At 71.7% G+C, this 57,671-nt stretch carries 52 protein-coding genes and 1 tRNA gene (2 of these 53 cut by a window edge); 44 read left to right on the top strand and 9 right to left on the bottom strand.

Going from position 1 to position 57,671, the window contains the following annotated elements:
- Nucleotides 1-2,525, bottom strand: the 5' portion of a protein-coding gene (locus BLT82_RS24295) for an SCO7613 C-terminal domain-containing membrane protein (protein ID WP_208868019.1). Its footprint begins 58 nt before the window's first position; the window shows 2,525 of its 2,583 coding nt (coding positions 1-2,525); the start codon lies at nucleotides 2,523-2,525; its stop codon lies beyond the left edge, outside the window.
- Nucleotides 2,526-2,692: 167 nt separating this feature from the next.
- Between BLT82_RS24295 and BLT82_RS24290 the strand changes: the two genes are divergently transcribed.
- Nucleotides 2,693-2,764: transfer RNA gene (locus BLT82_RS24290), tRNA-Val, on the top strand.
- 394 nt (nucleotides 2,765-3,158) lie between these two features.
- Here the strand turns inward: BLT82_RS24290 and BLT82_RS24285 are convergent.
- Complete coding sequence (locus tag BLT82_RS24285; RefSeq protein ID WP_093658368.1) at nucleotides 3,159-3,887, bottom strand: 3'-5' exonuclease; 729 nt, start codon at nucleotides 3,885-3,887, stop codon at nucleotides 3,159-3,161.
- Between the two features lie 172 nt (nucleotides 3,888-4,059).
- On the opposite strand from BLT82_RS24285, the gene BLT82_RS24280 reads away from it, so the two are divergent.
- The 3 genes from BLT82_RS24280 to thrS all read left to right on the top strand — a co-directional run bounded on the left by BLT82_RS24280 (nucleotide 4,060) and on the right by thrS (nucleotide 8,247).
- Nucleotides 4,060-4,623 carry a DUF4365 domain-containing protein gene (locus BLT82_RS24280; RefSeq protein ID WP_093658366.1) on the top strand — a complete coding sequence of 188 codons (564 nt, stop codon included), beginning with the start codon at nucleotides 4,060-4,062 and terminating at the stop codon, nucleotides 4,621-4,623.
- Complete coding sequence (locus BLT82_RS24275; RefSeq protein ID WP_093658363.1) at nucleotides 4,623-5,891, top strand: hypothetical protein; 1,269 nt, start codon at nucleotides 4,623-4,625, stop codon at nucleotides 5,889-5,891. The genes BLT82_RS24280 and BLT82_RS24275 overlap by 1 nt, the downstream gene beginning before the upstream one ends.
- Before the next feature lie 379 nt (nucleotides 5,892-6,270).
- Nucleotides 6,271-8,247: a threonine--tRNA ligase gene (gene thrS, locus BLT82_RS24270; protein ID WP_093658361.1), complete on the top strand. Its 1,977-nt coding sequence runs from the start codon at nucleotides 6,271-6,273 to the stop codon at nucleotides 8,245-8,247.
- An 87-nt stretch (nucleotides 8,248-8,334) separates the two neighbouring features.
- Here thrS and BLT82_RS24265 read toward each other — a convergent pair whose 3' ends face one another.
- On the bottom strand, nucleotides 8,335-9,027 hold the full coding sequence (locus BLT82_RS24265) for a potassium channel family protein (protein WP_093658359.1): 693 nt from the start codon (nucleotides 9,025-9,027) through the stop codon (nucleotides 8,335-8,337).
- 67 nt (nucleotides 9,028-9,094) lie between these two features.
- Between BLT82_RS24265 and BLT82_RS24260 the strand changes: the two genes are divergently transcribed.
- Entirely contained in the window at nucleotides 9,095-9,655 is a 561-nt protein-coding gene (locus BLT82_RS24260) for an HIT family protein (protein WP_093658357.1), read from the top strand.
- Between the two features lie 54 nt (nucleotides 9,656-9,709).
- Here BLT82_RS24260 and BLT82_RS24255 read toward each other — a convergent pair whose 3' ends face one another.
- Both BLT82_RS24255 and BLT82_RS24250 read right to left on the bottom strand, forming a co-directional pair.
- Entirely contained in the window at nucleotides 9,710-11,365 is a 1,656-nt protein-coding gene (locus BLT82_RS24255; RefSeq protein WP_093658355.1) for a hypothetical protein, read from the bottom strand.
- 299 nt (nucleotides 11,366-11,664) lie between these two features.
- Complete coding sequence (locus tag BLT82_RS24250) at nucleotides 11,665-13,869, bottom strand: elongation factor G-like protein EF-G2 (protein WP_093658353.1); 2,205 nt, start codon at nucleotides 13,867-13,869, stop codon at nucleotides 11,665-11,667.
- A 257-nt stretch (nucleotides 13,870-14,126) separates the two neighbouring features.
- Between BLT82_RS24250 and pgsA the strand changes: the two genes are divergently transcribed.
- The 15 genes from pgsA (at nucleotide 14,127) to BLT82_RS24175 (ending at nucleotide 29,692) form a co-directional block, all read left to right on the top strand.
- Nucleotides 14,127-14,834 carry a phosphatidylinositol phosphate synthase gene (gene pgsA / locus BLT82_RS24245; RefSeq protein WP_093658351.1) on the top strand — a complete coding sequence of 236 codons (708 nt, stop codon included), beginning with the start codon at nucleotides 14,127-14,129 and terminating at the stop codon, nucleotides 14,832-14,834.
- Entirely contained in the window at nucleotides 14,831-15,751 is a 921-nt protein-coding gene (locus BLT82_RS24240; RefSeq protein ID WP_093658349.1) for a phosphatidylinositol mannoside acyltransferase, read from the top strand. The genes pgsA and BLT82_RS24240 overlap by 4 nt, the downstream gene beginning before the upstream one ends.
- Complete coding sequence (locus BLT82_RS24235) at nucleotides 15,748-16,938, top strand: glycosyltransferase family 4 protein (RefSeq protein WP_093658347.1); 1,191 nt, start codon at nucleotides 15,748-15,750, stop codon at nucleotides 16,936-16,938. The genes BLT82_RS24240 and BLT82_RS24235 overlap by 4 nt, the downstream gene beginning before the upstream one ends.
- A 314-nt stretch (nucleotides 16,939-17,252) precedes the next feature.
- Nucleotides 17,253-17,792, top strand: a complete 540-nt coding sequence (locus BLT82_RS24230; protein WP_093658345.1) for a LemA family protein — start codon at nucleotides 17,253-17,255, stop codon at nucleotides 17,790-17,792.
- Nucleotides 17,793-18,059: 267 nt separating this feature from the next.
- The gene (pdxS, locus tag BLT82_RS24225; RefSeq protein WP_208868018.1) at nucleotides 18,060-18,986 is read left to right on the top strand and encodes a pyridoxal 5'-phosphate synthase lyase subunit PdxS; all 927 of its coding nucleotides are present in this window, start codon (nucleotides 18,060-18,062) and stop codon (nucleotides 18,984-18,986) included.
- Nucleotides 18,987-18,992: 6 nt separating this feature from the next.
- Nucleotides 18,993-19,592 (top strand): pyridoxal 5'-phosphate synthase glutaminase subunit PdxT, encoded by a 600-nt coding sequence (gene pdxT, locus BLT82_RS24220; protein WP_093658341.1) that lies wholly within the window; start codon nucleotides 18,993-18,995, stop codon nucleotides 19,590-19,592.
- Between the two features lie 63 nt (nucleotides 19,593-19,655).
- Complete coding sequence (locus tag BLT82_RS24215) at nucleotides 19,656-20,408, top strand: YebC/PmpR family DNA-binding transcriptional regulator (protein ID WP_093658339.1); 753 nt, start codon at nucleotides 19,656-19,658, stop codon at nucleotides 20,406-20,408.
- Nucleotides 20,409-20,569: 161 nt separating this feature from the next.
- Nucleotides 20,570-21,103 (top strand): crossover junction endodeoxyribonuclease RuvC, encoded by a 534-nt coding sequence (ruvC, locus tag BLT82_RS24210; protein ID WP_093658337.1) that lies wholly within the window; start codon nucleotides 20,570-20,572, stop codon nucleotides 21,101-21,103.
- Nucleotides 21,100-21,711 carry a Holliday junction branch migration protein RuvA gene (gene ruvA / locus BLT82_RS24205; RefSeq protein ID WP_093658335.1) on the top strand — a complete coding sequence of 204 codons (612 nt, stop codon included), beginning with the start codon at nucleotides 21,100-21,102 and terminating at the stop codon, nucleotides 21,709-21,711. Before ruvC ends, ruvA begins: the two co-directional genes overlap by 4 nt.
- A 40-nt stretch (nucleotides 21,712-21,751) precedes the next feature.
- The gene (gene ruvB, locus BLT82_RS24200; protein WP_093658333.1) at nucleotides 21,752-22,834 is read left to right on the top strand and encodes a Holliday junction branch migration DNA helicase RuvB; all 1,083 of its coding nucleotides are present in this window, start codon (nucleotides 21,752-21,754) and stop codon (nucleotides 22,832-22,834) included.
- 164 nt (nucleotides 22,835-22,998) lie between these two features.
- A complete protein-coding gene (gene yajC, locus BLT82_RS24195; RefSeq protein WP_093658331.1) occupies nucleotides 22,999-23,481 on the top strand; it encodes a preprotein translocase subunit YajC in 483 nt (160 codons plus the stop codon).
- Nucleotides 23,482-23,628: 147 nt separating this feature from the next.
- Entirely contained in the window at nucleotides 23,629-25,377 is a 1,749-nt protein-coding gene (gene secD / locus BLT82_RS24190; protein WP_208868017.1) for a protein translocase subunit SecD, read from the top strand.
- A 1-nt stretch (nucleotide 25,378) separates the two neighbouring features.
- Nucleotides 25,379-26,491 (top strand): protein translocase subunit SecF, encoded by a 1,113-nt coding sequence (gene secF / locus BLT82_RS24185; protein WP_093658327.1) that lies wholly within the window; start codon nucleotides 25,379-25,381, stop codon nucleotides 26,489-26,491.
- Entirely contained in the window at nucleotides 26,488-27,030 is a 543-nt protein-coding gene (locus BLT82_RS24180; protein ID WP_093658325.1) for an adenine phosphoribosyltransferase, read from the top strand. The genes secF and BLT82_RS24180 overlap by 4 nt, the downstream gene beginning before the upstream one ends.
- A 166-nt stretch (nucleotides 27,031-27,196) precedes the next feature.
- A complete protein-coding gene (locus BLT82_RS24175) occupies nucleotides 27,197-29,692 on the top strand; it encodes a RelA/SpoT family protein (RefSeq protein WP_093658323.1) in 2,496 nt (831 codons plus the stop codon).
- Nucleotides 29,693-29,853: 161 nt separating this feature from the next.
- Here BLT82_RS24175 and BLT82_RS24170 read toward each other — a convergent pair whose 3' ends face one another.
- Both BLT82_RS24170 and BLT82_RS24165 read right to left on the bottom strand, forming a co-directional pair.
- Nucleotides 29,854-31,083, bottom strand: coding sequence for a DUF349 domain-containing protein (locus tag BLT82_RS24170; protein ID WP_093658321.1), 1,230 nt, complete (start codon nucleotides 31,081-31,083; stop codon nucleotides 29,854-29,856).
- Between the two features lie 175 nt (nucleotides 31,084-31,258).
- Nucleotides 31,259-32,047, bottom strand: a complete 789-nt coding sequence (locus BLT82_RS24165) for a peptidylprolyl isomerase (protein WP_093658319.1) — start codon at nucleotides 32,045-32,047, stop codon at nucleotides 31,259-31,261.
- A gap of 152 nt (nucleotides 32,048-32,199) precedes the next feature.
- Between BLT82_RS24165 and BLT82_RS24160 the strand changes: the two genes are divergently transcribed.
- From BLT82_RS24160 to BLT82_RS24145, 4 genes are all read left to right on the top strand, one after another.
- Nucleotides 32,200-32,913, top strand: coding sequence for an MBL fold metallo-hydrolase (locus BLT82_RS24160; RefSeq protein WP_093658317.1), 714 nt, complete (start codon nucleotides 32,200-32,202; stop codon nucleotides 32,911-32,913).
- Nucleotides 32,914-32,924: 11 nt separating this feature from the next.
- On the top strand, nucleotides 32,925-34,187 hold the full coding sequence (gene hisS / locus BLT82_RS24155) for a histidine--tRNA ligase (protein ID WP_093658315.1): 1,263 nt from the start codon (nucleotides 32,925-32,927) through the stop codon (nucleotides 34,185-34,187).
- Between the two features lie 167 nt (nucleotides 34,188-34,354).
- Entirely contained in the window at nucleotides 34,355-35,002 is a 648-nt protein-coding gene (locus BLT82_RS24150; RefSeq protein WP_093658313.1) for a vitamin K epoxide reductase family protein, read from the top strand.
- Between the two features lie 117 nt (nucleotides 35,003-35,119).
- A complete protein-coding gene (locus tag BLT82_RS24145) occupies nucleotides 35,120-36,484 on the top strand; it encodes a replication-associated recombination protein A (RefSeq protein WP_093658311.1) in 1,365 nt (454 codons plus the stop codon).
- Between the two features lie 25 nt (nucleotides 36,485-36,509).
- On the opposite strand, the gene BLT82_RS38085 is transcribed toward BLT82_RS24145, so the two are convergent.
- Nucleotides 36,510-37,121, bottom strand: a complete 612-nt coding sequence (locus BLT82_RS38085; RefSeq protein ID WP_404205092.1) for a DUF2470 domain-containing protein — start codon at nucleotides 37,119-37,121, stop codon at nucleotides 36,510-36,512.
- A 317-nt stretch (nucleotides 37,122-37,438) separates the two neighbouring features.
- On the opposite strand from BLT82_RS38085, the gene rpsD reads away from it, so the two are divergent.
- The 15 genes from rpsD (at nucleotide 37,439) to nusB (ending at nucleotide 51,957) form a co-directional block, all read left to right on the top strand.
- Complete coding sequence (gene rpsD / locus BLT82_RS24135) at nucleotides 37,439-38,050, top strand: 30S ribosomal protein S4 (RefSeq protein WP_093658307.1); 612 nt, start codon at nucleotides 37,439-37,441, stop codon at nucleotides 38,048-38,050.
- A 265-nt stretch (nucleotides 38,051-38,315) separates the two neighbouring features.
- A complete protein-coding gene (locus tag BLT82_RS24130; RefSeq protein WP_093658305.1) occupies nucleotides 38,316-38,747 on the top strand; it encodes a DUF948 domain-containing protein in 432 nt (143 codons plus the stop codon).
- A gap of 6 nt (nucleotides 38,748-38,753) precedes the next feature.
- Complete coding sequence (locus BLT82_RS24125; protein WP_093658303.1) at nucleotides 38,754-39,101, top strand: DUF6167 family protein; 348 nt, start codon at nucleotides 38,754-38,756, stop codon at nucleotides 39,099-39,101.
- Nucleotides 39,101-41,770: an alanine--tRNA ligase gene (gene alaS / locus BLT82_RS24120; protein WP_093658301.1), complete on the top strand. Its 2,670-nt coding sequence runs from the start codon at nucleotides 39,101-39,103 to the stop codon at nucleotides 41,768-41,770. Before BLT82_RS24125 ends, alaS begins: the two co-directional genes overlap by 1 nt.
- Nucleotides 41,770-42,234 (top strand): Holliday junction resolvase RuvX, encoded by a 465-nt coding sequence (gene ruvX, locus BLT82_RS24115; RefSeq protein WP_093658299.1) that lies wholly within the window; start codon nucleotides 41,770-41,772, stop codon nucleotides 42,232-42,234. The genes alaS and ruvX overlap by 1 nt, the downstream gene beginning before the upstream one ends.
- Before the next feature lie 104 nt (nucleotides 42,235-42,338).
- Nucleotides 42,339-44,132 (top strand): endolytic transglycosylase MltG, encoded by a 1,794-nt coding sequence (mltG, locus tag BLT82_RS24105; RefSeq protein WP_167746069.1) that lies wholly within the window; start codon nucleotides 42,339-42,341, stop codon nucleotides 44,130-44,132.
- The gene (locus BLT82_RS24100; protein ID WP_093658297.1) at nucleotides 44,110-44,952 is read left to right on the top strand and encodes a shikimate dehydrogenase; all 843 of its coding nucleotides are present in this window, start codon (nucleotides 44,110-44,112) and stop codon (nucleotides 44,950-44,952) included. Before mltG ends, BLT82_RS24100 begins: the two co-directional genes overlap by 23 nt.
- Nucleotides 44,953-45,176: 224 nt before the next feature.
- Nucleotides 45,177-46,361, top strand: a complete 1,185-nt coding sequence (gene aroC / locus BLT82_RS24095) for a chorismate synthase (protein WP_093658295.1) — start codon at nucleotides 45,177-45,179, stop codon at nucleotides 46,359-46,361.
- Nucleotides 46,358-46,912 carry a shikimate kinase gene (locus BLT82_RS24090; RefSeq protein ID WP_404205085.1) on the top strand — a complete coding sequence of 185 codons (555 nt, stop codon included), beginning with the start codon at nucleotides 46,358-46,360 and terminating at the stop codon, nucleotides 46,910-46,912. The genes aroC and BLT82_RS24090 overlap by 4 nt, the downstream gene beginning before the upstream one ends.
- A complete protein-coding gene (aroB, locus tag BLT82_RS24085) occupies nucleotides 46,909-48,003 on the top strand; it encodes a 3-dehydroquinate synthase (RefSeq protein WP_093658293.1) in 1,095 nt (364 codons plus the stop codon). The genes BLT82_RS24090 and aroB overlap by 4 nt, the downstream gene beginning before the upstream one ends.
- Nucleotides 48,000-48,440 (top strand): type II 3-dehydroquinate dehydratase, encoded by a 441-nt coding sequence (gene aroQ, locus BLT82_RS24080; RefSeq protein ID WP_093658291.1) that lies wholly within the window; start codon nucleotides 48,000-48,002, stop codon nucleotides 48,438-48,440. The genes aroB and aroQ overlap by 4 nt, the downstream gene beginning before the upstream one ends.
- Nucleotides 48,441-48,573: 133 nt before the next feature.
- Nucleotides 48,574-49,428, top strand: a complete 855-nt coding sequence (locus BLT82_RS24075; RefSeq protein WP_093658400.1) for a Pro-rich N-terminal domain-containing protein — start codon at nucleotides 48,574-48,576, stop codon at nucleotides 49,426-49,428.
- Between the two features lie 344 nt (nucleotides 49,429-49,772).
- Nucleotides 49,773-50,888 carry an aminopeptidase P family protein gene (locus tag BLT82_RS24070; RefSeq protein WP_093658289.1) on the top strand — a complete coding sequence of 372 codons (1,116 nt, stop codon included), beginning with the start codon at nucleotides 49,773-49,775 and terminating at the stop codon, nucleotides 50,886-50,888.
- Between the two features lie 71 nt (nucleotides 50,889-50,959).
- Nucleotides 50,960-51,526, top strand: a complete 567-nt coding sequence (gene efp, locus BLT82_RS24065) for an elongation factor P (RefSeq protein WP_093658287.1) — start codon at nucleotides 50,960-50,962, stop codon at nucleotides 51,524-51,526.
- A 2-nt stretch (nucleotides 51,527-51,528) separates the two neighbouring features.
- A complete protein-coding gene (nusB, locus tag BLT82_RS24060) occupies nucleotides 51,529-51,957 on the top strand; it encodes a transcription antitermination factor NusB (RefSeq protein ID WP_093658285.1) in 429 nt (142 codons plus the stop codon).
- A gap of 303 nt (nucleotides 51,958-52,260) precedes the next feature.
- On the opposite strand, the gene bldD is transcribed toward nusB, so the two are convergent.
- Nucleotides 52,261-52,761, bottom strand: coding sequence for a transcriptional regulator BldD (gene bldD, locus BLT82_RS24055; protein ID WP_017945577.1), 501 nt, complete (start codon nucleotides 52,759-52,761; stop codon nucleotides 52,261-52,263).
- Between the two features lie 220 nt (nucleotides 52,762-52,981).
- On the opposite strand from bldD, the gene pyrR reads away from it, so the two are divergent.
- From pyrR to carA, 5 genes are all read left to right on the top strand, one after another.
- The gene (gene pyrR, locus BLT82_RS24050; RefSeq protein WP_093658283.1) at nucleotides 52,982-53,596 is read left to right on the top strand and encodes a bifunctional pyr operon transcriptional regulator/uracil phosphoribosyltransferase PyrR; all 615 of its coding nucleotides are present in this window, start codon (nucleotides 52,982-52,984) and stop codon (nucleotides 53,594-53,596) included.
- An 87-nt stretch (nucleotides 53,597-53,683) separates the two neighbouring features.
- On the top strand, nucleotides 53,684-54,664 hold the full coding sequence (locus BLT82_RS24045; RefSeq protein WP_093658281.1) for an aspartate carbamoyltransferase catalytic subunit: 981 nt from the start codon (nucleotides 53,684-53,686) through the stop codon (nucleotides 54,662-54,664).
- Between the two features lie 3 nt (nucleotides 54,665-54,667).
- Nucleotides 54,668-55,954 (top strand): dihydroorotase, encoded by a 1,287-nt coding sequence (locus BLT82_RS24040; protein WP_093658279.1) that lies wholly within the window; start codon nucleotides 54,668-54,670, stop codon nucleotides 55,952-55,954.
- Complete coding sequence (locus BLT82_RS24035; RefSeq protein ID WP_093658276.1) at nucleotides 55,951-56,532, top strand: PH-like domain-containing protein; 582 nt, start codon at nucleotides 55,951-55,953, stop codon at nucleotides 56,530-56,532. The genes BLT82_RS24040 and BLT82_RS24035 overlap by 4 nt, the downstream gene beginning before the upstream one ends.
- Nucleotides 56,529-57,671, top strand: the 5' portion of a protein-coding gene (carA, locus tag BLT82_RS24030) for a glutamine-hydrolyzing carbamoyl-phosphate synthase small subunit (RefSeq protein WP_093658274.1). The gene runs 24 nt beyond the window's last position; the window shows 1,143 of its 1,167 coding nt (coding positions 1-1,143); the start codon lies at nucleotides 56,529-56,531; the stop codon falls past the right edge of the window. Before BLT82_RS24035 ends, carA begins: the two co-directional genes overlap by 4 nt.

Genomic DNA, 57,671 nt, shown 5'->3' with positions numbered 1-57,671 from the left:
TACGTCGCGCCCACGGCCAGCAGCAGCAGCCCCGCCAGCGCGGGCGGCAGCCAGCGCGGCAGGGCGTCGACGACCTGGACGACGTACGGCGCGAGCTCGTGCAGCGCGTCCAGGGCGAGCGTCAGGCCGCCGAGGAGCAGCGGGGCTCGCAGCCGCAGACGGGCGCCGGCGAGCGTCACGCCGAGCGCGGCGATGCCCAGCAGCAGCGGACGCGGCCAGTCGGTGTCGCCCCAGGCCGCCAGAAGGCTCGGCGCCAGCGTCGCGGCGAGCCCCGGACCGTAGGCGACCCACGACGAGGCGGAGGGATCCCTGCGCCGCCGCAGCACACCCACGGCCAGCGCCGGGACGGAGACCGGCAGCGTGTACGCCTCGGGCACGTCCACCCCGGACGCGGCGAGGCGCACCCAGGTCGCCGTGACGAAAAGGACGGCGGCGACGTACCCGGCCAGGGGCCGGCGCTCGGCCCTGACCGCCGTGCCCGCGGCCACCACGCCCGCGAGGGCCAGCACCAGCGCCAGGGTCGGCGGGTGCGGTACCGCGAGCGCCACGGCGATGGGTACGGTCGCGGCCGCCGTTGCCTCCACCGCGGCGGCGACCGGGTGCCTGCCGAGCCGGGCGCCGAGCAGCGCGGCCGCCGCCGGTACCGCGAGGAGCGCGAGACCGACGCGGTGGCCGGGCAGCTCCGCGGCCGCCGCCGCCGCGGCCACGAGCCCCGTCGTGCCCACCACGGCGGCGCAGGCGACGACGATCCGGACGAGCCCCCGGGCCGCGACGGCGGCGGCGGCGTTCAGCACCACCAGGACGCCCAGCGCGGTGAAGGTGGCGGGCCGGCTCGCCAGCCCGAGCAGCGCCGCGCCGGCCGCCGACGCCAGCCCGCAGGCGAGTGCCGTCCCGGCGAGGGTGCGGACGGGGTCGTGCGCGCGGGCGGCGGACTGCGGCGGCGCGGAGGTGTGCTCCTCGCCGGAGGTGTCGCCGGGGGCGGCCGCTCCCGCGGCAGCGCCCGCGGGGCCGCCGGACGACTCGGCCGCGTCGCGGCCGTCGCGGGCCGTCCCGGCGGAGGGGCCCGCCGGGCGCGGCTGTGCTCCGGGCTCCGCCTCCGCCGCCGTCGGCGGCAAGGCCGCCACGAGCGACGGACGGGCCGCCGTCGCGAGGGCCGCGGCCGTCACTGCCAGCTGGACCGCCAGGGTGGGGCCCAGTGGGAGCGACAGGGCGACGGGGGCGGCGACGACGGCCGACCACGCCGCCACGAGTGCCCAGCACTCCACTGCGGGACGGGACAGCTGCGCGGCAGGCAGGAACCGGGGCGCAGCCCACAGCGTCACGGCCACGGCTGCCAGGACCACCGGGGCGGTGGCGGCGCCCGGCAGGACGACATCGCGGACCGGCGCTCCGCCCCACACGTCCTCGAGGGTGGCGGCCGGTCCGGTCAGTGCGAGCAGCACGACCGGTGCGGCCCACAGCGCCGCGGCGCCGTGGACCAGGCCGGAGGCGACCCCGAGTCCGGTGAGCACGCCCCGCGGCATCCGGACGCGGACGGCCAGGAGCAGCGCCGCCGCGCACAGCAGGTACACGGGCACGGCCCAGTCCGCCGGCACCACCGTCCGCAGCACACCACCGACGGCGGCGACCGCCGCGAGAGCGCCGGCGGTCGAGGCCGCCGCCGCGGCCGCCGGTGCGCGCCACGCGGCACCCACGGCCAGCGCTCCCGCCGCCAGGAGCAGCAGGGCCGGTTCCACCGAGTCGGCGGGGGACTCCGCGGACACGGACAGCCAGGCGCCGGTCAGCAGGGACCAGCCGCCCGCCGTCACGGCGCCCGCGACCGCGAGCGCCCGGACGGCAGCCCGCCGGGCGGCGAGCGCGATCACGACATCGAGACCGGCGGTCGCCAGCGTCGCCCACGCGGTGACCTCGATGCTCTCGCCCGCGGCCAGTGCCCACAGCGGCAGCGGCAGCTGTCCCGCCACCACGGCGGCCGGCAACGGCAGCCGCAGCCCGCCGAAGGCGCGCCCGTACGCCGCCCACACCGCGGCGAGCACCGCGGCGGCGACGGCCGTGTAGACCAGGGCGTCCGTCGAGGGAAGGACGGCGCGCCGCAGCGCGTACGCGTCCAGGACCGTCAGGACGAGGCCGAGCGCGGCCACCGACTCCGCGGTCGAGACCAGCTTGCGGCGCAGCAGCAGGAGCGGCGTCCCGAGGGCGGTGACGGTCACCGCGCCAAGGACGAGCGCACGGCCGCCGATGCCCATGTGCCCCCAGCTGACCAGGGTGAAGGCGACGGCGGCGATCGTCAGCAGGATCCCGCCCAGGGTGAGCAGGACGTTCTGTGCGCTCGGCGGGGACGTCTCGGCGGCCGTCCCCGGGGGCCGGCCGGGGCCCTGGGCGGGCGCGGGCGCGTGACCGGCGGCCCTGAGGGCCGTCAGCAGCCACGCCCTGCGGGTGAGCAACTGGGCCCGGCGGGCATCGAGTTGGACCAGCTCGCGATCGATGAGCCGGAGCTCCTCGGCGGGCGGCAGTACGTTCTCCATGGCGGCGAGTGTGGCGCGGGACACAGTCCGCCGGAATGCGCGCGGATACTCAGATCGCCGGTGAGTACGTACCTGCGCGGTGCCGGACTCCGCGCGAGGGGCCTCCGGAGGCCGGAAAGGGAGTTTGAAGGAAACCCGCCGGTACCTGTATGGTTCAGTGCGTTCCCGGGCGATTAGCTCAGCGGGAGAGCGCTTCGTTCACACCGAAGAGGTCACTGGTTCGAACCCAGTATCGCCCACAGGCAGAGGCCGGTCCGTCACCTGACGGACCGGCCTTGCGCGTTCCCCGGTGGTCGCGGGCGACGGTGTCGAGGGGATGCGGCCCACCGGATCTGACAGGCCGTCACCGGGGCCGTGTGATGCCGGGTGTTGGAACCGGCTCCCACCTGCTCCTTGACGCCGTCCCGGCCATTGGATTCAATGCACAGGGAGAGGTCCAGACCAATCGCCTTCATCATGAGGGCGGAACGGTCTTCCCCACGTCCCGGTGCCGGCGGGCCGGCGCCCGGGCGGGGGAGACCGGCTAGGGTCTGAACCGGCGGCCGTTGCCCGGCCCCACGGAACGTACGGGTGTCCCGAAGCGGCGGGGCACCCGTACCCGTGTCCGGCCCGCCGGGCTGTCCGGAACGCCGGTCATGCCGCCTGGGCCGGGATCTCGGGGCGCAGCGGCCACGCCGGATCCACCGACTCCTCCGAGCCGTTCCGCGCGAACCACGCCTGTAGCCCCCGCGCCTGAGCCGCGTGCCACACCGCCTGCAGTGTGTGCAGCTCCGCCGCCGACAGCCGCTCCAGGCGTGCGGCGAAACGGCGCCCGACCGCCCGGACCACGTCCAGCGCGGCGGTCGCGTCCGCCGCCGCGTCGTGGGCCCCCGCCAGTTCGACCGCGTACTGCTCGCACAGGTCGGTGAGCGTGCGGCGGCCCTTGCGGTAGCGGTCCAGATGCTTGTCCAGGACGCGAGGGTCCAGCACGCACATCGGGACGTTCTCGAGGTAGCGCGCCAGCGACGAGGCGCGGTGGCGGCGCAGTTCGCGGTCCAGCAGGGTCAGATCGAACGGCGCGTTCATCACCACGAGGGGGCGGCCCGCCGCACACTGCTCGGCCAGCGACCGGCCTATCTCCTCCATCACCGGCGACGGCCAGCGGCCGTTGTGCTGCAGATGCTCCTCCGTGAGGCCGTGCACGGCCGTCGCCTCGGCCGGCACCGGCACGCCCGGATTGACCAGCCAGCCGGTGACGCGCGTGCGTCCTCCCGGCGAATCCTGGACCACGAGCGCGGCCGACACGATCCGGTCGTGCTCGACGTCCACCCCGGTCGTCTCGGTGTCAAATGCGGCCAGGGGCCCTTCGTACCATCGCGTCATCCCCGAACTCCTCGCCCATGCCTGGCAGATGGTGATATCCCCTGCCCGAATCGGTGATACCCGGACTGTTTGCGCACTACGCAGGCGGGTGACAACACAGATGACGGGGCGCGATGTTGACGGTCCGTCGTGAGGACAAACCATCGGCACAGCCCGGAAGGCAGACGGAGCCATGGCGCTCGCGCAGCCCGAACCGGGTGCGCTGCCCGAGCGGACCGCACCGCTGCGCGGAGCACTCGCCACCACCGCCTGCATGGAGACGCTCCAGGTGGGGTACCTCCACGCGGTCGCGGCCGCCGCCGGCTGCTCGCTGTCCCAGCCGTTCCCCGACAACGGGATCGACTGGCACGTCAGCCACAGCGCCCCCGGACACACCGTCGACGACGAGGTCACCATCAAGGTGCAGTTGAAAGCCACCTACCAGCTCGCGCCGCACCCGCGCGGGCCCGCGTTCTCCTTCACGCTCGACAACGACCACCTGGTGAAGCTGGCCCGTACACCCGTGTCGGTGCACAAGATCCTCGTCGTCATGATCGTGCCGCGGGCCCGGGACGAGTGGCTGCGGGCCGGGCACGACCGCCTCGATCTGCGGCACTGCTGCTACTGGACCAATCTGGCCGGCCACCCGGTGACGGGCCGGCGTCGGACCACCGTGCGGATCCCGACCTCGCGCATCTTCGACGACCGGGCGCTCTGCGAGATCATGACGCGGGTCGGGACGGGAGGGAGACCCTGATGCACCGCCCGATCGACGACCCCGCGCCCGGGCCTGCCGGCTCCCCCTCGGTGCCGCACGCCCGGCAGGCGCCCCTGCCCTTCCCCGACGGCGTACCCGCGCCCTGGTACGGCAGCGGAGCCCCCGACCCCGCCCTGGTCGACCCCCTGGTGCTCGGGGCGCTGCTGCACCGGCACGGATGGCGCAGGCGGGGCGGCGCGGCCGGCCGGTACGCCCGCTGGACGCCGCCGGGACCCGGCGCCGGCGGCACGAGCCTGCTGGTACCCGAGAGCCGGGAGTTCCCCGACTGCGAGGACCTGCTGGGCGAGGCGCTCACCGCGCTCGCCCGCTCCGCCGCGCCCTCGGCACGCGAGGTGCTGGTCGGGCTCGCCGTGCCGAGCGACGAGTTCCGCTGGTGGCGCGACGTACCCCACGGACCGTCGGGAGCGGCGTCCTGGACCGTGCAGGAGCAACTGAGGTCCGCCGCCCGGCAGCTGCTGCTCGCGGGGGCGCTCGCCGTGCGCGGCCGCGCCGGATACCACGGGGCGCGCCGCCGGCGGCAGGCGCAGGCGGTTCTGGAGGGAGTTCTGGTCGGACCGGCTCCGGGCGGGCGCGGTCTCACCGCGTTCGTGCCGGTGGACACCGGCCGGTCCGTCGCGGTCCGGCTGCACCACGCCCTGTACGCGGCGCGCGAGGCCATCGACTACCAGCGGGCCACCGGCGGGATGGACGCCTTCGACGCGGCCGTGGCGGCAGGGGTCAGCCGCGAGCTGACCGAGGCTCTCGTGGCACTGGTACGGGGTGCCGAGGGGGCCCGCGTCGCGGTGGCGTGGTCGCCCTCGGCGGGTGCGCCGGAAGGCTGCGCGGCCCGGCCCGAACCGGTGGAGTTCTCGCCCGGCGACCTGCCCGCCCTGCGCGCTGCCGGCGCCCGCTATCTGCGTGACGAGCCGTCCGTCCCCGTCCGGGTCACCGGCACGGTGGTCCGGATGCGGCGCTCGGGCACGCGCGGCGCGGGAACGGTACGGCTGCGCGTCCTCGCCGGAGCGGAGGTCCCGCACGTGCGCGCGGTCCTGGACGAGGAGTCGTACCGGACCGCGGGCCACGCCCACCTCGTCGGACTCCCGATACGCGTGGTCGGCCGCCTGGAGAGCCGCGGCGGCTTCCGGCGCCTCAGCGACGCGACCGACGTCGTGCCGGTGCAGGTGGACGAGGCGGAGCGGGACAGGCTGATGAAGTCCCTGCACGAGAATCTGGACTTCTTCGAGGAGGCGTGCGGCGGGGGGGACTGATCGGGTCCGCCGCGCCGGCGGTGGGCGCGCCACGCTCTGCGCGCGCGGCGCCCCGCACGCGTGCTCGACCGCGTGCCGCGGGACGCCGGTGTGCGGTGTGATCGCGGTGCGCCGCGGGGCGCCGGTGTACGGCGGGACGCGTGAGCCGGGAGTGCGACGTGATCTCGTCGCGCGGCGCGGTGCGGCGCGAGCCCGGGCCGGGCGGGCCTCATCCGCGCCCCGACCCCGCACGAGGCGCGACGCACGGGAAGCGTCACGCCCACCGCCGGCGAAGCGCACGCCCGCAGCGCGTTTCGCGGGGCCGATCCGTCGCTCGGTAGCATGACGTAGTGCACGCGCGATACCTCTGCGCGTGTTCCCCTTCAGACAGGAGAGACCGGTGTCAGACGTCCGTGTGATCATCCAACGCGATTCCGAGCGGGAAGAGCGCGTGGTGACCACGGGCACCACGGCGGCCGATCTCTTCGGCGGCGAGCGCACCGTGATCGCCGCCCGGGTCGGCGGGGAGCTGAAGGACCTCGCGTACGAGGTGAAGGACGGCGAGACCGTCGAGCCCGTCGCGATCTCGTCCGAGGACGGGCTCAACATCCTGCGCCACTCCACCGCGCACGTCATGGCGCAGGCCGTGCAGGAGCTGTTCCCCGAGGCAAAGCTCGGCATCGGCCCGCCCGTCCGGGACGGCTTCTACTACGACTTCGACGTGGAGAAGCCCTTCACCCCCGAGGATCTCAAGGCCATCGAGAAGAAGATGCAGGAGATCCAGAAGCGCGGTCAGCGCTTCTCCCGCCGTGTCGTCACCGACGAGGCCGCGCGTGACGAGCTCGCGGACGAGCCGTACAAGTTGGAGCTCATCGGGATCAAGGGCTCCGCCTCGCACGACGACGGTGCTGACGTCGAGGTGGGCGGCGGCGAGCTGACCATCTACGACAACCTGGACGCCAAGACCGGCGAGCTGTGCTGGAAGGACCTCTGCCGGGGCCCGCACCTGCCCACGACCCGCAACATCCCGGCGTTCAAGCTGATGCGCAACGCGGCGGCGTACTGGCGGGGCAGCGAGAAGAACCCGATGCTGCAGCGCATCTACGGCACCGCCTGGCCGTCCAAGGAGGAGCTGAAGGCTCACCTGGACTTCCTCGCCGAGGCCGAGAAGCGCGACCACCGCAAGCTGGGCAACGAGCTGGACCTGTTCTCGTTCCCGGACGAGGTCGGCTCCGGACTCGCGGTCTTCCACCCCAAGGGCGGCGTGATCCGCCGGGTCATGGAGGACTACTCGCGCAAGCGCCACGAGGAGCACGGCTACGAGTTCGTCTACTCGCCGCACGCGACCAAGGGCAAGCTGTTCGAGAAGTCGGGCCACCTGGACTGGTACGCCGAGGGCATGTACCCCCCCATGCAGCTCGACGAGGGCGTGGACTACTACCTCAAGCCCATGAACTGCCCGATGCACAACCTGATCTTCGACGCGCGCGGCCGCTCGTACCGTGAACTGCCGCTGCGCCTCTTCGAGTTCGGCACCGTGTACCGGTACGAGAAGTCGGGCGTCGTGCACGGCCTGACCCGTGCCCGCGGCTTCACCCAGGACGACGCGCACATCTACTGCACCCGCGAGCAGATGGCGGAGGAGCTCGACAAGACCCTCACCTTCGTCCTGGACCTGCTGCGCGACTACGGTCTGACCGACTTCTACCTGGAGCTGTCCACCAAGGACCCGAACAAGTTCGTCGGCTCCGACGAGGTCTGGGAGGAGGCCACCGAGGTCCTGCGGCAGGTGGCCGAGAAGCAGGGCCTTCCGCTGACCCCCGACCCGGGCGGCGCGGCCTTCTACGGCCCGAAGATCTCCGTCCAGGCGAAGGACGCGATCGGCCGTACCTGGCAGATGTCGACGGTCCAGCTCGACTTCAACCTGCCGGAGCGCTTCAACCTGGAGTACACCGGCCCGGACGGCACCAAGCAGCGTCCTGTCATGATCCACCGGGCACTGTTCGGCTCCATCGAGCGCTTCTTCGCGGTGCTGCTCGAGCACTACGCCGGTGCCTTCCCGGCCTGGCTGGCGCCCGTCCAGGCGCTGGGCATCCCGATCGGCGACGCCCACGTCCCGTATCTGCAGGACTTCGCCGCCAAGGCGAGGAAGCAGGGGCTGCGCGTGGAGGTGGACGCCTCCTCGGACCGGATGCAGAAGAAGATCCGCAACGCCCAGAAGCAGAAGGTGCCCTTCATGGTCATCGCGGGCGACGAGGACATGGAGCACGGCGCCGTGTCCTTCCGCTACCGCGACGGCTCGCAGGAGAACGGCATCCCGGTCGACGAGGCCATCGCCAAGATCGCGAAGGTCGTCGAGGAGCGCGCCCAGATCTGAGCCCGGCAGCTCCCCGGTCTGTAGCGGTCCGCGCCGGTCCACGCAGGCCGGTCACGAGCCGGCCGGGCCCGTGACCGGCCCGACCCGTCAGGAGGAGGCCCCCGGAGGACGTCGGTCCTCCGGGGGCCTCCTCTCGTCCTCGCGCGTGAACACCTGGATCAGCCAGGAAGAGAAGGAGCCGGTCACCGCGCCGAGCAGCGCCAGCCCACAGATCATCAGCCCGACGGCGATGATCCTTCCCCACGTGGTCACGGGGGTGACGTCGCCGTACCCGACGGTGGTCAGCGTCTCGCACACCCACCACACGGCGTCGCCGAAGGTGAGGATCGTCGCCCCGGGAGCGGTCCGCTCCGCGTGGAAGACGGCGAGCGCCCCGGCCCAGCCCAGCAGCACCGCGCCCAGGCCCGCGTAGACGATCACCCGCGCGTAGAGGCTGAGGACCGGCTCGTCGCGTCGCCGCTGGAGCGTCGTGTACAGCTTGACCAGCCGCAGCGGGCGCAGCAGCGGCAGCAGCAGCACCAGGGCGTCCAGCCAGTGCGTCCGCAGGAAGCGGGGGAGCGGCTGACCGCTGAGCCGCAGGCGCACCACGAAGTCGGTCAGGAAGACCAGCCACATCAGCAGCATCGTGGCGAAGGCGATCTCCCGCCAGACCACGTCCACGTCATGGGCGAGGATCCGCACCGAGTACGCGGCCAGGAAGACCAGTGAGGCGTAGAAGAGCGGTAGCTCGGCCCGCTGCTCCCAGCGGTCGAGCGGGGTGTCTGCCTCGTCGACGTCCATGCGGCCAGCATCGCCGGGAGCCGCCTGCGTCCGCCCCCGGCGACACGCTCCGTACGGGCGAAGTCATATGCTGCACCACATGACGAGTGAGCCGGAGCAGCAGATCGGGGTCGGCATCCAGGACGCCTTCCAGCGGCTGTGGACGCCGCACCGGATGGCGTACATCCAGGGCGAGAACAAGCCGACCGGGCCCGGGGCCGACGACGGCTGCCCCTTCTGCTCCATCCCCGCCAAGTCCGACGAGGACGGGCTCGTCATCGCGCGCGGCGACAGCGTGTACGCCGTGCTCAATCTGTACCCGTACAACGGGGGCCACCTGATGGTGGTGCCGTACCGGCACGTGGCCGACTACACCGACCTGCGCGAGGCCGAGACCTCGGAGCTCGCGGAGTTCACCAAGCGCGCGATGACGGCGCTGCGGACGGCCTCCGGGGCGCACGGCTTCAACATCGGCATGAACCAGGGCACGGTGGCCGGTGCGGGCATCGCCGCGCACCTGCACCAGCACGTGGTGCCGCGCTGGGGCGGCGACACCAACTTCATGCCGGTCATCGGGCACACGAAGGTGCTGCCGCAACTCCTCGCCGACACCAGGAAGATGCTCGCCGACGCCTGGCCCGCCGCGTAGCACCCGCAGTCCTCCCGGCCCCGGACGCCTCGCGGACGCTCCGGGGCCGAATCGTCACGCGTCGTACGCGTCCGCCTTGCGCGGCATCGGGTCCTGCACACCGGTGCTGAGGAACGAGGAGCGGGTGCTGAAGCGCTCCGTGTCCACGCCGTTCTCCTCGAGCACCCGCATCGCGGCGGAGTGGGCCACCCGCAGCACCGGCGTCGCCGCCCGCATGGCGTCGTCCGCCATGAAACGGTGCCGCCACGGCTGCTCCGCCCACGCGTGCCGCAGCCCGAACGGCTCGGGCAGGATCAGTTTCCCGCCGAGGAAGTCCAGCATCGGCGGGTACCAGGTGAAGGGTGCCCGGACCATCTGCCGTACCACCTCGGTGGTGTCCACCAGCGGCAGCTGGCGCTCGACGGTCTCCCAGAAGCGGATGGTCTTGGCGACCTCGACCGTCTTGGGCGCCGGCTTGCCGGTGAAGAGGGAGTGCACCGGGCCGAGCGCATGACCGGTCACCTCGATGCGCAGCGTCTCGAACAGCACCGTCACCGTGATCATCATGGTGATCACGAGCTGGCCGTCCCACAGCGTGAACTGGACACCGAGATAGTGCCGGTTGCCGCTCCCGAACTGCTGGTGGTCGCAGATCCGCTGGATCTCGTGGCGCTTCACCTGGAAGGTGTCCACGTCCTGGCCCTCGGGACGGGCGACCTCGGTGGCGCCCTCCCCGACCGGCACGACGATCCAGTGCTTCACCGACGGCTTGGGGAAGCCGCCCGTGTTCAGCGGGCCGCGCTGGAGCAGGGTCAGCTGGTCGTGGATGACCTTGATGACGTCCCAGCTGCGGAACTGGTGGAACTCCTTGCCCGGCTCCTTGGCCACCAGCTCCTCGGCGAGCTGCCAGCTGCCCCACCGGGTGCCCATGCCGAGTATCCCCTTGGGACCGGCGTAGAACACCGAGTTGGACTGCTGCTCGGCCGTGAGCTTCTCCAGGCCCTGGCGCAGTTGCTCGGCCGCCGTCTCGTTGGGGTTGCCGGGCACGGCCTCGGGGACCTTCGCCCCGATGCCGCCGCCGGAGAGGAGGCTGTCCCAGCGGACCCGCAGGTCCTTCGCCGTGGACTCGCAGATCCGCTTGGCGAACAGCCAGCCGATCACCGGGGCGACGACCATGGCCCGCAGGTAGTACGCCCAGAATCCACCGAACGGCAGGGCGACGAGGAACACCACCGCGAGGACGCCCACGGCGACCAGCAGCGCCGATCCGATGGCACCGGCCTTCCTGTCCTTCGAACCCGCGAGCGTACGGCGCAGCTGGAACACGCCGATCCACAGCAGTGCCCCGGGCAGGAACAGCAGTCCGAACACCGCCATGACAGCGGTCAGCCGGGCGTCCCGCTGCTTGCGGATCCGGCTCGCCGCCAGCGCGTGTTCCACCACGGCCTGCGGCTCGGCGCCGAACGACTGGATCAGCGGTTTGCGGGCCCCGCCGAGCATCCGCACCTGGACCGCCCGCGAGAAGGCCTCGCCCAGGTTCGGCTCGAACAGCGAGAACTTGCCCTTCTTCACCTTGGACTGGTGCCACTCGTTGTTGGCCTTGAGTATCTCCTCCAGCGGACTGTCCCGGTAGGCGGCCGAGGCGAGGGCGTGTGTCGCCGCCGTCTGGCCGGCCGCCCCCTGCACCGGGATCTGGGCCCCGGGAGAGAAATCGAATGCCTGGTCCGCCACTACCGCCCCCATCGCCGCCTCGTCCGCACTGCGGCCTTCCCAACTACCGCGCCCCGCACACCTTCTGAGCTGCGCAACACAGCGTATCGGGGTGGCGGCCCACGCGTCAGCACCGCCTTTCGGCCCTCCGGACCGATGGGGCGGGGACGCACGAGTGCCGCCCGCCGAAGGGTGGTTCGGCGGGCGGCATGCCCAAGCCGGCTCCGCTTCCCGTTCCTTGCCGCGCCCGGGGCGCGGCGGTCAGAGGCCGCCCTCCCGTGCGGCGGGGCGGGGCCCGCGCGGAGGCCGGCCGGCGGCTCCTACGCGGCCGTGGCCTCCTCGCGGACCTTGGCCGCCATCTGGGGCGGCATCGGCTCGTGCCGCGCATACGCCCGGTCGAAGCGGCCCGTGCCGTGCGAGACGGACCGGAGGTCCACCGCGTACCGCCCGATCTCGATCTCCGGCACCTCGGCCCGTACGACGGTCCTGCCGGTGCCCGCCTGCTCGGTGCCGACCACCCGGCCGCGGCGGCCCGACAGATCGCTCATGACCGCCCCGACGTACTCGTCCGGCACCATCACCTGCACCTCGGCCACCGGCTCCAGCAGATCGATCCGGGCCTGCGACGCCGCCTCGCGCAGCGCCAGCGCGCCCGCCGTCTGGAACGCGGCGTCGGAGGAGTCGACCGAGTGCGCCTTGCCGTCCAGCAGTGTCACCCGCACGTCGACCAGCGGATGGCCGACCGACAGGCCCTTCGCGGCCTGCGCCCTGATGCCCTTCTCCACCGAAGGGATGAACTGGCGCGGGACGGCGCCGCCCACGACCTTGTCGACGAACTCGATCCCCGAGCCCGGCGGCAGCGGCTCTACCTCGATCTCGCAGATCGCGTACTGGCCGTGCCCGCCGGACTGCTTCACATGGCGGCCCCGTCCCGCCGACGGTACGGCGAAGGTCTCCCGCAGCGACACCTTGTGCGGCACCACGTCGACCTGGACCCCGTACCTGCTGCGCAGCCGCTCCAGCGCCACGTCCATATGGGCCTCGCCCAGGCACCACAGCACGACCTGGTGGGTGTCCTGGTTCTGCTCCAGGCGCATCGTCGGGTCCTCCGCGACCAGCCGGGACAGGCCCTGGGAGAGCCGGTCCTCGTCGGCCTTGCTGTGCGCCCGGATGGCCAGGGGGAGCAGCGGGTCGGGCATCGCCCACGGTTCCATCAGCAGCGGATCCGACGTCGAGGAGATCGTGTCACCGGTCTCGGCCCGCCCCAGTTTGGCGACGCAGGCGAGATCGCCCGCGATGCACCGGCCGACGGTGCGCTGCTGTTTGCCGAAGGGCGAGGAGAGGGCGCCTATGCGCTCGTCGACGTCGTGGTCCTCGTGCCCGCGGTCGGCCAGCCCGTGGCCCGACACGTGCACCGTCTCGTCCGGGCGCAGCGTGCCGGAGAACACCCGGACCAGGGACAGCCGGCCGACGTACGGGTCGGACGCGGTCCTGACGACCTCGGCGACCAGCGGCCCGTCCGGGTCGCAGCTGAGGGCGGGCCTGGGGCTCCCCTCCGGGGTGGTGACCGCGGGTGCCTCGCGCTCCAGCGGGGTCGGGAACCCGCCGGTGATCAGTTCCAGCAGCTCGACCGTGCCGAGCCCGTGCTTCGCCCCGTTCGTCGCGGGTGCCGCGGCCAGTACCGGATGGAAGGCGCCCCGCGCGACGGCCTTCTCCAGGTCGTCGATCAGCGTCTTGAGGTCGACCTCCTCGCCGCCCAGATAACGCTCCATGAGCGTCTCGTCCTCGCTCTCGGCGATGATCCCCTCGATCAGGCGGTTCCTGGCCCCTGCCAGCAGTGCCTCCTCCTCGGGCCCGGGCGCCTTCTCGACGCGCTCGCCGCCGGAGTAGTCGAACAGCTTCTGCGACAACAGCCCGACCAGGCCCGTGACGGGCGCGTGGCCGTCGGCGGCCTCGGGGCCGTACCGCGGCAGATAGAGCGGCAGCACCGCGTCCGGATCGTCACCGCCGAACAGCTGCCCGCACACCTCGATGAGTTCGTCGAAACCGGTGCGGGCCGTCTCCAGGTGGGTGACCACGATGGCCCTGGGCATGCCGACGGCCGCGCACTCCTCCCACACCATGCGGGTCGAGGCGGGCACCGCGTCGGCCTCCTGCGCGGCCGAGACAACGAAGAGGGCCGCGTCCGCGGCTCGCAGACCGGCCCTGAGTTCCCCCACGAAGTCGGCGTACCCGGGGGTGTCCAACAGATTGATCTTGTACCCGCCCCATTCGACCGGGACGAGGCTCAGCTGTACGGAGCGCTGCTGGCGGTGCTCGATCTCGTCGTAGTCCGAGACCGTCCCGCCGTCCTCGACGCGTCCCGCCCGGTTGACCGCCCCCGCCGTCAGCGCCAGGGCCTCCACCAGGGTCGTCTTCCCCGATCCGCTGTGGCCGACCAGCACCACATTCCGTACGGATGTCGGCCGGTCGGCCGTCGTAGCCCTGCCGGCGGCTCCGGATTGTGCATTCGCCTTGTCGCCCATGATTCGTTCCTCCCGACTCATCGCACGGTGAGGTGAGGGCGCGGACCCGGGGGCGCGCGATGGGGAGACCCCCGGCCGGAGCCTGGGGGATGCGCCGGCGAAGCCCGCGGTTGTCTTTCGAGCTTTCCACTCCCGCCATGGTGCGTCCATACGTCGTACGCGACCGGGCCAGGCGGCTGGCCCGCCGCCCGCGTGGCTACGATGGGCCCGCCGGTGGCCGAAGGGGCCGCACGGCCCACCGACCCCTCGGGAAGGCCATGCTGAACAAGTACGCGCGTGCGTTCTTCACGCGTGTCCTCACACCGTTCGCCGCGTTTCTGCTACGCCGCGGAGTGAGCCCCGACGCGGTGACCCTCGTCGGCACGGCCGGAGTGGTCGCGGGCGCGCTGGTCTTCTTCCCCCGCGGAGAGTTCTTCTGGGGGACGATCGTCATCACCCTGTTCGTCTTCTCCGACCTCGTCGACGGCAACATGGCCCGGCAGGCCGGGGTGTCCAGCCGCTGGGGCGCCTTCCTCGACTCCACGCTGGACCGGGTCGCCGACAGCGCGATCTTCGGCGGCTTCGCCCTCTGGTACGCGGGCAAGGGCGACGACAACGTGCTGTGCGCGGTGGCCATCTTCTGCCTCGCCAGCGGCCAGGTCGTCTCGTACACGAAGGCGCGGGGCGAGTCGATCGGGCTGCCGGTCGCGGTGAACGGGCTGGTGGAGCGCGCCGAACGGCTGGTGATCTCGCTGGTGGCGGCCGGGCTCGCCGGACTCCGCGCATTCGGCGTCCCCGGTGTCGAGGTGCTGCTCCCCATCGCGCTGTGGGTCGTGGCCGCGGGCTCGGTGGTGACGCTGGGGCAGCGAGTGGTCACCGTGCGCCGTGAGGCGGCCGAGGCGGATGCCGCCCCGTCCGGCGGCGGCTCCCCGCAGGGCCCCTCGCACGGGAGCACCCAGGGCACCTCGCAGGGGAGTGAGGCATGAGCGCCATGCAGGACCGGATGACGGACACGCTGTACGGGCTGGGTTGGGGGGTGGTCAAGAAGCTTCCGGAGCCCGTCGCCGCCGCGCTCGGCCGCACCATCGCCGACACCGCGTGGAAGCGGCGCGGCAAGGGCGTCCTGCGGCTGGAGGCCAACCTGGCCCGCGTCGTGCCCGATGCCGGACCGGAGCGGCTCGCCGAGCTGTCCAGGGCCGGCATGCGCTCGTACATGCGCTACTGGATGGAGTCCTTCCGCCTGCCCGCCTGGGACAAGGAGCGCCTGCGCCGCAGCGTGGACATCGAGAGCATCCAGCGCCTGCACGACGGGATGGCCGACGGCAGGGGCGTCATCATGGCCCTGCCGCACCTGGCGAACTGGGACCTGGCGGGGGTCTGGGCCACCCGCGCGCTCGGCATACCGTTCACCACCGTCGCGGAGCGGCTGAAGCCGGAGACGCTGTACGACCGCTTCGTCGCCTACCGCGAGTCCCTCGGCATGGAGGTACTGCCGCACACCGGCGGCTCCGCCTTCGGCACGCTCGCCCGCCGACTGCGCGACGGCGGCCTGGTCTGCCTGGTCGCGGACCGCGACCTGTCCGCCTCGGGCACCGAGGTGAAGTTCTTCGGCGAGACGGCCAGGATGCCCGCCGGCCCCGCGCTGCTCGCCCAGCAGACCGGCGCGCTGCTGCTGCCCGTCACCCTCTGGTACGACGGGACGGTCATGCGGGGCCGGGTCCATCCGCCCGTCGACGTACCCGAGACAGGCACGCGGGCCGAGAAGACGTCCGTGATGACACAGGCGCTGGCCGATGCCTTCGCCACCGGAATCGCGGACCACCCGGAGGACTGGCACATGTTGCAGCGGTTGTGGCTCTCCGACCTGGAGGACCGCGGCGAGACGGGGGAGCCCCGCACGTGAGGATCGGGATCGTCTGCCCCTACTCGTGGGACGTCCCCGGTGGCGTCCAGTTCCACATCCGCGACCTCGCGGAGCATCTGATCGGACTCGGGCACGAGGTGTCCGTCCTCGCCCCGGCCGACGACGACACCCCTCTGCCGCCGTACGTCGTGTCGGCGGGGCGTGCCGTGCCCGTGCCGTACAACGGCTCGGTCGCCCGGCTCAACTTCGGCTTCCTGTCCGCGGCCCGGGTGCGGCGCTGGCTGCACGACGGCACGTTCGACGTGATCCACATCCACGAGCCGGCCTCGCCGTCCCTGGGGCTGCTGTCCTGCTGGGCGGCGCAGGGGCCGATCGTGGCGACCTTCCACACCTCGAACCCGCGCTCGCGCGCGATGATCGCGGCCTATCCGATCCTCCAGCCCGCACTGGAGAAGATCAACGCACGGATCGCGGTCAGCGAGTACGCCCGGCGCACGCTCGTGGAGCACCTCGGCGGCGACGCGGTGGTCATCCCCAACGGCGTCGACGTCGACTTCTTCGCCGAGGCCGAGCCGAAGGCGGAGTGGCAGGGCGGGGGTCCGACCGGCGAAGGCAAGGGGGGCACACTCGGCTTCATCGGGCGCATCGACGAGCCGCGCAAGGGCCTGCCCGTCCTGATGAAGGCCCTGCCGAGGATCCTGGAGGCACGGCCGGACACCCGGCTGCTGGTCGCCGGGCGCGGGGACGAGAAGGAGGCCGTCGAGTCGCTCCCCGTCGCGATGCGCGAGCGCGTGGAGTTCCTGGGCATGGTCAGCGACGAGGACAAGGCCCGGCTGCTGCGCAGCGTCGACTTGTACGTCGCGCCCAACACAGGCGGCGAGAGCTTCGGCATCATCCTGGTCGAGGCCCTGTCGGCGGGAGCGCCGGTACTGGCCTCGGACCTCGACGCGTTCGCCCAGGTACTGGACCAGGGCGCCGCGGGCGAGCTCTTCGCCAACGAGGACGCCGACGCGCTGGCCGAGGCCGCGATCCGGCTGCTGGGCTCCCCGTCCCGGCGCGCCGAGCTCAGCGCCCGGGGGAGCGCCCATGTGCGGCGCTTCGACTGGTCCACGGTCGGCGCGGACATCCTCGCGGTGTACGAGACGGTGACGGACGGAGCGGCCTCGGTGGCCGCGGACGAGCGCCCCGGCGGTCTGATGGCCCGCTTGGGCCTGGCCCGCGACTGAGCCGGTACCGCGCGGGGTGAGTGACCGGGGCCCGGGGGGTGCGACCCGGGCCGGTACACCTCAGCGGGAGCGGGTATCGGACGCTCCGGCCCGGCCGATCGTTGGCCGGCTGAGCTCCACCGGACCCGCTTCGGGGTGGGGCCGCACAGCGTGGGCCGGGCCGGTGCGCCGCACCTGCCGGGGCGGATCGGGCGCACCCCGGGGACCGGCCCGCTCCGGCGCGGTCCGCCGGCTCGCGGGGGGACCCGCCGGGACGATCCGCACCGGGCCCGCGGGCGAAGGCGCCCGTGCGCGCCCCGGTAGATTGACCCGGCGTGACCGCAACCTTGATCTGGATCCTCGTCGCGCTCGTCGCCATCGGCCTCTACCTCAGCTGGACCGCCGGCCGCCTCGACCGCCTGCACGCCCGGATCGACGCCGCCCGCGCGGCCCTGGACGCCCAGCTGCTCCGCCGTGCCTCGGTCACCCAGGAGCTCGCCACCTCGGGCGTGCTGGACCCGGCCGCCTCGATCGTGCTGTACGAGGCCGCTCACGCGGCGCGTCAGGCGGACGAGGAGCACCGCGAGGTCGCCGAGAGCGAGCTCAGTCAGGCACTGCGTGCCGTCTTCGGCGAGACGGAGCAGGTGCAGGCCGTGCGGGAGGCCCCGGGGGGCGACGACGCCGCCAACGAGCTCGCCGCGGCGGTACGGCGGGTTCCCATGGCGCGGCGGTTCCACAACGACGCCGTGCGTGCGGCGCGGGCGCTGCGCCGGCACCGCAAGGTCCGCTGGTTCCGCCTCGCCGGGCACGCCCCGTTCCCGATGGCCTTCGAGATGGACGACGAGCCCCCGGTGGCGCTGGCGGACCGGCCCTAGCGGGGTCCCGCGGCAGCGGGCCGCGGCCCGGGCCCGGGCTCCTCGGTTCGCCCTCCGGCCGCGACGGCGCCCTGCCCTCACCCTCGCCCCGCCCTCGCCCGGCTCGAGGCCGACCCCGTGGCCGGGCCGGGCCCCTCGCCCACCCGCCCCCGGCCGGGCTGCCCCTGCCGCCGACGCCGCCAAAACGAGCCACGGCGTCCCCATTGGCCCTTGCAGTGGCCTGGCACCGGACTGTTTCCTCGTCGGAGCACCATTTGTCGTCACCGAATGAGGTCGATCGTGTCCAGCACGTTCCCCAACTCCCCGCAGGCTCCCGAGACCGGCACCGCGCGCGTCAAGCGAGGCATGGCCGAGCAGCTCAAGGGCGGCGTGATCATGGACGTCGTCACGCCGGAGCAGGCGAAGATCGCCGAGGACGCGGGCGCCGTGGCCGTCATGGCCCTGGAGCGCGTCCCGGCCGACATCCGCAAGGACGGCGGCGTGGCCCGGATGTCCGACCCGGACATGATCGAGGGCATCATCGACGCCGTCTCGATCCCGGTGATGGCCAAGTCGCGCATCGGCCACTTCGTCGAGGCCCAGGTCCTGCAGTCGCTCGGCGTGGACTACATCGACGAGTCCGAGGTGCTCACCCCGGCCGACGAGGTCAACCACTCCGACAAGTGGGCCTTCACGACCCCCTTCGTCTGCGGCGCCACGAACCTGGGCGAGGCCCTGCGCCGGATCGCCGAGGGTGCGGCCATGATCCGCTCCAAGGGCGAGGCCGGCACCGGCAACGTCGTCGAGGCCGTCCGCCACCTGCGCCAGATCAAGAACGAGATCGCCCGCCTGCGCGGCTTCGACAACAACGAGCTGTACGCCGCCGCCAAGGAGCTGCGCGCCCCGTACGAGCTCGTCGCCGAGGTCGCCCAGCTCGGCAAGCTGCCGGTCGTGCTCTTCTCCGCCGGTGGTGTCGCCACCCCCGCCGACGCCGCGCTGATGCGCCAGCTCGGCGCCGAGGGCGTCTTCGTCGGCTCCGGCATCTTCAAGTCCGGTGACCCGGCCAAGCGCGCCGCGGCCATCGTGAAGGCCACCACCTTCTACGACGACCCGAAGATCATCGCGGACGCCTCCCGCAACCTGGGCGAGGCCATGGTCGGCATCAACTGCGACACCCTGCCCGAGGCCGAGCGCTACGCGAACCGCGGCTGGTAACCACCCATGAGCACACCCGGCACCCCTGTTATCGGAGTACTGGCTCTGCAGGGCGACGTACGGGAGCACCTGATCGCCCTGGCCGCGGCCGATGCCGTGGCCAGGCCGGTCCGGCGCCCCGAGGAACTCGCCGAGGTCGACGGTCTGGTCGTCCCCGGCGGCGAGTCCACCACCATCTCCAAGCTGGCCCACCTCTTCGGGCTGATGGAGCCGCTGCGTGAGCGCGTGCGCGCCGGGATGCCGGTCTACGGCACCTGCGCCGGCCTGATCATGCTCGCCGAGAAGATCCTCGACCCGCGCTCGGGCCAGGAGACCATCGGCGGCATCGACATGATCGTGCGCCGCAACGCCTTCGGCCGCCAGAACGAGTCCTTCGAGTCCGCGGTCGCGGTCGACGGGATAGACGGCGACCCCGTGGAGGGCGTCTTCATCCGCGCCCCTTGGGTCGAGTCCGTCGGCGCCGAAGTCGAGGTGCTCGCCGAGCACGAGGGCCACATCGTCGCCGTCCGCCAGGGCAACGCGCTGGCCACGTCGTTCCACCCGGAGCTGACCGGGGACCACCGTGTGCACGCCCTGTTCGTCGACATGGTGCGCACCGCACAGTGACACGATCCCGGTAGGATCACAGGCGAACGCAGCAGAGATTGGTTACGCGAAGGAGACAGGCAGATGTCCGGCCACTCTAAATGGGCCACGACGAAGCACAAGAAGGCCGTGATCGACGCCAAGCGCGGCAAGCTCTTCGCGAAGCTGATCAAGAACATCGAGGTCGCGGCCCGTACCGGCGGCGCCGACGTCGACGGGAACCCGACCCTCTTCGACGCCATCCAGAAGGCGAAGAAGCAGTCGGTCCCCAACAAGAACATCGACTCGGCGGTCAAGCGCGGCGCGGGCCTCGAGGCCGGCGGCGCGGACTACGAGACGATCATGTACGAGGGTTACGGCCCGAACGGCGTCGCCGTGCTCATCGAGTGCCTCACCGACAACCGCAACCGTGCCGCCTCCGACGTGCGGGTCGCCATGACGCGCAACGGCGGCTCGATGGCCGACCCCGGTTCCGTGTCGTACCTCTTCAACCGCAAGGGCGTCGTCGTCCTGCCGAAGGGCGAGCTGTCCGAGGACGACGTGCTCGGCGCCGTGCTGGACGCCGGTGCCGAGGAGGTCAACGACCTCGGTGAGAACTTCGAGGTCATCAGCGAGGCCACCGACCTGGTCGCGGTCCGCACCGCGCTCCAGGACGCCGGCATCGACTACGACTCCGCCGAGGCCAACTTCGTCCCGACCATGCAGGTCGAGCTGGACGAGGAGGGCGCGCGCAAGATCTTCAAGCTGATCGACGCGCTGGAGGACAGCGACGACGTGCAGAACGTCTTCGCCAACTTCGACGTCTCGGACGACGTCATGGAGAAGGTCGACGCCTGATCCCGCTTCGTGCGACGGGCCGACGGGGACACCACCCCGCCGGCCCGTCGCGTTTTCGGCCCCTCGCCTGTCGGCGGTTGTCAGTGGGAGCCGATAGCCTGCACGAACGCCGGGGACACCGCCCGGCTGCGGCCGGGGGCCGGCGAAGAAGGGGTGGGCGTGTGCGCGTGCTGGGGGTGGACCCGGGGCTGACACGGTGCGGCATCGGCGTCGTCGAGGGCGTCGCGGGCCGTCCGCTGACCATGCTCGGCGTCGGGGTGGTGCGCACCGCCGCGGATGCGGAGATCGGCGACCGGCTCGTCGCCGTCGAGCGCGGCATCGAGGAGTGGCTGGACGCGCACCGGCCCGAAATGGTCGCGGTGGAACGGGTGTTCAGCCAGCACAATGTGCGCACGGTCATGGGCACGGCCCAGGCCAGCGCCGTCGCCATGCTGTGCGCGGCCCGCCGCGGGCTGCCGGTCGCCCTGCACACCCCGAGCGAGGTCAAGGCGGCCGTCACCGGCAGCGGCCGGGCCGACAAGGCGCAGGTCGGCGCCATGGTGACCCGGCTGCTGCGACTGGACGCCCCGCCGAAACCGGCCGACGCCGCCGACGCCCTCGCCCTCGCCATCTGCCACATCTGGCGCGCGCCCGCGCAGAACCGACTGCAGCGCGCGGTCGCCGCCCACCACGCGACGAAAGGCCGTACCGCATGATCGCCTTTGTGAGCGGCCCGGTCGCCGCCCTGGCCCCGACCACCGCCGTGATCGAGGTCGGCGGTGTGGGCATGGCCGTCCAGTGCACCCCCGACACCCTCTCCGGGCTGAGAGTGGGTCAGGAGGCCCGGCTCGCCACGTCGTTGGTGGTCCGTGAGGACTCGCTGACGCTGTACGGCTTCGCCGACGACGACGAGCGGCAGGTCTTCGAGCTGCTCCAGACCGCGAGCGGAGTCGGCCCCCGGCTGGCACAGGCCATGCTCGCGGTGCACAACCCGGACGCGTTGCGGCGCGCGGTCGCCACGGATGACGAGAAGGCGCTCACCGCCGTCCCCGGCATCGGCAAGAAGGGTGCCCAGAAGCTGCTGCTGGAGCTGAAGGACCGCCTCGGCGAGCCGGTCGGGTCGCCGGGCCGCGCCGTCGGCGCTCCCGTCACCCAGTCCTGGCGCGACCAGCTGCACGCCGCGCTGATCGGCCTCGGCTACGCCACCCGCGAGGCCGACGAGGCGGTCACCGCCGTGACCCCGCAGGCGGAGGCGGCGGCCGGCGAGCCGCAGATCGGTCTGCTGCTCAAGGCCGCCCTGCAGACGCTGAACCGCACCCGCTGACCCCGAACCGCACCGGCACACCGACGCGAGGCAATCCACTGTGAACTGGGACGACACCGCACCGCCGACCGACGCCGCCGCCGACGACGGCAGGCTCGTCGGGGCCTCCGCCGACGGCGAGGACCAGGCGGTGGAGGCGGCCCTGCGGCCGAAGTCGCTGGAGGAGTTCGTCGGGCAGGAGCGCGTACGCGAGCAGCTCGACCTCGTCCTGAAGGCCGCCCTCGCGCGCGGTGCCACCGCCGACCACGTCCTGCTCTCCGGCGCGCCAGGGCTCGGCAAGACGACGCTGTCCATGATCATCGCGGCGGAGATGGGCGCCCCCATCAGGATCACCAGCGGCCCGGCCATCCAGCACGCGGGAGACCTCGCCGCCATCCTGTCCTCCCTCCAGGAGGGCGAGGTGCTGTTCCTCGACGAGATCCACCGGATGTCCCGGCCCGCCGAGGAGATGCTCTACATGGCCATGGAGGACTTCCGCGTCGACGTGATCGTCGGCAAGGGCCCCGGCGCCACCGCCATCCCGCTCGAGCTGCCGCCGTTCACCCTGGTCGGTGCCACCACCCGGGCCGGACTGCTGCCCCCGCCGCTCCGCGACCGCTTCGGCTTCACCGCGCACATGGAGTTCTACGGTCCCGCCGAGCTCGAGCGCGTCATCCACCGCTCCGCCCAGCTCCTCGACGTGGCGATCGACACGGACGGAGCGGCGGAGATCGCCGGCCGCTCCCGCGGCACGCCCCGCATCGCCAACCGGCTGCTGCGCCGCGTCCGCGACTACGCGCAGGTCAAGGCGGACGGCCGGATCACCCGTGAGATCGCGGCGGCGGCCCTCGGCGTGTACGAGGTGGACGGCCGCGGCCTCGACCGGCTCGACCGCGCGGTGCTCCAGGCGCTCCTCAAGCTGTTCGCCGGCGGCCCGGTCGGTCTGTCGACCCTGGCCGTGGCCGTGGGGGAGGAGCGGGAGACCGTCGAGGAGGTCGCCGAGCCCTTCCTGGTCCGGGAGGGTCTGCTGGCCCGGACCCCGCGGGGCCGGGTGGCGACCCCCGCGGCATGGGCGCATCTCGGCCTTGTGCCGCCCCAGCAGGGCCCAGGCGCAAGCGGACAACAGGGTCTGTTCGGGACGTGACGGCGCGGAGGGTCGCCCGGGCGGGAACCGGGGTGCGATGCTGGGCGTTGTTCCATCGATGCGGACTCGCTTAGACTCCGCCGATGCCGCCCGTGAAGGTCGGCGTACCCACCCCCGTAGACCAGGCCGCTCCTCAGCGCGGTCGTGCGAAGGAATTCCGTCCCGTGGATATCGTGACCCTCCTCCCGTTCATCGTGCTCATCGGGGCCATGTTCCTGATGACCCGCTCCGCCAAGAAGAAGCAGCAGGCGGCGGTGAACATGCGGAACCAGATGCAGCCCGGCACCGGCGTCCGGACCATCGGCGGCCTCTACGCCACGGTCAAGGAGGTCAACGACGACACGGTCCTCCTCGAGGCCGCGCCCGGCGTCCACCTCGTGTTCGCCAAGAACGCCATCGGGGCCGTCCTGGAGGACGCCGAGTACAACCGGATCGTGCACGGCGACGGTGACAGCGACCTCAAGAGCGACACGCCGATCGTCCCCGACGACGCCTCCTCGCTGACCGACGCGGGTGACGGCGACGCCGCCAAGGATGCCAAGATCGACCTCGGCAAGAAGGACGAGGCGGACGACGCCGCGCCGGCGCCGGAGGCCAAGGACGCCAAGGGCGACGACAAGAGCGGCGGCGACACCGACGCGAAGTAGCCGCGACCGGGGACCGCGGCGCGCCCACCGGCGCACGCGGTCCCCGGTGCGTGCCCACTTCTTCCGCGGGGGCAGGTCCCCACAACACATCGTGGCCGACCCGTCGCATACCCGGCGCGGGGCGGTTGGACAGGGAGAAACGACAAGGTGGCAGCACCGAAGAAGGGCCGAAAGGCGCCGGGGGGTCAGGGGAAGCCGGGGCGCACCCTCGCGCTGATGCTGATCGTCATGGCCGCTCTCGTCGGCGGGATGTTCTGGTCCGGGGAGACCACGCCGCGGCTCGGCATCGACCTCGCGGGCGGTACGACGATCACGCTCAAGGCCGAGGCGGAGCCCGGCAAGGAGAGCGCGGTCAACGAGACCAACATGGCCACGGCGGTCGGCATCATCGAGCGCCGCGTCAACGGTCTGGGTGTCTCCGAGGCCGAGGTCCAGACCCAGGGCAAAGAGAACATCATCGTCAACATCCCCAAGGGGACCGACTCGGAGCAGGCCCAGAAGCAGGTGGGCACGACGGCCCAGCTGTTCTTCCGCCCCGTGCTCAACGTGGCGCCCGCCGGCCCGGCGACTCCCGAGCCGGCCGGAAGCCCGAGCGCCTCGCCGTCCGGCAAGCCCGCCGACAAGGCCACCGACGGCAAGGACAAGGCCACCGCGCCGAGCAGCAGCCCGACCACGCAGGGCCGGGCCGTCACCGAGGCGCTGAAGGCGCCGTCTCCGTCGCCGAGCGGTGCCCCCGCGGACCAGCCGAAGGCCCCGGAGAACCCGGTGCCCATGCCCAGTGGTGCCGCCGCCAACCCGGAGCTGGAGAAGCAGTTCGCCGCGTTGAACTGCCTCGACCCGAAGGCACGCGCCAACGCGGGCAAGGGCGCCCAGCCCGAGCAGGCCACCGTCGCCTGTGGCAAGAACAGCGTCGGAGGCTGGGAGAAGTACCTGCTCGGTCCGGCCGAGGTCGACGGCAAGGACGTCGACGACGCCAAGGGCGTGCTCGACCCGCAGCGCGGCATCTGGATCGTGCAGATGGACTTCACGGGCGCGGGCTCGAAGAAGTTCGCGAAGATCACCGGCAAGCTGTCCCAGCAGCCCTCGCCGATGAACCAGTTCGCGATCGTCCTCGACGGCGAGGTCGTCTCCGCTCCCCAGGTCAACCAGACCCTCAGCGCCAGCGCCGAGATCTCCGGCAGCTTCGACCAGCAGTCGGCCCAGGACCTCGGCAACATCCTGTCCTACGGTGCGCTGCCGCTGAGCTTCGACCAGCAGAGCGTCACCACCGTCACCGCCGCACTCGGCGGCGAGCAGCTCAAGGCGGGTCTCATCGCGGGCGCCATCGGCCTCGCGCTCGTCGTGATCTACCTGGTGGTCTACTACCGGGGCCTGTCGATCGTGGCGCTGCTCAGCCTGCTGGCCTCGGCGATCCTGACGTACGCCCTGATGTCCCTGCTCGGCCCGGCCATCGGCTTCGCGCTGAACCTGCCGGCCGTCTGCGGTGCCATCGTCGCCATCGGCATCACCGCCGACTCGTTCATCGTGTACTTCGAGCGCATCCGGGACGAGATCCGCGAGGGCCGCACACTGCGCCCCGCCGTCGAGCGCGCCTGGCCGCGCGCCCGGCGCACCATCCTGGTCTCCGACTTCGTGTCGTTCCTCGCCGCAGCGGTGCTCTTCATCGTGACCGTCGGCAAGGTCCAGGGCTTCGCGTTCACGCTCGGCCTGACCACCCTGCTCGACGTCGTCGTGGTGTTCTTCTTCACCAAGCCGCTGATGACGCTCCTCGCCCGCACGAAGTTCTTCGCGAGCGGACACCCCTGGTCCGGACTGGACCCGAAGCGCCTCGGTGCCAAGCCGCCGCTGCGCCGCTCGCGCCGCGTCTCCGCCCCCGTCGACCCGAAGGAGGCGTGAGATGTCGCGTCTCGGCAACCTTGGCGCCAGGCTCTACCGCGGTGAGGTCGGCTACGACTTCGTCGGCAAGCGGAAGATCTGGTACGGAATCTCGATCCTGATCACCATCACGGCCATCGTCGGCCTGGCGGTACGGGGTCTGAACATGGGCATCGAGTTCAAGGGCGGTGCCGTCTTCACCACCCCGAAGACGAGCGTGTCCGTCACGCAGGCCCAGGAGTACGCGCAGGAGGCCTCCGGCCACCCGGCGATCGTCCAGAAGCTCGGCAACGACACGCTGCGCATCCAGGTCAGCGAACTGGACACCGAAGAGGCCAACACGGTCGGCAAGCAGCTCTCCGAGGACCTGAAGATCCCGGCGGGGCAGATCAACGCCGAACTGGTCGGTCCCAGCTGGGGCGAGCAGATCGCCAACAAGGCATGGACCGGTCTCGGCGTGTTCATGATCCTCGTGGTGATCTATCTGGCCATCGCCTTCGAGTGGCGCATGGCACTCGCCGCCCTCGTGGCGCTGATCCACGACATCACGATCACGGTGGGCATCTACGCGCTCGTCGGGTTCGAGGTCACGCCGGGCACGGTGATCGGTCTGCTCACGATCCTCGGTTACTCGCTGTACGACACGGTGGTGGTCTTCGACAGCCTCAAGGAAGGCACGAAGGACATCACCAAGCAGACCCGCTGGACGTACAGCGAGATCGCGAACCGCTCGATCAACAGCACCCTGGTCCGCTCGATCAACACGACGGTCGTGGCGCTGCTGCCGGTCGCCGGCCTGCTGTTCATCGGCGGCGGCTTCCTCGGCGCGGGCATGCTGAACGACATCTCGCTGTCGCTGTTCGTCGGGCTCGCCGCCGGTGCCTACTCGTCGATCTTCATCGCCACTCCGCTGGTCGCCGACCTCAAGGAGCGCGAGCCCGCGATGAAGGCGCTGAAGAAGCGGGTCCTCGCCAAGCGCGCGACGGCCGCCGCCAGGGGCGAGTCCGGTGAGGACGGCGACGCGGAGCCCCATGGCGAGCCCCAGGACGCCGCGTACGACGAGACGGCGACGGCGGGAGCCGTCGTCGGTCAGCGCGGCCGCGGCCGGGGCCGCCCCTCGGGCAGGCGCCGATGACCACGGACATGCGGGAGCTTCTGCTCAGCCGCATCCGGGACGTCTCCGACTACCCGAAGCCGGGCGTGATGTTCAAGGACATCACCCCGCTGCTCGCCGACCCGGCGGCCTTCACGGCCCTCACCGACGCCCTGGCCGACATGTGCGCCCGCCACGGCGCGACGAAGGTCGTGGGTCTGGAGGCCCGCGGCTTCATCCTCGCCGCCCCGGTGGCGGTCCGCGCGGGCCTCGGCTTCATCCCCGTGCGCAAGGCGGGCAAGCTCCCCGGAGCGACGCTGGCGCAGGCGTACGAGCTGGAGTACGGCACTGCCGAGATCGAGATCCACGCCGAGGACCTCGACGGCGACGACCGGGTCATGGTGATCGACGACGTCCTCGCCACCGGCGGCACGGCCGAGGCCTCGCTGGAGCTGATCCGCAGGGCGGGTGCCGAGGTCGCGGGCGTCGCGATCCTCATGGAGCTGGGCTTCCTCGGCGGGCGGGCCCGTCTGGAGCCCGCGCTGCGGGGTGCACCGCTGGAGGCGCTGCTGACGGTCTGACCTGCGCGGCACCGCCGTACAGGCACGTCAACGGGCACCCGGGAACACCGGGTGCCCGTTCCGCGTTGTGGACAGTCCCCGTCCCGGGGCGAGGTGAACGCCCGGGATCGATACCATGGCCTTTCCGGGCCTGACCGGGGGACCCGGATCCGCACGAGGAGCGCTCTTGCCAGACGAGGCCCGTCCCGCCACCGCGCAGCCCGACCAGCAGGCCGACAAGGCTGTGGCGGCCGCTGCCATGCCCGAGAAGAAGCCGGCGGAACGGACCGCGGCCGCTCAGGGGAGTGCGAGCGGCCCGGCCTCGGCTCCGGTGACGGCGCCCAAGCCCGCGCAGCAGCCCGCCCCGGCTCCCGCGCGCTCCGGCGGCTCGTCCAACCGGGTCCGCGCCCGGCTGGCCCGGCTCGGCGTGCAGCGCTCCAGCCCGTACAACCCGGTGCTCGAGCCGCTGCTGAGGATCGTCCGCAGCAACGACCCGAAGATCGAGACCGCCACGCTGCGCCAGATCGAGCGCGCCTACCAGGTCGCCGAGCGCTGGCACCGCGGCCAGAAGCGCAAGAGCGGCGATCCGTACATCACGCATCCGCTCGCCGTCACGACCATCCTCGCCGAGCTCGGCATGGACCCGGCCACGCTCATGGCCGGGCTGCTGCACGACACGGTCGAGGACACCGAGTACGGTCTGGACACCCTGCGCCGCGACTTCGGCGACCAGGTTGCCCTGCTCGTCGACGGCGTCACCAAGCTGGACAAGGTCAAGTTCGGCGAGGCCGCCCAGGCCGAGACCGTCCGCAAGATGGTCGTCGCCATGGCCAAGGACCCGCGCGTCCTGGTCATCAAACTCGCCGACCGCCTGCACAACATGCGCACGATGCGCTATCTCAAGCGGGAGAAGCAGGAGAAGAAGGCCCGCGAGACCCTGGAGATCTACGCCCCGCTGGCCCATCGGCTGGGCATGAACACCATCAAGTGGGAGCTCGAGGACCTCGCCTTCGCGATCCTCTACCCGAAGATGTACGACGAGATCGTCCGCCTCGTCGCCGAGCGCGCCCCCAAGCGTGACGAGTACCTGGCGATAGTGACGGACGAGGTGCAGTCCGATCTGCGCGCCGCCCGCATCAAGGCCACCGTCACCGGCCGGCCGAAGCACTACTACAGCGTCTACCAGAAGATGATCGTCCGCGGCCGGGACTTCGCGGAGATCTACGACCTGGTCGGCATCCGCGTCCTCGTCGACACCGTCCGCGACTGCTATGCGGCACTCGGCACCGTCCACGCCCGCTGGAACCCCGTTCCGGGGCGGTTCAAGGACTACATCGCGATGCCGAAGTTCAACATGTACCAGTCGCTGCACACGACGGTGATCGGGCCCAACGGAAAGCCGGTCGAGCTCCAGATCCGTACGTTCGACATGCACCGCCGGGCCGAGTACGGCATCGCCGCGCACTGGAAGTACAAGCAGGAGGCCGTCGCCGGCGCGTCCAAGATCCGCACCGACGTCCCCAAGGGCTCGGGCAAGGACAAGGACGCCATCAACGACATGGCGTGGCTGCGGCAGTTGCTGGACTGGCAGAAGGAGACCGAGGACCCGGGCGAGTTCCTGGAGTCCCTGCGCTTCGACCTCTCCCGCAACGAGGTCTTCGTCTTCACGCCGAAGGGCGACGTCATAGCGCTCCCCGCGGGCGCCACTCCCGTCGACTTCGCGTACGCGGTCCACACCGAGGTCGGCCACCGCACGATAGGCGCACGCGTCAACGGGCGGCTCGTACCGCTCGAGTCGACGCTGGACAACGGCGACCTGGTCGAGGTCTTCACCTCCAAGGCGACCGGCGCGGGCCCCTCGCGCGACTGGCTGGGCTTCGTCAAGTCGCCCCGGGCCAGGAACAAGATCCGCGCCTGGTTCTCGAAGGAGCGCCGCGACGAGGCGATCGAGCAGGGCAAGGACGCCATCGTCCGGGCGATGCGCAAGCAGAACCTGCCGATCCAGCGCATCCTCACCGGCGACTCGCTGGTCACGCTCGCGCACGAGATGCGCTATCCCGACATCTCGTCGCTGTACGCGGCGATCGGCGAGGGACACGTCGCGGCGCAGGGCGTGGTCCAGAAGCTCGTCCAGGCGCTCGGCGGCGAGGAAGCGGCCAGCGAGGACATCGCCGAGTCGACACCGCCGTCCCGCAGCCGCGGCCGCAAGCGCCGTGCCAACGCCGATCCGGGTGTGGTCGTCAAGGGTGTCGACGACGTGTGGGTGAAGCTCGCCCGCTGCTGTACGCCCGTGCCCGGAGACCCGATCATCGGGTTCGTCACCCGCGGCAGCGGCGTCTCCGTGCACCGGGCGGACTGCGTCAACGTGGACTCGCTGTCGCAACAGCCCGAGCGCATGCTCGACGTCGAGTGGGCGCCGACGCAGTCCTCGGTCTTCCTCGTCGCCATCCAGGTCGAGGCGCTGGACCGCTCCCGGCTGCTGTCGGACGTCACCCGAGTCCTGTCCGACCAGCACGTCAACATCCTGTCCGCGGCCGTCCAGACCTCCCGTGACCGCGTCGCCACCTCGCGCTTCACCTTCGAGATGGGCGACCCGAAGCACCTGGGCCATGTCCTGAAGGCCGTCAGGGGAGTCGAGGGCGTCTACGACGTCTACCGCGTGACGTCGGCACGGCGCCCGTAACGACGGCCGCCCCGGGGCCCGGCCGGGTCCGGCACGCTCACCCGGCCGGCGGGTCCCGCCTTCCGCCGAAGCCGCGGACGCAGCGGCCGACAGGAACACGGATGTGGGAGGGGCCCGGCGGCACATGCCGCCGGGCCCCTCCCACATCCGTGTCCGCGGTGTCAGCCGCCGAACTCCTCCAGGCCCTTCAGCGCCTGGTCGAGCAGCGCCTGACGGCCCTCAAGCTCGCGCGAGAGCTTGTCGGCCTTCGCGTTGTTGCCGGCGGCCCGGGCCGCGTCGACCTGCGTGCGCAGCTTGTCGACCGCGGCCTGCAGCTGACCCGTCAGCCCCTCGGCACGCGCCCGCGCTTCGGGGTTGGTGCGGCGCCACTCGGCCTCCTCGGCCTCCTGGATCGCCCGCTCCACCGTGTGCATCCGGCCCTCGACCTTCGGGCGGGCGTCACGCGGGACGTGACCGATGGCCTCCCAGCGCTCGTTGATGGAACGGAAGGCGGCACGCGCGGCCTTCAGATCCGTCACCGGCACCAGCTTCTCCGCCTCGACCGCCAGCTCCTCCTTGAGCTTCAGGTTCTCGGACTGCTCGGCGTCCCGCTCCGCGAACACCCCGCTGCGGGCGGCGAAGAAGATGTCCTGGGCGCCGCGGAAGCGGTTCCACAGGTCCTCCTCGTGCTCACGCTGCGCGCGCCCCGCGGCCTTCCACTCGGCCATCAGGTCGCGGTAGCGCGCGGCCGTCGGACCCCAGTCGGTCGAACCCGACAGCGACTCCGCCTCGGCGACCAGCCGCTCCTTCGTCTGCCGGGCCACCTCGCGCTGAGCGTCCAGCGCGGCGAAGTGCGCCTTGCGGCGCTTGGAGAAAGCCGACCGCGCATGGGAGAAGCGGTGCCACAGCTCGTCGTCGGACTTCCGGTCGAGCCGCGGCAGGCCCTTCCAGGTGTCCACCAGGGCCCGCAACCGCTCGCCGGCCGCACGCCACTGCTCGCTCTGTGCCAGCTCCTCCGCCTCGGCGACCAGGGCCTCCTTTGCGTGCCTGGCCTCGTCGGTCTGCTTCGCCTTCTGGGCTTTGCGCTCCTCGCGACGCGCCTCCACCGACGCGACGAGCGCGTCCAGCCGCTTGCTCAGCGCCTCGAGGTCGCCGACCGCGTGGTGCTCGTCGATCTGCCCGCGGATGTGGTCGATCGCGGCCATCGCGTCTTTCGCCGACAGATCGGTGGTCTTCACCCGCTTCTCGAGGAGGCCGATCTCGACAACCAAGCCCTCGTACTTGCGCTCGAAGTAGGCCAGTGCCTCCTCGGGAGAGCCGGCCTGCCACGATCCGACGACCTGCTCGCCATCGGAAGTCCGCACGTACACGGTGCCCGTCTCGTCGACGCGGCCCCACGGGTCGCTGCTCACAGCGCCTCCTCCACATGATGCCCCCGAGGGGCTCGGGCCCCCGGGCATCGTCCACAGTTTCCTGGACGGGCCTCGCCCGCCCTCCCGCAACGCGGACCCAGCCCGCGCTGCACAACGCCAATCTAGGCGACCGGCTGCCCGGCTGTCCGCACTCGGCGCCGCCGAATTCGCCGGGTCACCCCTTGCTGACCGCCGCCTTCTTCACGGTGACCGCCTTCGCGGGTGCCCCGTCCGTGGCCCCGCCCACGACACCGGCCGCCCCGACCGCCTCGACCACGGACAGCCCGGCCTCGTCGATCTTGCCGAACGGCGTGTACGACGGCGGCAGCTTGCTGTCCTTGTAGACGAGGAAGAACTGGCTGCCGCCGCTGTTCGGCTGGCCCGTGTTCGCCATGGCCACCGTGCCCGCGGGGTAGGTGACCTTGCCGTCGGCGGCCGGCTTGCCGAGGGCCGTCAGGTTCTCGTCCGGGATCGTGTAGCCCGGGCCGCCCGTGCCGTCGCCCTTCGGGTCTCCGCACTGCAGTACGAAGATGCCCTCCGTGGTGAGTCGATGACACTTGGTGCCGTCGAAGAAGCCCTTGTCCGCAAGGTGCTTGAACGAGTTGACCGTGCGCGGCGTCTTCGCGGCGTCCATGGTGAACGCGACGGCGCCCCGGTCGGTGTCCAGCGACATCTTGTAAGAGCCCTTGGCGTCGATGGCCATCTTCGGCTCGGGCACGCTGCTCTCGCTCTCGGCGGGCGTCGGCGTCGGGGCGGCCTGCTGCGACGCGTCGTCCCGCGAGTCGCCGTCCGCCAGACCCACCGAGAGGTAGGCGGCGCCCCCCGCCGCCACCACGACGGCGAGTCCGGCCGCGACGACCGCGTTGCGGCGTTTGGCCTTCCTGCGGGCCTCCTCACGGCGCCGCTGCTGCCGCTCGAACTTCTCCCTGGCGAGCTGGCGCCGCCGCTGATCGCTGCTGACCACCGGTTCTTCTCCTTGGTGATGGTGTGATCCATGAGGCACGGGTGTGCCCGTACCGTATACGGGTTGGCTGTGAAATGAGCAGCGCCGGTAGGCTCTGACCTGTTGCAATCCGTGACGCAATATCCCCGTCGGACGACATACAGAGGACGATCGTGCTTATTGCCGGGTTCCCCGCAGGGGCCTGGGGGACCAACTGCTACCTGGTCGCCCCGGCCGCAGGCGAGGAGTGCGTGATCATCGACCCGGGCCACCAGGCCGCCGAGGGAGTCGAGGAGACGCTCAGGAAGCATCGGCTCAAGCCCGTCGCCGTGGTCCTCACCCACGGTCACATCGACCACGTCGCCTCGGTCGTCCCGGTGTGCGGGGCCCATGACGTACCGGCGTGGATCCACCCCGCCGACCGGTACATGATGAGCGACCCGGAGAAGGCCCTCGGCCGCTCCATCGGGATGCCGCTCATGGGCGAGCTGACCGTGGGGGAGCCGGACGACGTCCACGAGCTGACGGACGGCGCCGCGCTGAAGCTGGCGGGTCTGGAGATGACCGTGCGGCACGCGCCCGGCCATACCAAGGGGTCGGTGACGTTCGGTCTGCCCGAGGCGGAAGACATTCCGCCGGTCTTCTTCTCGGGCGACCTGCTCTTCGCCGGCTCCATCGGACGCACCGACCTGCCCGGCGGTGACATGGCCGAGATGCTCGACTCGCTGGCCCGCGTGTGCCTGCCGCTCGACGACTCGACCGTGGTGCTGTCCGGCCACGGTCCCCAGACGACCATCGGCCGCGAGCGCGCCTCCAACCCGTATCTGCGGGAGGTGGCCGCCGGCCAGGGAGACGGCGGCAGCGCCGCTCCCCGACGAGGAATGTGACGAGAACTTCCGTGACCACCTTCCAGGCCCCCAAGGGCACGTACGACCTGATCCCGCCGGACTCCGCCAAGTACCTGGCGGTGCGCGAGGCGATCGCCGCGCCCCTGCGCAATTCCGGCTACGGCTACATCGAGACGCCCGGCTTCGAGAACGTGGAGCTGTTCGCGCGCGGTGTCGGGGAGTCCACCGACATCGTGACCAAGGAGATGTACGCCTTCGAGACCAAGGGCGGCGACAGGCTGGCCCTGCGGCCCGAGGGCACCGCGTCCGTGCTGCGCGCGGCGCTGGAGGCCAACCTGCACAAGTCCGGCAATCTGCCGGTGAAGCTCTGGTACTCGGGCTCGTACTACCGCTACGAGCGACCCCAGAAGGGCCGCTACAGGCACTTCTCCCAGGTCGGTGCCGAGGCCATCGGCGCCGAGGACCCGGCGCTCGACGCCGAGCTGATCATCCTCGCCGACCAGGCGTACCGCTCGCTCGGCCTGAGCGACTTCCGGATCCTGCTGAACTCGCTCGGCGACAAGGAGTGCCGCCCCGTCTACCGCGACGCGCTGCAGGGCTTCCTGCGCGGGCTGGACCTGGACGAGGACACCCGCCGCCGCGTCGACATCAACCCGCTGCGCGTCCTCGACGACAAGCGCGACTCCGTCCAGAAGCAGCTCGTGGGCGCCCCGCTGCTGCGCGACTACCTGTGCGACGGGTGCAAGGCGTACCACGAGGAGGTGCGCGAGCTGCTGACGGCGGCCGGCGTGGTCTTCGAGGACGACGAGAAGCTGGTGCGCGGGCTGGACTACTACACCCGTACGACGTTCGAGTTCGTCCACGACGGACTCGGCTCGCAGTCCGCGGTGGGCGGCGGGGGTCGCTACGACGGGCTGTCCGAGATGATCGGCGGCCCGGCGCTGCCGTCGGTCGGCTGGGCGCTCGGTGTGGACCGCACGGTCCTGGCCCTGGAGGCCGAGGGGATCGAGCTCGAACTGCCCGCGTCCACCAGCGTGTTCGCGGTGCCGCTCGGGGAAGAGGCGCGCCGCGTGCTCTTCGGCGTCGTCACCCGGCTGCGCAAGGCCGGGGTCGCCGCGGACTTCTCCTACGGCGGCAAGGGCCTCAAGGGCGCCATGAAGAGCGCCAACCGCAGCGGCGCCCGGTACACGGTCGTCGCCGGCGAGCGGGACCTCGCCGACGGGGTGGTCCAGCTCAAGGACATGGAGTCCGGTGAGCAGGCACCGGTCGCCCTCGACGCGGTGGTCGAGGAGATCCGGGCGAAGCTCGGCTGACCGGGAATTGCGCACGAAGGCCCGGCCCGTGGGGGCCGGGCCTCCGCGTTCCCGTGCCGCCCGGCGGGCCGGGGAGCCCCTTCCTTATGTCCAGCGAACGGTGGACAGGGGCGTGGGTGCGGCAGAATGACCGTGCCAGAGCAGTGACCGAGCGATGGAACGGCGATATGACGACTGCAGCGGTTGACGGCGTGTCCTCCGGCCAGGATGCGGAGCGCGTGGGCGGCGCCGTCGGTGGCAGCCGTGCGTTCGCATGGCTGCTGGTGATCACGGGCGCGGCCGGGCTGCTCGCCGCGTGGATCATCACGATCGACAAGTTCAAGATCCTCGAGGCCAAGATCGCCGGGACGACGTTCACCCCCGGCTGCAGCCTCAACCCGATCGTCTCCTGCGGCAGCGTGATGGAGAGCGAGCAGGCCTCGGCGTTCGGCTTCCCGAACCCGATGCTCGGCCTCGTCACCTACGCGATCGTGATCGGCGTGGGGATGAGCCTCCTCGCCGGTGCCCGCGTCCGCCGCTGGTACTGGCTGACGTTCAACGCGGGCACGCTGTTCGGCGTCGCGTTCTGCACCTGGCTCCAGTACCAGTCGCTGTACAGCATCAACGCGCTGTGCCTGTGGTGCTGCCTGGCCTGGATCGCCACGATCTTCATGTTCTGGTACGTCACTTCGCACAACATCCGCAACGGACTGCTGCCGGCTCCGGCCTGGGCGAAGGGTTTCCTCGCCGAGTTCACCTGGGTGCTGCCGGTACTGCACACCGGTGTGATCGGCATGCTGATCCTGACGCGCTGGTGGGACTTCTGGCTCGGCTGAGCCGCCGGGCCCGTGCGGTGCGGGGCGATCCGCGGGCCGACCTTCGCGGGATCCGCTCTCCCGGGCCCGAAGCGGGGGCGGCGGGGGTTGTCAGTGCCCTCACATAGGCTTCAGCACGTGGAGCCCGATCTTTTCACCGCCGCCGCCGAGGAACGCCAGGAGAAGGACCCGTCCGCGAGTCCGCTGGCGGTCCGCATGCGTCCGCGCACTCTCGACGAGGTCGTGGGCCAGCAGCACCTGCTCAAACCGGGGTCCCCGCTGCGCCGGCTCGTGGGCGAGGGGTCCGGCGGGCCGGCGGGAGCGTCCTCGGTGATCCTGTGGGGCCCGCCCGGCACGGGCAAGACCACCCTGGCGTACGTCGTCTCCAAGGCGACCAACAAGCGCTTCGTCGAGCTGTCCGCGATCACCGCCGGCGTCAAGGAGGTCCGGGCCGTCATCGAAGGGGCCCGACGGGCCGCGGGCGGCTTCGGCAAGGAGACCGTCCTCTTCCTGGACGAGATCCACCGCTTCAGCAAGGCCCAGCAGGACTCCCTGCTCCCAGCCGTCGAGAACCGCTGGGTGACGCTGATCGCCGCGACCACGGAGAACCCGTACTTCTCGGTGATCTCCCCGTTGCTGTCCCGCTCCCTGCTGCTCACGCTGGAGCCTCTCACCGACGACGACGTGCGCGGTCTGCTGCGCCGGGCCCTGACCGAGGAGCGCGGCCTCGGCGGCGCGGTGACGCTGCCGGGCGACTCCGAGGAGCATCTGCTGCGGATCGCCGGGGGAGACGCGAGACGAGCCCTGACCGCACTGGAGGCCGCGGCGGGGGCCGCGCTCGCCAAGAGCGAGGCGGAGATCTCCCTCCAGACCGTGGAGGAGACGGTCGACCGCGCTGCGGTGAAGTACGACCGGGACGGCGACCAGCACTACGACGTGGCGAGCGCCCTGATCAAGTCCATCCGGGGCTCGGACGTGGACGCCGCGCTGCACTATCTGGCGCGGATGATCGAGGCGGGTGAGGACCCGCGCTTCATCGCCCGGCGGCTGATGATCTCGGCCAGCGAGGACATCGGGCTCGCCGATCCGACGGCCCTGCCGACCGCCGTCGCGGCCGCGCAGGCCGTGGCCATGATCGGTTTCCCGGAGGCGGCGCTCACCCTGAGCCACGCCACCATCGCGCTGGCCCTGGCGCCGAAGTCCAACGCCGCCACGACGGCGATAGGCGCGGCTCTGGCGGACGTGCGCAACGGGCTGGCCGGTCCCGTCCCGCGGCATCTGCGCGACGGCCACTACAAGGGGGCCGCGAAGCTCGGTCACGCCCAGGGCTATGTGTATCCGCACGACGTCCCGGGTGCGATCGCTCCACAGCAGTACGCGCCGGACGCCGTCCACGGCAGGCGCTACTACGAGCCGACGCGGTACGGAGCCGAGGCACGCTACGCGGATGTGGTCGAGAAGGTCCGGGAGCGGCTGCGCGGCGAGACCCCGCCGGGTTCCTGACCCGGCCGCCCGGTGCGGCGCACGGTCACCCCATGGACGCGGCGAAGAGGGTGTGCATCGCGTGCCGCAGCTCTGCGGTGTCCTTCACGGGCGCGGGGAAGTCGAAGCGCGCGTCGAACGTACGCCCTTCCACGGCGGTGAGACGCAGCCGCAGCCCGAAGCGGTCGAGGGCCAGCGGCACCACGCCCCGCACGGCCGCGCCCCCGCGCTCCCCGAGCAGACCGGCCAGCCCGCGCACCTGGTCGCCGTGCGCCGAGTGCAGGTGCTGCAGGAGCTCCGCCTCGTGCCGTCCGACGGGGTCGGGTTCGGCCGCCCCGAGGTCCGCCGGCTCCACGCCTCCCGCGCCCCACAGGTCGTCCACCGAGATCTCGCCCGTCTCCAGCCGGACCAGCATCCAGGCGGGACGGTCCGCCTCGGTGAGCGACGGGGAGCGCTCGGGGTGCCGCTCGGCGAGCAGCCGCTCGAACCGGGCGCGGTCCTCGTTGCGCACGGCGGTGAGCCAGCCGGCCAGCCAGGCGCGGCCGCGGATCCGCTGCCGCACGGCGACCGGGGCGACATCGGTGATCTCCATCACGCAGGTCAGGTCGTCGTCCTGGGCGTACGCGGCCGCCCGTGCCGTGGGAGAATCCCATGGCACAAGGAGAACGACGTCCCCCTCGGGAGTGACGGTGCGTGCGGCGGGTTCCCAGTAGCCGGGACCGTGGTCGCGAGCACCCGGCAACGTGAGGGATACTGAGGCGTTGTTCTCAACGAGGGTTCGTACGCGCTCGGCTTTGGTGGGCTGCCGAGCGTCTTCCCTGGGACGCGGCTGACCTTGTTCATCGTCGTCGTAAGCAGGCGCTGGGGCGTCTGAACTGCGATGCGCACTGGGCAGGGGGATCCCATGCGGTCGAGACATTACGTCCTCCTCGAATAAGGTAAGGCTCACCTAACTTACATGGAGGTAGGTTCCCCGTGAACCAGTCGCGACCCAAGGTCAAGAAGTCGCGTGCACTCGGCATCGCCCTGACGCCGAAGGCCGTCAAGTACTTCGAGGCTCGCCCCTACCCGCCGGGTGAGCACGGCCGTGGCCGCAAGCAGAACTCGGACTACAAGGTCCGTCTGCTCGAGAAGCAGCGTCTTCGCGCCCAGTACGACGTCTCCGAGCGTCAGCTGGTCCGTGCCTACGAGCGCGCCAGCAAGGTCCAGGGCAAGACGGGTGAGGCCCTGATCATCGAGCTCGAGCGCCGTCTCGACGCCCTGGTGCTCCGTTCCGGCATCGCCCGCACGATCTACCAGGCCCGTCAGATGGTCGTCCACGGCCACGTCGAGGTCAACGGCGGCAAGGTCGACAAGCCCTCGTTCCGTGTCCGCCCGGACGACGTCGTCACGATCCGCGAGCGCTCCCGCGAGAAGCACCCCTTCCAGGTCGCCCGTGAGGGTGGCTACGCGCCCGACGGTGAGACCCCGCGCTACCTGCAGGTCAACCTCAAGGCGCTCGCCTTCCGCCTGGACCGGGAGCCGAACCGCAAGGAGATCCCGGTGATCTGCGACGAGCAGCTCGTCGTCGAGTACTACGCCCGCTGATCCAGCGGCGCAGTACCACCGGCCTTCGCGCCCCGGCCCGCCGCCTCCCCGCCCTCACCGGCGGGGGAGCGGCGGGCTCTCGCGTTCCGCGGCGCCCGTCCCCGGGGCGCGATGGGCACCGAGAGTGCGCGGACGGGAGCGCCCCGTAGAATCCGCGCAACTCCCGTTCTGCGGTCACTGATCCGTTACGGGGTCCGACCTCGGGCGCGATAGGGTCGGACAAGGACTTTCGAAGTGACCCTCGACGAGCAGAGAGCGGTGCAGCGTGACCGGTGGAGAGGTTGCCGGGATCCTGGTGGCCGTCTTCTGGGCGATCCTGGTCTCCTTCCTCGCCGTGGTGCTGGTGAGGCTGGCCCAGACGCTCAAGGCGACCACCAAGCTGATGGCGGAGGTGACCGAGCAGGCCGTGCCGCTGCTGGCCGACGCCTCGGCCACCGTCCGCTCCGCGCAGACCCAACTCGACCGGGTCGACGCCATCGCCTCCGACGTCCAGGAGGTCACCTCGAACGCGTCGGCGCTCTCCACCACGGTCGCCTCGACGTTCGGCGGTCCGCTCGTGAAGGTCGCGGCGTTCGGCTACGGCGTGCGCCGCGCGATGAGCCGCAACCGGGCCGACGCACCACCCGCGCAGACGAGGCGCACGGTCGTCGTCGGCCGCACCGTACCGGCCGCGAGGCGCCGGAAGCAGAAGGACTGAGACCCGATGTTCCGTCGTGCGTTCTGGTTCACCGCCGGCGCCGCCGCCGGCGTGTGGGCCACCACCAAGGTCAACCGCAAGCTCAGGCAGCTGACCCCCGAGAGCCTCGCCGCCCAGGCGGCGAACAAGGCGATCGAAACCGGTCACCGGCTCAAGGACTTCGCCCTCGACGTCCGGTCCGGGATGGCCCAGCGCGAGGCCGAACTCGGCGACGCGCTGGGGATCGAGGGCCCCGCCGACAGGGGACTTCCCGCACAACGCCGCCGGGCCGCCCTGGAAAACCACAAGCACCACAAGAAGCACTACGAGATGCTTGACGAGAAGCGCTCGTACAACCGGAATGAGGACCACTGATGGAGTCGGCTGAAATCCGCCGCCGCTGGCTGAGCTTCTTCGAGGAGCGCGGGCACACCGTCGTGCCTTCGGCGTCGCTCATCGCGGACGACCCGACTCTGCTCCTGGTCAACGCAGGCATGGTCCCGTTCAAGCCCTACTTCCTGGGCGAGACCAAGCCGCCCGCCCCGCGCGCCACCAGCGTGCAGAAGTGCGTGCGCACGCCGGACATCGAAGAGGTCGGCAAGACCACCCGCCACGGCACGTTCTTCCAGATGTGCGGCAACTTCTCGTTCGGCGACTACTTCAAGGAAGGGGCCATCAAGTACGCCTGGGAGCTGCTCACCGGCTCCGTGGCGGACGGTGGCTACGGCCTCGAGCCCGAGAAGCTCTGGATCACGGTCTACCTCGACGACGACGAGGCCGAGCGCATCTGGCGCGAGGTCGTCGGCGTCCCCGCCGAGCGCATCCAGCGCCTGGGCAAGAAGGACAACTTCTGGTCCATGGGCGTCCCGGGACCGTGCGGCCCCTGCTCGGAGATCAACTACGACCGCGGCCCCGAGTTCGGCCCCGAGGGCGGCCCTGCCGTCAACGACGAGCGCTACGTGGAGATCTGGAACCTGGTCTTCATGCAGTACGAGCGCGGCGAGGGCTCCGGCAAGGAGGACTTCGAGATCGTCGGCGACCTGCCGAGCAAGAACATCGACACCGGTCTCGGTCTCGAGCGTCTCGCCATGATCCTGCAGGGCGTGCAGAACATGTACGAGACGGACACCCTGCGCGTCGTCATCGACAAGGCCACCGAGCTGACCGGCGTCCGCTACGGCGACAGCCACGAGTCGGACGTGTCCCTCCGCGTGGTCGCCGACCACATCCGCACGTCGGTGATGCTCATCGGCGACGGCGTCACCCCCGGCAACGAGGGCCGTGGCTACGTCCTGCGCCGCATCATGCGCCGCGCCATCCGCAACATGCGGCTCCTCGGCGCCACCGGCCCCGTCGTCTCGGCGCTGGTCGACGTGGTCGTCAAGACCATGGGGCAGCAGTACCCGGAGCTGGAGACCGACCGCAAGCGCATCGAGACCGTCGCGCTCGCCGAGGAGGCCCGCTTCCTCAAGACTCTGAACGCCGGTACGAACGTGCTGGACGGCGCCGTCACCGAGGCCCGCAACGCCGGCTCGACCGTTCTCTCCGGGGACAAGGCATTCCTGCTCCACGACACCTGGGGCTTCCCGATCGACCTCACCCTCGAGATGGCCGCCGAGCAGGGGCTGTCCGTGGACGAGGACGGCTTCCGCCGCCTGATGAAGGAGCAGCGGGAGCGCGCCAAGGCCGACGCCAAGGCCAAGAAGACCGGCCACGCCGATCTGTCCGCCTACCGCGAGGTCGCCGACTCGGCCGGCGCCACCGAGTTCACCGGCTACACGCACACCGACGGCGAGTCGACCGTCGTCGGCCTGCTCGTCGACGGCGTGCCCTCGCCTGCCGCCTCCGAGGGCGACGAGGTCGAGGTCGTCCTCGACCGCACCCCGTTCTACGCCGAGGGCGGCGGTCAGCTCGCCGACCAGGGCCGGATCAAGCTGGACACCGGCGCCGTCATCGAGGTCCGCGACGTGCAGCAGCCGGTCCCGGGCGTCTCCGTGCACAAGGGCTCGGTGCAGGTCGGCGAGGTGACCGTGGGCGCCTCCGCCTACGCCACCATCGACGTCAGGCGCCGCCGGGCCATTGCCCGCGCCCACAGCGCCACGCACCTCACCCACCAGGCGCTGCGCGACGCGCTCGGCCCGACGGCCGCCCAGGCCGGCTCCGAGAACTCGCCGGGCCGCTTCCGCTTCGACTTCGGTTCGCCCGCCGCCGTCCCCGGCACGGTCCTGACCGACGTCGAGCAGAAGATCAACGAGGTCCTGGCCCGTGAGCTCGACGTCCAGGCCGAGGTCATGAGCATCGACGAGGCCAAGAAGCAGGGCGCCATCGCCGAGTTCGGCGAGAAGTACGGCGAGCGGGTCCGGGTCGTCACCATCGGCGACTTCTCCAAGGAGCTCTGCGGCGGCACGCACGTCCACAACACCGCCCAGCTCGGTCTGGTGAAGCTTCTCGGCGAGTCGTCGATCGGCTCCGGCGTTCGCCGTATCGAGGCTCTCGTCGGCGCCGACGCCTACAACTTCCTGGCCAAGGAGCACACGGTCGTCGCCCAGCTCCAGGAGCTGGTCAAGGGCCGTCCGGAGGAGCTTCCGGAGAAGATCGCCACGATGCTCGGCAAGCTGAAGGACGCCGAGAAGGAGATCGAGAAGTTCCGCGCCGAGAAGGTCCTCCAGGCCGCCGCCGGTCTCGCCGAGAAGGCCAGGGACATCCACGGCACCGCCCTGGTCACCGGCCAGGTCCCGGACGGCACGTCCGCCGACGACCTGCGCAAGCTGGTCCTCGACGTCCGCGGCCGCATCCCGGGCGACCGCCCGGCCGTCGTGGCGCTCTTCACCACCGCCAACGGACGTCCGCTGACCGTCATCGCCACCAACGAGGCCGCCCGTGAGCGCGGGCTCAAGGCCGGTGAGCTGGTCCGTACCGCCGCCAAGACCCTCGGCGGCGGTGGCGGCGGCAAGCCGGACGTCGCCCAGGGCGGCGGGCAGAACCCGGAGGCGGTCGGCGACGCCATCGACGCCGTCGTGCGTCTGGTCGCCGAGAAGGCCTGATGCGCAGAGGACGTCGTCTCTCGATCGACGTCGGGGACGCCCGGATCGGGGTCGCCTCGTGCGACCCCGACGGGGTCCTCGCCACACCGGTGGAGACCGTGCCGGGACGCGACGTCCCGGCCGCCCACAGGCGGCTGAGGCAGCTGGTCGACGAGTACGAGCCGATCGAGGTGGTCGTGGGCCTGCCCCGTTCGCTGAGCGGTGGTGAGGGTCCCGCGGCGGCCAAGGTCCGGGCCTTCGCCCAGGAGCTCGCCCGCGGTGTCCATCCGGTTCCGGTGCGACTGGTGGACGAGAGGATGACCACAGTGACGGCCAGTCAGGGGCTTCGTGCTTCGGGCGTGAAGTCCAAAAAGGGCAGGTCTGTCATCGACCAGGTTGCGGCGGTTGTCATCCTTCAGAACGCTTTGGAGGCCGAACGGACCTCGGGGGGTCCCCCGGGCGAGGGCGTCGAAGTGGTCATCTGATCGCGATACGGTAACGTTCCGCGCGATGCGGCGGTGTTCGAACAACCACCGCACAACGTAGAGGCGGAGCGTTCCGGCGCTCGTCTCGCGGCTCTAGGGGATCGATGACTGAATATGGCCGGGGCCCCGGCTCCGAACCGTGGCACCCCGAGGATCCTCTGTACGGGGACCAGGGGTGGAGAGGGCAGCAGGGCGGCGCCGGCCCTGCGTCCTACGGCGGCCAGCAGCAGTACCCGCAGCAGCCGCAGGACCAGGCCCACTACGGGGACGGCCAGTACCCGACGGGCCACCAGCAGCAGTACGGCACCGGGCAGTACGACACGGGTCAGTACGGGCAGCAGCACGCGCAGCAGCAGTACGGCACCGGGCAGTACGACGCGGGTCGGTACGGGACCGGTCAGTACGACACGGGCCAGTACGACACGAACCAGTACAACACAGGCCAGTACGACACCGGGCAGTACGGACGACAGGACAACGGCGCCCAGCAGTACAACGGCACCTGGGACACCGGCGCGCAGCCCGTCATGCCGTACGACCCGAATGCGGGGGCCGCCCCCTATGGCGGCGCCGACGCCGACTACTACGGCACCCCCGACGCCTACCCGCCGCCGCAGCCTCCCGGGCGCCGCAACGCCCCGCCGGCGCAGGGGCGGCAGCAGCCTCCTCCGGCGGACGACGACTGGGTGTCGGACCCGCAGGAAGAGGACCACCCGTTCTTCACGGGCGACGACCGCCGGGGCGGCGACGATGACGACGAGCCCGGCGAGGCGCCGCGCCGCGGCGGCGACGGACGCGGCCCGGCCAAGAAGAAGAAGAAAGGCCGCAACGGCTTCGCCTGCCTCTTCGTGGCCCTCGTCCTGGTCGGCGGCGCCGGCGGTGCCGGCTACGTCGGATACCAGTTCTGGCAGGGGCAGTTCGGTGAAGCGCCCGACTTCGACGGCCCCGGCAGCGGCAGCGTGCAGGTCGAGATCACGCTGGGCGCGAGCGGCACGGACATCGGCAACGCGCTGAAGAAGGCCGGTGTGGTGAAGAGCGTGGACGCCTTCATCTCCGCCCAGAACGACAATCCCCGCGGCACCCGGATCCAGGACGGCATCTACACCCTGAAGAAGGGGATGTCGGCCGAGGAAGCCGTCAAGGCGATGCTCGACCCCAACAACCGCAACGCCCTCAGCATCGCCGAGGGCGCGCGCAACGCCGCGATCTACCAGCTCATCGACAAACGGCTCGAGCTCGACCCCGGCACGACGAAGGCCGTCGCCCTGAAGGAGGCGAAGAACCTCGGGCTTCCCGTGTGGGCGCAGAACCACAAGGACGTCAAGGACCCGCTGGAAGGATTCCTCTACCCGGCAACGTATCCGGTCGCACCGGGCTCCAAGCCGGAGACGATCCTCAAGGCCATGGTCGCCAGGGCCAACCAGGAGTACGGGAAGGTCGACCTGGAGGCCAAGGCGAAGCAGCTCAAGCTGAACAACGCCTGGGAACTGATCACCGTGGCGAGCCTGGTCCAGGCGGAGGGCAAGAACGAGGACGACTACAAGAAGATGGCCGAGGTCATCTACAACCGTCTGAAGCCCACCAACACGGAGACCAACCAGCTGCTCCAGTTCGACTCGGCCTTCAACTACCTCAAGGGCCAGAGCAAGATCGACATCAGCGAGCGGGAGATCAACAGCAATCTGGACCCGTACAACACGTACACCCAGAAGGGGCTGCCGCCCGGGCCCATCGGCAACCCGGACCTGACGGCGCTCAACGCCTCGATCACGCCGACCTCGGACGGCTGGCTGTACTTCGTGGCCACCGACGGCAAGCAGAAGACCGAGTACGCCAAGACCCACGCGGAATTCGAGAAGCTCAAGGCCAAGTTCAATGACCAGCGCGGCACGAACTGACCGGCGCAGGGCCGCGGTCCTGGGCTCGCCCATCGCCCATTCGCTCTCCCCGGTGCTCCACCGCGCCGCCTACGCGGCGCTCGGCCTGACCGACTGGTCGTACGACCGCTTCGAGGTGACCGAGGGGGACCTGGCGGGCTTCCTCCAGGGGCTGGACGCGAGCTGGGCCGGGCTGTCCCTGACCATGCCGCTGAAACGCGCCGTCATCCCGCTGCTCGACGAGATCAGCGACACGGCTGCCGCGGTCGAGGCCGTCAACACGGTCGTGCTCACCGAGGACGGCCGGCGGACCGGCGACAACACGGACATCCCCGGCATGATCGCCGCCCTGCGCGAACGAGGTATCGAGAAGGTCGACCACGCGGCCGTGCTGGGCGCCGGCGCGACCGCCTCCTCGGCGCTCGCCGCGCTCGGCCGGATCTGCACGGGACCGGTCACCGCGTACGTGCGCAGCCGGGCCCGGGCCGACGAGATGCGCGGCTGGGGCGAACGGCTCGGCGTCGAGGTGCACACCGCCGACTGGGCGGAGGCCGCCCACGCCTTCGACGCTCCGCTGGTCGTCGCCACCACCCCGGCCGGGGCGACGGACACCCTCGTCCCGTACGTCCCCGAGGGCCCCGGCACCCTCTTCGACGTGCTCTACGACCCGTGGCCGACACCGCTCGCGGCGGCCTGGGACGAGCGGGGCGGCTCCGTCGTCGGCGGCCTCGACCTGCTGGTGCACCAGGCCGTGTTCCAGGTCGAGCAGATGACCGGACGCTCCCCGGCTCCGCTGGCGGCGATGCGCACGGCCGGCGAAGAGGCGCTCGCCGGGCGCTGATCCCGAGGTCCTCCACGGCTCCGGAGCGCCCCGGTCGCGTCCCGTCCGGCCGTCCGCCTGCTGGACCACTGGCCTGGTCCGCGGCCCGGACGTGGGAGGATCGGGGGAGGCGGGCCCGGGCCGCGCCGCTCCCGGCCACCACGGGTCGGGGGTGTCTCCAGCCGCTGGAGGAGTGCCCCGAGGCCGCGCCGTCGCAGTTCCAGGCGCGAGCATGAGGAGCACCGTTGAGCAGGTTGCGTTGGCTGACCGCGGGGGAGTCGCACGGACCCGCACTGGTGGCGACGCTGGAGGGTCTTCCCGCCGGTGTCCCGATCACCACGGAGATGGTGGCGGACCACCTGGCTCGGCGGCGCCTGGGCTATGGCCGCGGTGCGCGGATGAAGTTCGAGCGCGACGAGGTCACCTTCCTCGGCGGAGTGCGCCACGGGCTCACTCTCGGCTCCCCGATCGCGATCATGGTGGGCAACACCGAGTGGCCCAAGTGGGAGAAGGTCATGGCGGCCGACCCGGTTGACCCGGCCGAGCTTGCCGAACTGGCCCGCAACGCCCCGCTGACCCGGCCCCGGCCCGGCCACGCCGACCTCGCCGGCATGCAGAAGTACGGCTTCGACGAGGCCCGGCCGATCCTGGAGCGCGCGAGCGCCCGGGAGACCGCGGCCCGCGTCGCCCTCGGCGCCGTCGCCCGCTCCTACCTCAAGGAGACCGCGGGCATCGAGATCGTCTCGCACGTGATCGAGCTCGCCGCCGCCAAGGCCCCCCACGGGGTCTACCCGACCCCGGCCGACGTCGAGAAGCTCGACGCCGACCCCGTGCGCTGCCTGGACGCCGACGCGTCGAAGGCGATGGTCGCGGAGATCGACCAGGCCCACAAGGACGGCGACACCCTGGGCGGAGTCGTCGAGGTGCTCGCCTACGGCGTCCCCGTCGGGCTCGGCTCTCACGTCCACTGGGACCGCCGGCTCGACGCCCGTCTGGCCGCGGCGCTGATGGGCATCCAGGCCATCAAGGGCGTCGAGGTCGGCGACGGATTCGAGCTGGCCCGGGTGCCCGGCTCCCAGGCCCACGACGAGATCGTCTCCACCGAGGACGGCATCCGCCGCTCCTCCGGCCGCTCCGGCGGTACCGAGGGCGGCCTGACCACGGGCGAGCTGCTGCGCGTCCGCGCCGCGATGAAGCCGATCGCGACCGTGCCGCGCGCGCTCAGGACCGTCGACGTCAGCACCGGCGAGTCCGCCGCCGCCCACCACCAGCGCTCCGACGTGTGCGCCGTGCCGGCCGCCGGAATCGTGGCCGAGGCGATGGTGGCCCTGGTGCTGGCGGATGCCGTCGCGGAGAAGTTCGGCGGCGACAGCGTCCCCGAGACCCGCCGCAACGTGCGCTCGTACCTCGAGAACCTGGCCATCCGGTGAGCGACGCACACGAGGCCGCGACCCCGCGGCCCGGCGCGGGCGGCCCGAAGGTCGTACTGATCGGGCCGATGGGCGTCGGCAAGTCGACGGTCGGCGCGCTGCTGGCCGAGCGCCTCGGCACCGGCTACCGCGACACCGACGCCGACATCGTGGCGGCCGAGGGCCGGGAGATCTCGGACATCTTCGTCGAGGACGGCGAACCGCACTTCCGTGAGCTGGAGCGTGCGGCGGTCCGCACCGCCGTCGCCGAGCACACGGGCGTGCTCGCCCTCGGCGGCGGCGCGATCCTCGACCAGGGCACCCGCGAGCTGCTGTCCGGGCTGCCCGTCGCCTACCTCTCGATGGACGTCGAGGAGGCGGTGCGCCGCGTCGGACTGAACACCGCCCGCCCGCTGCTGGCCGTCAACCCGCGCCGCCAGTGGCGCGAGCTGATGGAGGCCCGCCGGCACCTGTACACGGAAGTCGCCCGGGTCGTCGTCGCCACCGACGACCGCACGCCCGAAGAGGTCGCCCAGGCGGTCCTCGACGCACTCGAATGGAAGGACGCATGACCGAGCAGGCAGTCACCCGCATCCAGGTCGGCGGCACCGCGGGCACCGACCCGTACGAGGTGCTCGTCGGCCGCCGTCTGCTGGGGGAGCTCCCGGGACTGATCGGGCCCAGGGCCAAGCGCGTCGCCGTCATCCACCCCGAAGCCCTCGCCGAGACCGGGGACGCGATCCGCCAGGACCTCGCCGACGAGGGTTACGAGGTCGTCGCCATCCAGGTGCCCAACGCCGAGGAGGCCAAGACCGTCGAGGTCGCGGCGTACTGCTGGAAGGCGCTCGGGCAGACCGGCTTCACCCGCACCGACGTCATCGTCGGCGTCGGTGGCGGCGCCACGACCGACCTCGCCGGGTTCGTCGCCGCGAGCTGGCTGCGCGGAGTGCGCTGGATCGCCGTGCCCACCACGGTCCTCGCCATGGTGGACGCCGCAGTCGGCGGCAAGACCGGCATCAACACCGCCGAGGGGAAGAACCTCGTCGGGGCCTTCCACCCGCCCGCCGGGGTGATCTGCGACCTCGGCGCGCTCGACTCCCTGCCCGTCCACGACTACGTCAGCGGCCTGGCCGAGATCATCAAGGCCGGATTTATCGCGGACCCGGTCATCCTGGATCTGATCGAGGCGGACCCGGAGAGCGCCCGCACCCCTGCCGGGCCGCACACCGCGGAGCTGATCGAGCGCTCGATCCGGGTCAAGGCGGACGTCGTCTCCAGCGACCTCAAGGAGTCCGGACTCCGGGAGATCCTCAACTACGGGCACACGCTGGCGCACGCCATCGAGAAGAACGAGCGCTACAAGTGGCGGCACGGCGCCGCCGTCTCGGTCGGCATGGTCTTCGCCGCCGAACTCGGCCGTCTCGCGGGACGGCTCGACGACGCGACCGCGGACCGGCACCGGGCCGTGCTGGAGTCGGTCGGCCTGCCGCTCACCTACCGCGGGGACCAGTGGCCCCGGCTGCTGGAGACCATGAAGGTCGACAAGAAGTCCCGCGGCGACCTGCTGCGCTTCATCGTGCTGGACGGCCTCGCCAAGCCCACCGTGCTGGAGGGACCGGACCCGGCCGTGTTGCTCGCCGCGTTCGGCGAGGTGTCCGCGTGAGCCGCCGCGTCCTCGTGCTGAACGGCCCGAACCTCGGCCGCCTCGGCTCCCGGGAGCCCGACGTGTACGGCTCGACCTCGTACGCGGGGCTGGTCGACGCCTGCCGGACGCTGGGCAAGGAGCTCGGTTTCGACGTCGACGTCCGGGAGACGAACGACGAGGGCGAGATGATCCGCTGGCTGCAAGAGGCCGCCGACGCCTCGATCCCGGTCGTCGTCAACCCCGGTGCGTTCACGCACTACTCGTACGGCATGCGCGACGCCGCCGCCCAGCGGACCGCCCCGCTCATCGAGGTGCACATCTCGAATCCGTACGCACGCGAGGAATTCCGCCACACTTCGGTGATCGCGGCGGTCGCCTCCGGAACCGTCGCCGGCTTCGGGATCGGCTCGTACCGGCTGGCCCTGCGCGCGCTGGCCGAGGAACTCGACGGCTGAACCCGCCCGCCCCGGGCACTTCGTACCGGCCCCGGCCGTTCCCATTGGAGCGGCCGGGGAGGGTACCGTTCGGTACGGACGGGCCAACTCCCGTCCGACCAGCGTGAAGTCGTACGAGACGGAGTGGCACCGGATGCAGCACGCAGTGGGAGCCCCGCTGCCTCCCCACGGCCCGGGACGCGTCCCGGGACCCGAGACCGGGCACGGCCCGGCTGCCGGATGGGAACACCGGGCCCAGCACCCCGGCCCCCCGCCGCCGCAGAGCCCTCCGCCCCCGCAGGGCCCGCCCGCCCAGGGCTGGAGCGGCCCGGCCCCACAGCAGCAGGCAGCGGTGCCGCCCTCGCCGGACACCACGGGCCACGTCTCGCTCCCGCCGGGCGGACCGGTTCCCATACCCTCGCCGCCCCCGCCCGCCGACAACGGCACCGGCACCGCCACGCTCGCGGTCCTGCTGATCGGCCCGGCGGGTGCGGGCAAGACGACCGTCGCCCGGCACTGGGCGCAGCGCCGCCGCGTGCCCACCGCGCACATCAGCCTCGACGACGTGCGGGAATGGGTCTGCTCCGGCTTCGCCGACCCCCAGACCGGCTGGAACGACCAGTCGGAGGCCCAATACCGCCTGGCCCGCCGCACCTGCGGGTTCGCCGCCCGCAACTTCCTGGCCAACGGCATCTCCTGCATCCTCGACGACGCCGTGTTCCCCGACCGCCCCGTCGTCGGGCTCGGCGGCTGGAAGCGGCACGTCGGCCCCGGTCTGCTGCCCGTGGTCCTGCTGCCCGGCCTGGAGATCGTCCTGGAGCGCAACGCCGAGCGCACGGGCAATCGCCGGCTCTCGGACGAGGAGGTCGCCGGCATCCACGGCCGCATGGCCGGCTGGTACGGTTCCGGCCTCCCGATCATCGACAACTCCCAGTGCGACGTGGAGACGACCGCGCGCATCCTCGACGACGTGCTGGCCCGCGCGCTGAAGAGCCCACCGGCCTGGTAGGCACACGCCGGACGAGTGGGGTCGCGCGTCCGCTGCTGGCGTTCCAGGCGGTGCGGATGCGGCTGCCGCACGCCCGCACACCCGCGCGGCCGCTTGCGATGCGGGCGCGGGTGCCACCCGGTGCCCCGCATCGGCCGCCACGCGGTCTCGCAGCCGTGTGCTGCCCCGGACCGCCGTGTCCTGGCCCCGGGCCTCGCGCCGTTCACCGGTCGGCCGGCATGCGACGCGGCAGTGCGCTTCGACGCGGGGTGAGGGGTGCGCCGTCGGCGTGCGGCACCCTCCGAGGGACCCCGCACGGACGCTCTCAAACGGCCGGATCCGCTCCGCGCTCTTAGGCTCGTCACATGTCCGAGGTGTTCGCTGTCCGCCGCAGCCGGCTGCGCGACCGGTGTGTCGCGGCCGGGAGCGCCGCGGCGCTGATCTCCCGGCCCGCCAATGTCCGCTATCTCGCGGGAGGCGCCCCGCCCGGCGCCGTACTGCTGCTGGGCTCCGCAGGGGAGTGCGCCGACGAGCTGCTGTGCCCCACCGCGCCCACCGGTGACCCCGTCGACGGGCGTCTGGACGAGCAGCTGCGGCTGACCGTCCTCCCGGCGCACGGACACGACCCCGTCGTCGCCGCCGCGGAGACCGCCGCGGGTTCCGGCGCCGACGCGCTGGCCGTCGAGGAGAACCACCTCACCGTCGCCCGCCACCGCGCCCTCGGCGCTGTCGCTCCCGGCCTGCGGCTGACCGACCTGGGCGGGGCCGTCGAACAGCAGCGCATGGTGAAGGACGAGGACGAGATCGCCTGCCTGCGGATCGCGGCCGAGATCACCGACCAGGCCCTCGGCGAGCTGCTGGAGTCCATCCTCGTCGGCCGCACCGAGCGCCATCTGGCCCTCGAACTCGAGCGCCGGCTCGTCGACCACGGGGCCGACGGCCCTGCCTTCCCGACCTCCGTCGCCACGGGCCCGAACGCGGGGCGCCGCCGCCACCGGCCCTCCGACCGGCGCGTCGAGGAAGGCGATTTCCTCTCCGTCTGCCTGGGCGCCAACTACCGCGGATACCGCTGCGAGATCGGCCGTACGTTCGTCATCGGCACCACGCCCGCGGACTGGCAGATCGACCTCTACGACCTCGTCTTCGCCGCTCAGCGGGCCGGCCGCGAGGCCCTCCTGCCGGGTGCCGGGTACCGGGACGTCGACCGCGCGGCCCGTCACCTCCTCGACTCTGCGGGCTACGGTGAGGGGCTGTCGCCCCTCACCGGCCACGGTGTAGGACTGGAAATCGACGAGGACCCGCAGCTGGCACCTGCGGCCATGGGTAAACTGGACGCTTGTGTGCCGGTCACCGTCGAACCGGGGGTCCACCTCCCGGGCCGGGGCGGAGTCCGGATCGATGACACGCTCGTCGTGCGCCAGGAGGCGGACGGCGGACCCGAGCTACTCACCATCACGACCAAGGAGCTGCTCGCGCTCTAGCTCCGCTCGCAGCGCGCACCTTCGCTTCTCCTCGGTCGTCCACCAGCGTCAGTCCAGGAGATTCCGCAACCGTGGCCACCACGAACGACCTCAAGAACGGCATGGTGCTCAAGCTCGACAACGACCAGCTCTGGTCCGTCGTCGAGTTCCAGCACGTCAAGCCCGGCAAGGGCCCGGCCTTCGTGCGCACCAAGCTCAAGAACGTGCTCTCCGGCAAGATCGTCGACAAGACCTTCAACGCCGGCGTGAAGGTCGAGACGGCCACCGTCGACCGCCGCGACATGCAGTTCTCGTACATGGACGGCGAGTACTTCGTGTTCATGGACATGCAGACGTACGACCAGCTGCACGTCGCCCGCACCGCCGTCGGCGATGCGGCGAACTTCCTCATCGAGGGCTTCACCGCGACCGTCGCGACGCACGAGGGCGAGGTGCTCTACGTCGAGCTGCCGGCCGCCGTCGAGCTCGTCATCCAGGAGACCGAGCCGGGCGTCCAGGGCGACCGCTCCACGGGCGGCACCAAGCCCGCCACCCTGGAGACCGGCTACACCATCCAGGTCCCGCTCTTCATCACCACCGGTGAGAAGATCAAGGTCGACACCCGTTCCGGCGACTACCTCGGCCGGGTGAACAGCTAACCGTGGCTGCCCGCAACAAGGCCCGCAAGCGCGCTTTCCAGATCCTCTTCGAGGCCGACCAGCGCGGTGCGTCCGTGCAGCAGGTCCTCGCGGACTGGATCCGGCACTCGCGGTCCGACGACCGTCAGCCGCCGGTCGGCGAGTTCACGATGGAGTTGGTCGAGGGGTACGCGGAGCACGCGGCCCGTATCGACGAGCTGATCGCCACCCACGCGGTCGGCTGGACGCTCGACCGGATGCCCGTCGTTGACCGCAACATCCTGCGGCTCGGCACGTACGAGCTGGTCTGGGTGGACGACACCCCGGACGCCGTCGTGATCGACGAGGCGGTGCAGCTCGCCAAGGAGTTCTCCACCGACGACTCGCCGTCCTTCGTGAACGGCCTGCTGGGTCGTTTCAAGGACCTGAAGCCGACCCTCCGCGACGCGTAGGCCACCGGCTGAGCCAGGCCGAGCCGCAAGGGCCCGCAGCACCCCGGGTGCTGCGGGCCTCGGCGTTCCCGGACGCGTACCGGGACGCGTGCCCGGCCATGGCGGATCGCAGGATCACCTCCACGGGGCGGAACACGTCACGCGGGTCGCGGAGCCCGGCTCCGGCAGCCGTTCGCGGGCCTTCCCCGAGCGCGACGCACTGACGGCCGCCCGAGCGGGACCGCACCGGCAGCGGAAACGTCGCCGGGCCGTGGGAGGCAGCCCCTCCCACGGCCCGGCGGCAACGTTTCTGCTGTTGTGGCGTCAGCCCTCTTCGTGGGCGACCGCGCGACGCGCGTCGGCGTCCAGCACGCCCCAGCTGATCAGCTGCTCGGTGAGCACCGACGGCGACTGGTCGTAGATGACGGCCAGCGTGCGCAGGTCGTCCTGCCGGATGGAGAGCACCTTGCCGTTGTAGTCACCGCGCTGGCTCTGGATGGTCGCCGCGTAACGCTGCAGCGGTCCGGCCTTCTCGGCGGGAACGTGGGCAAGACGCTCGAGGTCGAGAACGAGCTTCGGCGGCGGCTCGGCGGCACCGCCCGGCGTGGTGCCGGGAAGGAGCTCCTGCACCGGTACACCGTAGAAGTCCGCCAGCTCGGCCAGGCGCTGCACGGTCACGGCGCGGTCCCCGCGCTCGTACGACCCGACGACGACGGCCTTCCAGCGGCCCTGGGACTTCTCCTCCACCCCGTGGAGCGAGAGCCCCTGCTGGGTACGGATGGCGCGGAGCTTGGCCCCGAGCTGTTTTGCGTATTCGCTGGACATATAGCTCCCCGGACGCTGTATCACGTGCGGCTCGGCCGCGCGGCTGGTCACTCACTGTGAAGGTTACGCAGCGTTACTTGGCTGCGTCAAGCCGAATGGTCCGTACGCCCCTCCCGAGGGGGTGGTCGGGGACCCCTCGCGGACCCTGGTACGGTGGACGGCGCAAATCCGACGTCCTTTAAGGTCCGTCCCGTGAGGCGGAGAAGGAGGTCCGTTTCGTATGGACGCACACACTTCCGACATCGCGCGCCCCGTCCTCGAGGGCCCCGACATCGCGCGGGTACTCACCCGCATCGCCCACGAGATCGTCGAGCGCGCCAAGGGCGCCGACGACGTCGTGCTCCTCGGCATCCCGACGCGCGGTGTCTTCCTGGCCGACCGGCTCGCCGCCAAGCTCGCCGAGATCACCGGCCGCACCATCCCCGTCGGCTCCCTCGACATCACCATGTACCGCGACGACCTGCGGCTCCGTCCCGCCCGTGCCCTCGCGCGCACGGACATCCCGGCCGACGGGATCGACGGTCGCCTGGTCGTCCTCGTCGACGACGTGCTCTTCTCCGGGCGCACCATCCGCGCCGCCCTCGACGCGCTGAACGACATCGGCCGTCCGCGCGCCGTCCAGCTCGCGGTCCTGGTGGACCGGGGCCACCGGGAGCTGCCCATCCGCGCCGACTACGTCGGCAAGAACCTCCCGACGTCGCTGCGGGAGACGGTCAAGGTCCAGCTCGCCGAGGAGGACGGCCGCGACGCCGTGCTGCTGGGCGAGCGGCGCGAGGCGGGGGTCTCCCCGGCCGACGGCCGGGCGGCGGACACCGCGCCGGCCGGCGAGCAGTAGCAGCCCCGCACGGCCCCCGTCCCGCCCTCCGGGCAGCGCTCGCGCGCCCGCATGCCCGCACATCTCCACACCCTGGAGCACACCCAGATGAAGCGTCACCTCATCTCGGCCGCCGACCTCACCCGTGACGACGCCGTCCTGATCCTCGACACCGCCGAGGAGATGGCCCGGGTCGCCGACCGGCCGATCAAGAAGCTGCCCACCCTGCGCGGCCGGACCGTCGTCAACCTCTTCTTCGAGGACTCGACGAGGACCCGGATCTCCTTCGAGGCGGCTGAGAAGCGGCTGTCAGCGGACGTCATCAACTTCGCCGCCAAGGGCTCGTCCGTCTCCAAGGGCGAGTCGCTGAAGGACACCGCGCAGACCCTGGAGGCGATGGGCGTCGACGCCGTCGTCATCCGGCACGGCGCCTCCGGCGCCCCCTACCGGCTCGCGACCTCCGGCTGGATCGACGCCGCGGTCATCAACGCCGGTGACGGCACGCACCAGCACCCCACCCAGTCGCTGCTCGACGCGTTCACCATGCGCCGCCGCCTCGTCGGCCGGGACGCCGGGATCGGACAGGACCTCTCGGGCAAGCGGATCACGATCGTGGGCGACATCCTGCACAGCCGCGTCGCCCGCTCCAACGTGGACCTGCTGCACACCCTCGGCGCCGAGGTCACCCTGGTCGCGCCGCCCACCCTGCTGCCGGTCGGCGTGGGGCACTGGCCCTGCGAGGTCTCGTACGACCTGGACAGCACGCTGCCGAAGAGCGACGCGGTGATGATGCTGCGGGTGCAGCGCGAGCGCATGAACGCGGCCTTCTTCCCGACCGAGCGCGAGTACTCGCGGCGCTACGGCCTCGACGGCGACCGCATGGCGAAGATGCCCGAACACGCCATCGTGATGCACCCCGGCCCCATGGTGCGCGGCATGGAGATCACCGCCGAGGTCGCCGACTCCGAGCGCTGCACCGCCATCGAACAGGTCGCCAACGGTGTGCACACCCGCATGGCGGTCCTCTACCTGCTTCTCGGCGGCAACGAGCCCGCCGTCACCCACGCCCGTACCGAGGAGACGAAGTAACCCATGAGCAAGACGCTTATCCGTGGCGCGAAGGTGCTGGGCGGCGCGGCACAGGACGTACTGATCGACGGCGAGACCATCGCCGAGGTCGGCACCGGGGTCGAGGCCGGCGACGCCACCGTCGTCGAGGCGGAGGGCAGGATCCTGCTGCCCGGTCTGGTCGACCTGCACACCCATCTGCGGGAGCCCGGCCGTGAGGACTCCGAGACCGTCCTCACCGGCACCCGCGCGGCCGCGAGCGGCGGTTACACGGCCGTGTTCGCCATGGCCAACACCTTCCCCGTGGCCGACACCGCCGGCGTCGTCGAGCAGGTGTGGCGGCTCGGCAGGGAGCACGGCTACTGCGACGTCCAGCCCATCGGCGCCGTCACCGTCGGCCTGGAGGGCAAGAAGCTCGCCGAACTCGGCGCCATGCACGACTCCGCCGCCGCCGTCACCGTCTTCTCCGACGACGGCAAGTGCGTCGACGACGCGGTGATCATGCGCCGGGCGCTGGAGTACGTGAAGGCCTTCGGCGGCGTCGTCGCGCAGCACGCGCAGGAGCCCCGGCTCACCGAGGGTGCCCAGATGAACGAGGGCGTCGTCTCCGCCGAGCTGGGCCTGGGCGGCTGGCCCGCCGTCGCCGAGGAGTCGATCATCGCCCGGGACGTGCTGCTGGCCGAGCACGTCGGCTCCCGTGTGCACATCTGCCACCTGTCGACCGCCGGCTCCGTCGCGATCGTCCGCTGGGCCAAGTCCCGCGGCATCGACGTCACCGCCGAGGTCACCCCGCACCACCTGCTGCTCACCGACGAGCTGGTCCGCTCGTACAACCCGGTCTACAAGGTCAACCCGCCGCTGCGCACCGAGCGCGACGTGATGGCGCTGCGCGAGGCCCTGGCCGACGGGACGATCGACATCGTCGCCACGGACCACGCCCCGCACCCGCACGAGGACAAGGACTGCGAGTGGGCCGCGGCGGCGATGGGCATGGTCGGCCTGGAGACCGCGCTGTCCGTCGTGCAGCACACGATGGTCGACACCGGGCTGCTGACCTGGGAGGGCGTCGCCGACCGGATGTCGCACAAGCCGGCCCGCATCGGCCGCGCGGAGGGCCACGGCCGGCCCGTCTCGGCAGGTGAGCCCGCCAACCTCACCCTGCTCGATCCGGCATACCGTGGAACCGTGGACCCCGCGGGCTTCGCCTCCCGCAGCCGCAACACGCCCTACGAGGGCCGTGAGCTGCCGGGGCGCGTCACCCACACGTTCCTGCGGGGCCGCGCGACGCTCATGGACGGGAAGCTGGCGTGACGACACCACTCATCATTCAGGCGGCCGGAGAGGTCGAGCGGAAGTCGGCGGAGGTGACCGACTGGGCCGCACGGCTCGGCTGGGTCGCCGGACTGCTGCTCTTCATCGCCCTCGTCTACTGGCTGATGCGCCAGGGCTGGAAGTGGCGGGGTGAGCTCCAGTCCGGGCTGCCCGAGCTGCCGACCGCCCCCGAGGACGCCGGTGACGCGAAGCTCCGGCTCAGCGGCCGCTACCACGGCTCCACGACCGCCGGGCAGTGGCTCGACCGCATCGTCGCCCGCGGCCTCGGCAACCGCAGCCGCGCGGAACTGACGCTCACCGGCGCCGGGATCGACGTCGTGCGCCCCGGGGCCGCCGACTTCTTCATCCCGGCCGGGGCCCTGCGCGGGGCCCGCCTCGACAAGGGCATCGCCGGGAAGGTCCTGACCGAGGGCGGTCTGCTGATCGTCACCTGGGAGCACGGCGACCGGCTGATCGACTCCGGCTTCCGCTCCGACCGGGCGGCCGGGCACTCGGCCTGGGTCGAGGCAGTCAACTCCATGACCAAGAACGACACGACGGAAGGCGCCGCACGATGACGACCTCCACCAGGGGAACCCGCGTTCCCGCCGTACTCGTCCTGGAGGACGGCCGCACCTTCCGCGGCCGTGCCTACGGGGCCGTGGGGGTGACCTTCGGCGAGGCCGTGTTCTCCACCGGCATGACCGGCTACCAGGAGACCCTGACCGACCCGTCGTACCACCGCCAGGTCGTGGTGATGACCGCCCCGCACGTCGGCAACACCGGCGTCAACGACGAGGACCCCGAGTCGTCGCGCATCTGGGTGTCCGGCTACGTCGTCCGCGACCCCGCCCGCGTCCCCTCGAACTGGCGCTCCCGACGCTCCCTCGACGAGGAGCTCGCCGCCCAGGGCGTGGTCGGCATCAGCGGTGTCGACACCCGCGCCCTCACCCGCCACCTGCGGGAGCGCGGCGCGATGCGCGTCGGAATCTTCTCCGGCAACGCCCTGCCCGACGAGGGCACGATGCTAGCCGAGGTCCGCCAGGCACCCGAGATGAAGGGCGCCGATCTCTCCGCCGAGGTCGCCACGAAGGAGGCGTACGTCGTCCCCGCGATCGGCCCCGACGGCGAAGCCGTACCAGTCGGCTCGGCGAGGTTCACCGTCGCCGCCGTCGACCTCGGCATCAAGGGCATGACGCCGCACCGCATGGCCGAGCGCGGCATCGAGGTGCACGTACTGCCCGCCACCGCCACGGTCGAGGACGTGTACGCGGTCGCCCCCGACGGCGTGTTCTTCTCCAACGGCCCCGGTGACCCGGCCACCGCCGACCACGCCGTCTCCGTCATGCGGGGCGTGCTGGAGCGCCGGACTCCGCTGTTCGGCATCTGCTTCGGCAACCAGATCCTGGGGCGGGCGCTCGGCTTCGGCACGTACAAGCTCAAGTACGGCCACCGCGGGATCAACCAGCCCGTGCAGGACCGTACGACCGGCAAGGTCGAGGTCACCGCGCACAACCACGGCTTCGCCGTGGACGCCCCTCTCGACAAGGTCTCCGAGACCCCCTACGGCCGCGCCGAGGTCTCCCACGTCTGCCTCAACGACGACGTGGTGGAGGGCCTCCAGCTGCTCGACCAGCCGGCCTTCAGCGTCCAGTACCACCCCGAAGCGGCCGCGGGCCCGCACGACGCCGCATACCTGTTCGACCGCTTCGTCTCC

This window comes from Streptomyces wuyuanensis (genome assembly GCF_900103455.1).
In the GTDB taxonomy this organism is placed as follows: domain Bacteria; phylum Actinomycetota; class Actinomycetes; order Streptomycetales; family Streptomycetaceae; genus Streptomyces; species Streptomyces wuyuanensis.
This window is presented reverse-complemented; position numbering and strand designations above follow the sequence as displayed.

Excerpts from the sequence above, each read along its gene's own strand:
- BLT82_RS24285 (WP_093658368.1), bottom strand. The coding sequence starts at position 3,887 with ATGACGCGATGGTACGAAGGGCCCCTGGCCGCATTTGACACCGAGACG.
- BLT82_RS24280 (WP_093658366.1), top strand. The coding sequence starts at position 4,060 with ATGGCGCTCGCGCAGCCCGAACCGGGTGCGCTGCCCGAGCGGACCGCA.
- BLT82_RS24275 (WP_093658363.1), top strand. The coding sequence starts at position 4,623 with ATGCACCGCCCGATCGACGACCCCGCGCCCGGGCCTGCCGGCTCCCCC.
- BLT82_RS24265 (WP_093658359.1), bottom strand. The coding sequence starts at position 9,027 with ATGGACGTCGACGAGGCAGACACCCCGCTCGACCGCTGGGAGCAGCGG.
- BLT82_RS24260 (WP_093658357.1), top strand. The coding sequence starts at position 9,095 with ATGCTGCACCACATGACGAGTGAGCCGGAGCAGCAGATCGGGGTCGGC.
- BLT82_RS24250 (WP_093658353.1), bottom strand. The coding sequence starts at position 13,869 with ATGGGCGACAAGGCGAATGCACAATCCGGAGCCGCCGGCAGGGCTACG.
- pgsA (WP_093658351.1), top strand. The coding sequence starts at position 14,127 with ATGCTGAACAAGTACGCGCGTGCGTTCTTCACGCGTGTCCTCACACCG.
- BLT82_RS24240 (WP_093658349.1), top strand. The coding sequence starts at position 14,831 with ATGAGCGCCATGCAGGACCGGATGACGGACACGCTGTACGGGCTGGGT.
- pdxS (WP_208868018.1), top strand. The coding sequence starts at position 18,060 with ATGAGGTCGATCGTGTCCAGCACGTTCCCCAACTCCCCGCAGGCTCCC.
- pdxT (WP_093658341.1), top strand. The coding sequence starts at position 18,993 with ATGAGCACACCCGGCACCCCTGTTATCGGAGTACTGGCTCTGCAGGGC.
- BLT82_RS24215 (WP_093658339.1), top strand. The coding sequence starts at position 19,656 with ATGTCCGGCCACTCTAAATGGGCCACGACGAAGCACAAGAAGGCCGTG.
- ruvA (WP_093658335.1), top strand. The coding sequence starts at position 21,100 with ATGATCGCCTTTGTGAGCGGCCCGGTCGCCGCCCTGGCCCCGACCACC.
- secF (WP_093658327.1), top strand. The coding sequence starts at position 25,379 with ATGTCGCGTCTCGGCAACCTTGGCGCCAGGCTCTACCGCGGTGAGGTC.
- BLT82_RS24180 (WP_093658325.1), top strand. The coding sequence starts at position 26,488 with ATGACCACGGACATGCGGGAGCTTCTGCTCAGCCGCATCCGGGACGTC.
- BLT82_RS24150 (WP_093658313.1), top strand. The coding sequence starts at position 34,355 with ATGACGACTGCAGCGGTTGACGGCGTGTCCTCCGGCCAGGATGCGGAG.
- BLT82_RS24125 (WP_093658303.1), top strand. The coding sequence starts at position 38,754 with ATGTTCCGTCGTGCGTTCTGGTTCACCGCCGGCGCCGCCGCCGGCGTG.
- alaS (WP_093658301.1), top strand. The coding sequence starts at position 39,101 with ATGGAGTCGGCTGAAATCCGCCGCCGCTGGCTGAGCTTCTTCGAGGAG.
- ruvX (WP_093658299.1), top strand. The coding sequence starts at position 41,770 with ATGCGCAGAGGACGTCGTCTCTCGATCGACGTCGGGGACGCCCGGATC.
- mltG (WP_167746069.1), top strand. The coding sequence starts at position 42,339 with ATGACTGAATATGGCCGGGGCCCCGGCTCCGAACCGTGGCACCCCGAG.
- BLT82_RS24100 (WP_093658297.1), top strand. The coding sequence starts at position 44,110 with ATGACCAGCGCGGCACGAACTGACCGGCGCAGGGCCGCGGTCCTGGGC.
- aroB (WP_093658293.1), top strand. The coding sequence starts at position 46,909 with ATGACCGAGCAGGCAGTCACCCGCATCCAGGTCGGCGGCACCGCGGGC.
- BLT82_RS24075 (WP_093658400.1), top strand. The coding sequence starts at position 48,574 with ATGCAGCACGCAGTGGGAGCCCCGCTGCCTCCCCACGGCCCGGGACGC.
- BLT82_RS24070 (WP_093658289.1), top strand. The coding sequence starts at position 49,773 with ATGTCCGAGGTGTTCGCTGTCCGCCGCAGCCGGCTGCGCGACCGGTGT.
- bldD (WP_017945577.1), bottom strand. The coding sequence starts at position 52,761 with ATGTCCAGCGAATACGCAAAACAGCTCGGGGCCAAGCTCCGCGCCATC.
- pyrR (WP_093658283.1), top strand. The coding sequence starts at position 52,982 with ATGGACGCACACACTTCCGACATCGCGCGCCCCGTCCTCGAGGGCCCC.
- BLT82_RS24045 (WP_093658281.1), top strand. The coding sequence starts at position 53,684 with ATGAAGCGTCACCTCATCTCGGCCGCCGACCTCACCCGTGACGACGCC.
- BLT82_RS24040 (WP_093658279.1), top strand. The coding sequence starts at position 54,668 with ATGAGCAAGACGCTTATCCGTGGCGCGAAGGTGCTGGGCGGCGCGGCA.